Source organism: Nonomuraea fuscirosea, from assembly GCF_003001935.1.
Taxonomy (GTDB): Bacteria; Actinomycetota; Actinomycetes; order Streptosporangiales; family Streptosporangiaceae; genus Nonomuraea; species Nonomuraea fuscirosea.
The window spans coordinates 54,140-111,810 of record NZ_PVNG01000015.1 but is presented as its reverse complement, the minus strand read 5'-3'; the positions used below and the strand labels follow the sequence as shown (position 1 = coordinate 111,810).

The following is a 57,671-nucleotide window of genomic DNA, read 5'->3' as shown; positions in this document are numbered from 1 at the left end:
GCCGAGGAGTTCGAGGCCTACAGCGAGGAGATCGCCGCGGCCTGCTGGGCGCGCAGCGTCAACGTCTACCGGCACCGCACGCGGGCCCAGTTCCTGATCGTCGAGATCATCCGGCGCGACGAGGTGCCGGGGGCCCTCTCCCCCGGCCTGGAGCGCCTGTACGGCCGCCGATCGTGGATCTCCATGAGACCCGACCTCGAGGAGCCGCCCGATCTGCGTACCGAGGTGGCGCTTCCCCTGATGGGCCGATGAGACCTTCCTGAGAAGACCTGGGGAATCCGGGAAATTCCCCGGGGGGCGAAGCCCCGGAGACCGCGGGGGCTCCGGGGCTTCCCCGTCTACATCGACGCAAATCTTCGGCGAAAGAGCGCAGGGATGTTTCCGACATACCGGCTCTATACCGCCGATCCCTAGGTTGAGGCTACTTATCCGACCCAGCGATGATCGACTGGGCGCCTCGAAAGGGAGAATCTGAATTGCTGAGACGTAAGATCGGCACCCTGGCAGGGGGAGTCATCGCAGCGGCGGCGCTCATGGGTGGAGCCACCCCCGCCCTGGCATCTGCCGAGGTCTCCTCGGCAACCAGCGTCACGACCGCTTGCGGTATTTCCGTCTCGAAGTGGTATTCGGAGAAGCAGAGCCGTTACGTTGAGGTGAAGAACACCTGCACCACGTCCAAGACCTTCTGTGTGGACATCAACAACTGGCCCGATAAAGGCCCCTTCACCATCTCCGGCGCCGACCTCTACAAGTCGTTCCGATACGCCGGCACCGGAGCCCCTCGGGGCCGAGGAATCTACACGGCATCGGACTGCGGTCCTCTCTAGAGGGTGACAGGCCGCCTTCGGCGCCGCCGGCTCTGATCACCTTGCCGGTTCACCGTGAGGCCGGTTGGATCGACCGGCTTTCCTCCGCACGGGCCAGGCGGGCGCACCGAACCCTGGCCCGTGCCAGCAAGCGTGATCCGTATGAGGATGCGCACATACCGGACCGGTCCATGACGTGTCCCTCGCCGGCTTCGAGTCGCTCATCCCGGCGGCCTGAACACTCCGCAGAGCAGTGATCCGGGGCTTCCCCATGGGCGGGGGGCGCGCGAAGATGAGTTCAGCTGGCGAACTCAGGAGTCGTGATGACCTCGACCGTCCACCGGACCTGTCCCCTGTGCGAGGCCGTCTGCGGCCTGACCCTCACCCTCGACGCGGGCGGGCACGTCACCAGCGTCAGGGGCGACAAGGATGATCCGTTCAGCAAAGGGTTCATCTGCCCCAAGGGGGCCAGTCTGGGGCGGCTGGACGAGGATCCCGACCGGTTGCGCAAGCCGCTGATCAGGGAGGGCGAGCTGTGGCGCGAGGTCGGCTGGGACGAGGCGTTCGAGGCCGTCAGGGCGGGGCTCGAACGGGTCTCCGACCGCCGTTCCGTCGCCGTCTACCTGGGCAATCCGAGCGCCCACACCATGGCGGGCGCCCTGTACGGCGCGCCGCTGATCAAGGCGCTCGGCACCCGTAACGTCTTCTCCGCCAGCACCGCCGACCAGATGCCGAAGCACGTGGCCTGCGGGCTCATGTTCGGTCATCCGATGGCGATCCCGGTGCCCGACCTGGACCGGACCGACTATCTGCTGATGCTGGGCGCCAACCCGCTGGAGTCCAACGGCTCCCTGTGCACCGCGCCCGACTTCCCCGGGCGGCTCAAGGCGCTGCGCGGGCGCGGGGGGCGGCTCGTCGTGGTCGATCCGCGCCGCACCCGTACGGCCGCGCTGGCCGACGAGCACCTGTTCATCCGGCCGGGTACGGACGCCTACCTGCTGTTCGGCATCGTGCACACCCTGTTCGCCGAGGACCTGGCCAGGCCGCTGGCCGAGGTCAACGGGCTGGCCGAGGTGCGCGAGGCGGCCAAGCACTTCCCGCCGGAGAGCGTGGCCCGGCGCACCGGGGTGCCCGCCGAGGTGGTCGTACGGCTGGCCAGGGAGCTGGTGGCGGCGCGTACGGCCGCCGTGTACGCCAGGATCGGCACGTGCACGACCGAGTTCGGCACGCTGGCCCAGTGGCTGGTGGACGTCGTCAACGTGCTGACCGGCAATCTGGACCGTCCCGGTGGCTCGATGTTCCCCAAGTCCGCCACCGAGACCCGCGGGAGGCGGAGGCCGTACACGGTCGGCAGGTGGAGCAGCCGGGTCAGAGGGCTGCCCGAGGCCAACGGCGAGCTGCCGGTGGCGACGCTCGCCGACGAGATCGAGACGCCCGGTGACGGGCAGGTCAAGGTGCTGTTCACGGTCGCGGGCAACCCGGTGCTGTCCGCGCCCAACGGGGACCGGCTGGACGCGGCCTTCGGGCGGCTGGACTTCATGGTGAGCGTGGACCCGTACCTGAACGAGACCACGAAGCACGCGCACGTCATCCTGCCCCCGCCCCGCGTCCTGCAGTCGGGGCACTTCGACTTCGCCCTGCTCGGGTTCGCCGTGCGCAACTACGCGCGATACTCGCCGCCGCTGCTGCCGCTGGACGAGCGGCCGTCGGAGGCGCAGATCCTGGCCAGGCTGGCCATGATCGCCTCGGGGCTCGAAGGGGACCTCGACGCGTTCGTCATCGACGACACGCTGCGCAAGGCCACGCAGACGCCCGGCTCGGGGATCGAGGGGCGGGACGTGGCGGAGCTGCGCGAGCTGCTGGACGGCGAGTCGGGCGGCGAACGGCGGCTCGACCTCATGCTCAGGCTCGGCCCGTACGGCGAGTGGGCCGGCAAGGGGGACCTGTCGCTGCGCAAACTGCTCGACCATCCGCACGGCCTGGACCTGGGCGCGCTGGAGCCGCGGCTCGGCGAGGTGCTCAGGACGGCCTCGGGGCTGATCGAGCTGGCCCCGCCGCAGCTCATCGAGGACGTGGAGCGGCTGCGCGGCAAACTGGACGAGGAGCCGCCGGAGATGGTCCTGATCGGCCGGCGCCACCTGCGCTCCAACAACAGCTGGATGCACAACGTGGGCCCGCTGGTCGGCGGCAGCAACACGTGCACGCTGCAGATCAACCCGGCCGACGCGCGGCGGCTGGAGCTGGCCGGACAGGCCGTGGTGCGCTCGGCGAAGGGCCAGGTCACGGTGCCCGTCGAGCCCACCGACAGCATCATGCCCGGCGTGGTGAGCCTGCCCCACGGCTGGGGGCACGCGGGCAGCACGCAGAGCGTCGCGGCCGGGCACGCGGGCGTCAGCGCCAACGCGCTGACGGACGAAACCGCCCTTGACGTTCCAAGTGGTAACGCAGTGTTCAACGGAGTTCCGGTCACGATTTCACCAACCGGGGTGATCACCGCACAATAGGGTGTCGCGCGTGACTATCGCGCCAGAAGAGGACCGCCTGAACGCCCAGATCGCCTTCGCCGTCGAGATCGACAAGTTGAAGCGGGTCATCCGCCGCAACCATCTGATCGACGGCTCGCGGCGGGAGAACACCGCAGAGCACTCCTGGTACGTGGGCACGCTGGCGATGGTCTTCGGCGAGCATGCCCCACCCGGAACCGACCTGCAACGGGTGGTGGCCATGTTGTTGGTGCACGACCTGGTGGAGATCGACGCCGGTGACACCTTCATCTACGACCCGGTCGCGGTGGCCGCGCAGGCCGAGGTCGAGCGGGCCGCCGCCGACCGCATCTTCGGGCTGCTGCCGGGAGAGCAGGGGGCCTCGATGCGTGAGCTGTGGGCCGAGTTCGAGGACAGGACGACTCCGGAGGCGAGATTCGCCAAGGCGCTCGACCGTTTCGCCCCCATCTTGGCCAACCATCTCAACGAGGGCGGCACCTGGCCGCTGTTCAAGGTCACCGCCACGCAGGTGAAGGAGAAGGTGCGGATCATCCAGGAAGGTTCGCCCACACTGGGCGCGTACGCCCTGGAGCTGGTCGAACTCTCCGTGGCCAGGGGACACCTGCCCGAGTGATCCCCACATGGCCGGGGTAGGGGACTTGTCGTGAAAGAGACAGTACGAGCGAGACGTCGGCAGTTGCGGGGTTTCGCCGGGCCGGTCGCCATCGCCGATCGGCTCGAGAAGTCGAAGGCCATGGACTCGCCGATCAGAGGACTCGCCAAGGCCGTGCGCCGGCGGCTGCGTCAGGGCCGCCTGCGTGACGTGCTGCACGGCGTGCCCCTCGGGGAGCCCGTGCATCCGCCGCTGGCGACGGTCTCCCTGGGCTGCTGGCTCTCCACGGCCGTGCTGGACCTGGCCGACGCCGATCCGCGCGCCTCCCGCCTGCTGCTGGCCACCGGCCTGATCAACGCGCTGCCTACGGCGGCGGCGGGGCTCACGGACTGGTCCTCACTCCATCGCGAGCAGCAGCGGGTGGGTTTCGTCCACATGCTGGCGAACGCGGCCGCGCTCGGCCTGTTCTCCGCGTCCCTGCTGGCGCGCCTGCGCGGGCACGAGCGGCCGGGCCGGATGATGTCGTACGCGGGCCTGGCCGTCGGCGGGCTCGGCGCCTACCTCGGCGGGCACCTGGCCCATCGCCAGGCGGCCGGCGCCAACCACGCGCCGCAGGTGACGCACCTGGTGCCGCTGGGCTGGCACGACCTGTGCCCGCTCAAGGACCTGCCCGACGGGCGGCCCGTGGCCAGGCGGCTCGGCTACATCCAGCTCTTCGTGCTGCGCCAGGGCGAGGGCGTGACCGTGCTGGCCGATCGCTGCCCGCATCTGGCGGGCCCGCTGCACCAGGGCAGGCTCGTGATGGAGGACGGCGAGGCGTGCGTGGTCTGCCCGTGGCACAGCAGCACGTTCCGGCTGTCCGACGGCTCGGTCAGGCACGGGCCCGCGACCGCGCCGGCGCCGGTGTTCGAGACGCGGATCAGGAGGGACGGCACCATCCAGGTGCGGCCGGGGTTGACCTGAAGTTTGGTTGAGGTCCTACGGTCGCTGTCATGAGCAAGATTCTGGTGACCGGCGCGACCGGCAATGTCGGCAGTCATGTGGTGTCCCAGCTCGCCGGGGCTGGACTGGAGGTGCGGGCGTTCGCCAGGCACCCAGAGCGGGTGCGGGCGGCCGTGGAGGTCGTCCAGGGCGACCTGTACGACCCCGCGACGCTGGAGCCGGCGCTGAAGGACGTGGAGAGCGTGTTCCTGCTCTGGCCCGGCTTCACCACCGGTAACGCCGCCGAGGTGGTCGCGGCCGTGGCCCGGCACGCGCGCCGGGTCGTTTACCTGTCCGCGCAGGCGGGCGACGGAGGCGAGGCCCCGTCGCACTACGCGGAGATCGAGGAGCTGATCCGGCGCTCCGGCCTCGGGTGGACGTTCCTGCGGCCGGGCGGGTTCGCGGCCAACACGCTGGGCTGGGCCGGGCAGATCAGGCAGGGCGTGGTGCGCTGGCCGTACGGGGAGGCGTCCAGGGCGCTGATCCACGAGCGGGACATCGCGTCCGTGGCCGTGCACGTGCTCACCTCGGCCGGGCACAACGGGGCCGCGTACGCGCTCACCGGCCCGGAGGAGCTGACCCAGGCCGAGCAGGCGCGGGTGATCGGCGAGGTGACCGGGCGCGAGGTGCGCTGGGAGGAGCAGCCGGTCGAGGAGGCGCGCGAGCGGCTCATGGCGGCGTGGGGGGAGCCGGCGTTCGTGGAGAGCGCGCTGACGACCTGGGAGAGCTTCGTGACGCGGCCGGAGCGGGCCACGGACACGGTGCGGCGGCTGCTCGGCCGGCCCGCGCTCACCTTCCGCCGGTGGGCGGAGGACCACGCGGCCGACTTCGCCTGACCCGGGACCTCGTCGCGGCCGGCCTGCGCCCCCGCCGGACCTGTCGGCGTCCGGCCGGCGCCCCCGCCGGACCTGTCGGCGTCCGGCCGGCGCCCCCACTGGACCTGTCGGCGTCCGACCGGCGACTGGCCTGCGGCTTCCTCGCCGGCCCGCTTCAGTCGCCCGCGTCCGAGGAGTCGGCGGGGTGTTCGACGAGGGCAAGGATGCGGCTGGACATGAACCGGGCCGTACGCACCGGTGTGCCGGTGCGGGTCACCTCGCTCACCTCCACGAGCCCCCGCCGGTTGGCCACCTCGACCCGCCGCCCGGCGCGGGTGGCCGTGATCTCGTACGTGCGGGGTGACGAGCCTCCCGCGTCGATGACGATCTCCACCCGGTCACCTTTCATGACCAAGTTATACCCATCCCGACTTATCCGTACACCAGTACGATAATCGCCATAAGTCCCACGAAAACGATGATCGCCCGCAGCACCCGCGCCGGGATCCGCCGCCCCACCCTCGCCCCCAGGAACCCGCCGGCGATCGCGCCCAGCGCCACCCCGGCCACGGCCGCCCAGTCCACCTCCGCCACCACCACGAACAGCAGCGCGGCCACCCCGTTGACGATCAGCGCCAGCACGTTCTTGGCCGCGTTCACCCGCTGCAGGCCGTCGTCGAGGAAGATGCCGAGCAGCCCGATCAGCAGCACGCCCTGCGCGGCCCCGAAGTAGCCGCCGTAGATCCCCGAGGCCAGCACGCCCACCCACAGCGCCGCACCGCCGTGCGCGCGGGGCTCCTCGCGCCGCGCGGCCACCCACGCGTTCAGCCTGGGCTGCGTCATGACGAGCACGCAGGCCACCGCGATCAGCACCACCACCACGAACTCGAACACGTCGGGATCGAGGAACAGCAGCAGGATCCCGCCGATCAGCGCCCCGAGCGCGGAGGCAGCGCCCAGGCGCAGGAGGCGGTCACGCTGGCCGCTGAGCTCGGCGCGGTAGCCGTACGCGGCGGTGTAGGAGCCGGGGACCAGGCCGATCGTGTTGGAGACGTTGGCGGTGACCGGATCGACGCCGAGCGCCACCAGCGTCGGGAACGTGATCAGCGAGCCCGACCCCACCACCGCGTTGATGGCGCCGGCCACCAGACCGGCGGCGCAGATCGCGGCCAGTTCCCACCCAGTCACGCACAACCCCCGCTCGGACCGCAGCCGCGTCGAAAGGCCCGGTCAAGGCCGCGGCGGCAGTCCGTTCGGCAGGGTTCTCACCGGGTGTCCTGGTCTTTCGGGGGAGTGAAGAGGCCGCCAAGGTTCTCCAGGACCTTGCCCATCTCGGATGGGACGATCCAGATTTTATTGGCGTCGCCCTTGGCGATCTCCGGCAGGGTCTGCAGATACTGGTAGGCCAGCAGATGCTGGTCCGGATTGCCCTCGTGAATGGCCTTGAAGACCATGCCGATCGCGTCCGCCTGACCCTTGGCCCGCATCGCCTGGGCCTCCGCCTCCGCCTGCGCGCGCAGCACGGCCGCCTCCGCCTCGCCGCGCGCCCGCAGCACCGACGCCTGCTTCTCGCCCTCGGCCGCCAGGATCGCCGCCTGGCGCTGTCCCTCGGCGGTCAGCACGGCGGCGCGCTTGTCGCGGTCGGCGCGCATCTGCTTCTCCATCGAGTCCTGGATGGAGGCGGGCGGGTCGATGGCCTTGAGCTCAACCCGGTTGACCCGGATGCCCCACTTGCCGGTCGCCTCGTCCAGCACGCCGCGCAGAGCCGTGTTGATGTCCTCCCTGGAGGTCAGCGTGCGCTCCAGGTCCATGCCGCCGACCACGTTGCGCAGCGTGGTGACCGTGAGCTGCTCGACGCCGGTCAGGAAGTTCGCGATCTCGTACGTGGCCGCCTTCGGATTGGTGACCTGGAAGTAGATGACGGTGTCGATGGACACCACCAGGTTGTCGGAGGTGATCACCGGCTGCGGCGGGAACGACACCACCTGTTCCCTGAGGTCGATCAGGTCCTTGATCCGGTCGATGAACGGCACCACCAGGTTGAGCCCCGGGGTCAGCGTGCGGTGATAACGCCCGAGACGCTCGATGATGGCGGCCGTGGCCTGCGGGATGATGCGAATCGTGCGGGCCACTCCGAAGCCCACCGCCGCGACCACGACGATGGCGACGACGAGCTGTTCGACGGACATGGCGACGCTCCGGAGCCGAGAAAACAGACTCCGTAGATCCTATGGCGTTTCAGGTTTGGGCGTCTTTTATCGTCATAAATGGTGATCTAGTGAGCTCGCGCGTACCAGCGGCCCTCGGCGCTGCGCTCCAGCGAGAGCGGCACCCCGAACGTCTCGGAGAGCGTGTCAGAGGTCATGACGGTGTCGAGCGGCCCCTGGGCCACCACCGAGCCGTGCCGCAGCAGCAGACCGTGGGTGAACCCGGCCGGCACCTCCTCCACGTGATGCGTCACCAGCACCAGCGTCGGCGAGCGGTAGTCGCCGGCCAGCACCGACAGGCGGCGCACCAGGTCTTCCCTGCCGCCCAGGTCGAGCCCGGCGGCCGGCTCGTCGAGCAGGAGCATCTCGGGGTCGGGCATGAGCGCCCGCGCGATCTGCACCCGCTTGCGCTCACCCTCGGACAGGGTGCCGAAGCGCCGCCTGATCAGATGGGCCGCGCCCAGCATGTCGATCAGCTCGACGGCCCTGGTGACGTCGTTGGAGTCGTATTCCTCGGTCCAGCGGCCCATGATCCCGTACGAGGCCGTCAGCACGAGGTCGATGACCTTCTCCTCCGGCGGGATGCGCTCGGCCAGCGCGGCGCTCGCCAGCCCGATCCTGGGCCGCAGGTCGAACACGTCAGCCTGCCCCAGCCGCTCGCCCAGCACCTCGACCACGCCCTCACTCGGATAGAGCAACGTGGCCGCGACCTGCAGCAACGTGGTCTTGCCCGCACCGTTGGGACCGATGACGACCCAGCGCTCGTCCGCGTTGACCGTCCAGTCGATGCCGCGCAGCAGGGCCGCTCCGTCGCGCCTGACGGCGACGTCCTGGAGCCGCAGCACCTGACCACCCATCCCCGATACCTCCTTAGGAGTCACCCTCGGGACAAACCTATTGCAGGGCGAGCGCTTATCGTGGATCGGTGCGCCCTGAATCGACTGTCTGCCCATCCCTGGTCGCCTGGGGCAACGCGTGGTTGTCCGGTCACGTCGGCCTCGACGAGGCGGCTGACCACGTAGAAGCCGCCGGCGGACCCGTCGTCGCCGGCGACGTCCCCTTGCGTAAATACCTCGCAAACCTGCGCGGCGGCGGCCTGCGCGAGGTGCGGCTGGCCCTGCCCGCTCCCGGTGACCCGCTCGGGTTGTCGGGACCGGCGGCGTTCAACTCCGCCGCCGTCGACGCCGGCCAGGCCGCCATCGCCGTGCTCGGCGACCGCAACCTCGGGCTCGTGCCGGTGCCCGACCTGCGCGGGTCGTCGTACGTCGGCGTGCGCCTGGAGATCCACGACGCCGGGCCCGTACGCCATGACCTGCCCACGCTGTCGGAGGCCGAGCGGGAGCTGTCCGACGCGATCCGGGCCGCCACCGAGGCCCTGACCTCGGTCGACGGGCCCGCCCAGGACCGGCCTGAACGGGCGCCGCGCGGCGGTGAGCTCGCGCCCGGCTATCCCGGCCGGGCTCACCGGGTCTCCGCCCTGGCCACCCGGCTGGCCGCCGTGCTGCGCCTGGCCGACGAGCGCGGCCTCACCTCGGGACAGGTCGCCGCGCGGGCGACCGCGCTGCGCGAGCTCGACCGGGCGGTACGCCGCGCGCTGGTGGCGGCCCACCACGCGATCTTCGAACCGGTCAGAAACCATTGACGCGCTCCCCAGCCTGAAGGCCGGGGGTTGCGCCTGTGCCGCGCGTGCGGCACTTCTGACAGCTTCCTGTTTCCCTGGGTCCTGCCCTCCGCCAGGCGGCGGGTCTCACGGTCCCTCCGCAGGCGTCAGCCTCTCCGCCCGTCCGGCGGCGAGGATGTCGATCGCCGCGTCGTCATCCCCGGTCGCTCGCTCAGGCGAGGCCGTGGCGGACGGCGTAGAGGGCGGCCTGGGTGCGGTCCTGGACGCCCAGCTTCATCAGCACGTTGGAGACGTGAGTCTTGACCGTCTTCTCCGCCACGGCCAGGCTGCGCGCGATCTCCCTGTTGGACCGCCCGGCCGCGATGAGCGCCAGCACCTCGCGCTCGCGCTCGGTCAGCGGCACCGGCGCGGGGGCCGCGCCGCCGCCTCTGGACGACAACATCGCCTCGGCCGCCTCGGGGGCGAGCAGCACCTGCCCGCCGTGCACGGCCCGCACGGCCTGGACGAGCGCGGGCGGGTCGACGTCCTTGTAGAGGAACCCGGCCGCCCCGGCGCGCATCGCCGGCCCCACGTCGGACGGGTCGCTCACCGAGGTCAGCACCACGATCCTGGTCGTGGCGCCGCTCAGCCGCTCCAGCGCGCCGAGCCCGTCGAGCACCGGCATCCTCAGGTCGAGCAGCAGCACGTCGGGCGCCAGCTCCGCCACCAGCTCGACGGCCTGGGCCCCGTCGCCGGCCTCGCCGACCACGGTGATGTCGTCCTGGAGATCGAGGAACGTCCGCAGCCCCTGCCGCACCACCGGATGGTCGTCGGCGATCAGCACCCGGATCATCCGCTCACCCCCACCGGACGATCCTCGGCGATCAGCACCCGAATCATCCGTCCACCTCCACCGGGACGGTCCTCGGCGGCCGGATCCCAGATCATCCGCCCACCTCCACCCGGACGGTGGTGCCCGTGCCCGGGGCCGACTCGACCGTCATGACGCCCCCCATGGACTCCGCCCTGTCGCGCATCGACGCGAGCCCGAGCCCGCGCGACTCCCCCTGCTCGAACCCCTTGCCGTCGTCGCACACGACCAGCGTCAGCCTGCCGTCCGCGTAGGACAGGCCGACGGAGACCCGCTCGGCGCCGGAGTGGCGCAGCGCGTTGTGCAGCGCCTCCTGGGCCACCCGCAGCACCGCCACCTCCACCTCGGGGTCGAGCGGCGGCAGCTCGGCGCACTCGAACGTGACCACGGCCGGATGGAGCCGGTCGAGCATGCGCACGTGCTTGCGCAGCGTCTCAGGCAGCCCGTGCCGGTCGAGCTCGGCCGGGCGCAACTCGACGATCACCGCCCGCAGCTCCGACAGCGCCTCGCCGGCCAGCCGCTGGACGCGGTCGAGCTCGGCGGCGGCCTTGTCGGGCGCCTTGCCGATCAGGTCACCGGCGGCCTGCGCGGAGAGCCGGAGCGAGAACAGCTTCTGGGTGACCGCGTCGTGCAGCTCTCTGGCGACCCTGTTGCGCTCCTCCATCATGGCCAGCTCGCGCCCGCGCTCGTAGAGCGTGGCGTTGATCAGCGCGATCGAGGCGTGCGCGGCGAACAGCGTGAGCAGCTCCTCGTCGGCCTGCGTGAACCCGCCGCCCGAGCGCTTGTTGGCCAGGAAGATGATGCCGAGCACCCGATCGCGGTCACGGATCGGCATGCCGAGGAAGTCGCGCATCACCGGATGAGCCTTCGGCCACCACTCGAACCTCGGATCGCTGCGCAGGTCGGGCAGCCTCACGGGCGCGCCCTCGCGGAGCATCGCGCCGAGCATGCCGTGCTGCCTGGGCAGCGGGCCGATCGCCTCCCACTGCTTGTCGGTCAGGCCCTCGGCGACGAACTCGGCGAACGACCCGTCGTCGTCGGGCACGCCGAGCGCGGCGTAGCGGGCGTCGAGCAGGCGCTGCGCCGAGCGGACGATGACCTGCAGCACCTCGCGGACCGACAGGTGACGGGTGACCGCGAGCACCGCGGAGCTCACCGCCTGAAGGATCTCGTCCCGGTCTGAGGTCACGGCCCCACTCTATGGTCCGGCACCGACAGGACCACGGGTCCCTGGACCTAGGACGATGTGCCGAGGACGTCGCGGGCCCACAGCCCGATGTGCCGCGTTCCTCGCGTTCCTACCGTCGGTTCCATGCCGAACACGACGAACACCGCACTCATCACCGGAGCCTCCCGCGGGCTCGGCCTCGCGCTGGCGCGGTCCCTGGCGGCCGCGGGCTGGAACCTCGTCCTCACCGCCCGCGGAGCCGCCGAGCTGGAGCGGGTCGCCGCCGAACTGGGCGCCACCGCGCTGCCCGGAGACGTCACCGACCCGGAGCACGTGCGGCGGCTGGCCAGGGCGGCGCCCGAGCTGAACCTGCTGGTCAACAACGCCAGCGACCTGGGCGTGACGCCGCTGCCGCCGCTCGCCGGATATCCGCTGGAGGCGTTCAGGGTGCTGCTGGAGACGAACGTCACCGCGCCGCTCGCCCTCATCCAGGCCACGCTGCCCGCGCTCCGCGCGGCCGGCGGCTCGATCGTGAACGTCACCTCGGACGCCGCCACGGGCGCCTACGAGGGCTGGGGCGGCTACGGCGCCACCAAGGCCGCGCTGGAGCAGCTGTCCAACGTGCTGGCGGCCGAGGAGCCTGACGTGCGCGTCTGGTGGGTCGACCCGGGCGAGATGAACACCCGCATGCTGGCCGACGCCGTGGGCCGGGAGGAGGCGGCCGGCGCGGCCGACCCGGCCAAGGTGGCCGCCGCGCTGTCCGGCCTGGTGGGCTCCCGCCCGACGAGCGGCAGGGTGAGCCTGCAATGACCGCCTCGCTGGACTTCCTGCTGCCGCCCGGCCTGTCGGCCACCGAACCGCCCGAGGCCAGGGGCATGGCCAGGGACGCGGTGCGGCTGATGGTCTCGCGCGGCGACGCCGAGCCGGGCCACCACCACTTCAGCGACCTGCCGCGGCTGCTGGAGCCGGGCGACCTGATCGTGGTGAACAACTCGGCGACCCTGCCCGCGGCCGTCCGGCTGGACCGCCTGGCCGTGCACTTCTCCACCGCGAGGAACGACGGGACGTGGCTGGTGGAGCTGCGCCGGCGTACCTCGAAGGCGTCGGAGCCGTACGCGGGGGGCGAGCCGGGCGAGTGGCTGCCGCTGCCGGGGCGGGCCACGCTGCGGCTGATCGAGCGGGAGACGCCGCGGCTGTGGCGGGCGGAGCTCGACCGGGACGTGCAGGCGTACCTGCGGGTGCACGGCACGCCGATCCGCTACTCGTACGTGGAGCGGGACTGGCCGATCGAGGCGTACCAGACCGTGTTCGCTACCGTGCCGGGGAGCGCGGAGATGCCGAGCGCGGCCAGGCCGTTCACCGCCGAGCTGGTGACGGCGCTGGTGGCGCGCGGGGTCGGCATCGCGCCGATCACACTGCACACCGGGGTGGCCTCGCCGGAGAAGGACGAGCCGCCCTACGCGGAGCGGTACGAGGTGCCCGCGTCCACCGCCCGGCTGGTCAACCTGACCAGGGCGAACGGCGGGCGAGTGGTGGCGGCGGGGACGACCGTCGTGCGGGCGCTGGAGACGGCCGCGGGGGCCGACGGCCTGGTCTCGGCCGCCGCGGGCTGGACCAGGCACGTGGTGACGCCGGAAGGCGGTGTACGGGCTGTCACGGGGTTGATCACGGGGTTGCACGAGCCGCGCTCCAGTCATCTGCTCATGCTGACCGCCATCGCGGGGCGGCCGGCGCTGGCCCGCGCGTACGAGGCGGCGTTGCGTGAGGGATATCTGTGGCACGAGTTCGGCGACACACACCTGATACTGAAGTAACTGGCTTTACATAGATTTTGCATTCGTGATAGGAAAAGCCGACATTCACGGGGGCTTAGTCTGTCGCGTCCCCGCATTCCTCTCACAACGGAGACGTTGAATGCGTAACTCGGTAACCAAGGTCGCCTCGCTCGGTTTACTTGCGGGCGTCCTGCTCCTCCCGGCGGTTCCGGCCGCCGCGAACACGACCGCGGCCGGCACCGCCGCGGTCTCGGCGTCCGTCCTGGACGATCCGTTCAACGTCTTCAAGGTGTCGGTCAAGGCACCGAAGAAGGCGAAGGCCGGGGGTAAAGTCACGTATCAGGTCAAGGCGCTCAACACGGGGCCGTACATCGCGGACGCCTGGTTCCTCGGCGGTCAGTTCCCCAAGGGCGTCGATCTGAAGCGGGTCACCTACCGCAGCAGTGTCAAGAAGACCCAGTGCTTCTCCGAGGGCCGGGCGTTCCTGTGTTTCGCGCCGAAGGCGCTGAAGAAGGGCGAGTCCGTCTCGTTCTCCTTCTACACGAAGCTCACGAAGAAGGCGAAGGGCACCCAGACCGCGGCGCTCGGCGTCATCTCCTATGACGTCCAGACCGGCATGGAGAACCTGAGCAAGGAAGAGCTGGATCGCCTCGGCATCCCGGCTCACGGCTACCTGAAGACGGTCAAGACCAAGATCGTCCGCTAGTTCCCGCACCCTGCGCCCGCGCCCGAATGCCCAACCTGCTTCACGAGCATCGGACCGGGCGCAGTACCGTGGCTGGATGTGGACCAGCGCACCCTCCTGATCACACTGACCGGCCCTGACCGCCCGGGCGTCACTTCGCGGCTTTTCTCGGTTCTGTCGAGATTTCCGGTGGCCGTGGCGGACATCGAGCAGGTCGTCATCCGAGGCAGACTCACGTTGGGCGTGCTCGTGGCGTACACGGGCGGCCCCTCGACCGGAACCGGCACCACCCTCGGCGCGATGTGGACCGCCGTCGAGCGGGTGGCGGAAGACCTCGGCATGGAGGTGGAGCTCTCCACCGGATCGACGGCCAAGGAGGCGCGCCGCCGCGGCCGGCTGTCGGTCAGCGTGCTCGGCGCCACCCTCCAGCCGGCCGCCATCGCGGGCATCGCCGGCCGCATCGCCGCCGCCGGCGCCAACATCGACCGCATCGAGCGCCTCGCCCAGTGGCCCGTCACCTGCATCGAGCTGTCCGTCTCCGGCGCCGACCCCGACGCGCTGCGCGTGGAGCTGGCCGCCGAGGCCGCCGCGCAGGAGGTCGACGTCGCCGTGCAGCGCACCGGCCTGTCCCGCCGGGCCAAGCGCCTCATCGTCATGGACGTCGACTCGACCCTCATCCAGGGCGAGGTCATCGAGCTGCTCGCGGCGCACGCCGGCTGCCTGGAGGAGGTCGCCCGGGTCACCGAGGAGGCCATGCGCGGCGAGCTCGACTTCGCCGAGTCCCTGCGCCGCCGGGTGGCGTTGCTCGAAGGGCTGCCGGCCGAGGTGTTCGAGCACGTGCGCAAGGAGGTCGTGCTCACCCCCGGCGCGCGTACGCTCGTCCGCACGCTCAAGCGGCTCGACTACCGCTTCGCCATCGTCAGCGGCGGCTTCACCCAGATCACCGACGGGCTGGTCGACGAGCTCGGCATCGACTACTCGGCGGCGAACGTGCTGGAGGTCGTCGACGGCCGGCTGACCGGGCGCGTCGTCGGCGAGATCGTGGACCGGCCGGGCAAGGCGCGGGCGCTGGAGCGGTTCGCGCGCGAGGCGCGGCTGCCGATCTCGCAGACGGTGGCCATCGGCGACGGCGCCAACGACCTGGACATGATCGCGCGGGCCGGGCTGGGCATCGCGTTCAACGCCAAGCCCGTCGTCCGTCAGGCGGCCGACACCGCCGTCAACACGCCCTACCTCGACTCGATCCTCTACCTGCTGGGCATCTCACGGGACGAGGTCGAGGCGGCCGACGCCGAGGACGGCGCGCTGACCGGCTCCTAGCGCTCCTCGGCGTCTCAGCGCTCCTCGGGGTCCTCAGGTCAGTGGTCCTTGAGGTCTCAGTGGTCCTTGAGGTCAGTGCTCCTTGGGGTCCCAGTGGGAGATCAGGCGGCCCTCGCCCGGGTGCAGCTCCTCCCACGGCGACTCCACCCCGATCACCGCGTACGCCCCCGGCCGGAACGCGTAGTCGCCCGCCGCCAGCGCCAGGGCCAGCTCGTGCACGCCCGGGTTGTGCCCGCACAGCACCACCGTGCCCAGGCCGGGATCGGCGCGGCGGACCAGCTCCAGCAGCTCCTCCGGGTACGCCTCGTAGATGTCGCGCTCGTAGCTGATCTCCGCGCCGGGGAAGGCCAGCTCGGCGGTGCGCCTGGTCCTCAGCGCCGGCGAGCAGAGCACCACGTCGGGGTCGAGGCCGGCCGCCCTGAGCTCGTCGCCCACCCGCCTGGCGTCCCGCTCGCCGCGGTCGGTCAGCGGGCGTTCGCGGTCGGCCAGGCCGGGCACCTGGGCGGCCTTGGCGTGACGCAGCACGATCAGAGTACGCACGAGGTCATCCCGTCCTCGAGGCCCACACGGCCAGCCCTACGATCACGGCCAGGACGGCGAACATCGCCAGCAGGATGAGACCCAGGGTCTTTCCGCCGCTGGGCGGCTTGTCATCGTTCACGCGCCCAGTTTCCCACCGAAGGGGCCTGGGGCCGCGCCCGGCTCGGGCAAGCACCCCCAGGCCCGGCTCGGGCAAGCGACTCAGGACCCGGCTCGGGCAAGCGGCCCCAGGCCCGGCTCGTGCGAGCGGCCCCCTACCCGGGCCCGCCCCTACGCGAGGCACCCCGTACACGCGTGAGGCACCCGCCCCCATCGGGGAGCGGGTGCCTCGGCGTTGCTTCGTGCCGGTTACCCGACGGTCAGGACGCCACGGGCTCGTGCTCGCGGTCGTTGTTGTTGTCGCTGGCCGGCGCGCTGCTCACGGACCGCCGCTTGGAGATGATGATGGCCGCGACCACCACGCCCACCGACACCACGGTGACGCCGATGCGCAGGGCCGGGTTGCCCGCGTACAGCACCACGGCCGGCGCCACCAGCAGCGCCACCAGGTTCATCACCTTGATCAGCGGGTTGATGGCAGGACCGGCGGTGTCCTTGAACGGGTCGCCGACCGTGTCGCCGATGATCGTGGCCTCGTGCGCGGGGGAGCCCTTGCCGCCGTGGTGCCCGTCCTCGACGAGCTTCTTGGCGTTGTCCCAGGCGCCACCGGAGTTGGCCAGGAAGACGGCCATCAGGGTGCCGCAGGCGATGGCTCCGGCCAGGAACGCGCCCAGCGGCGCGTAGCCAAGCGCGAACCCGACCGCGATCGGCGTCATGACCGCGAGCAGGCCGGGCGTGGCCAGCTCGCGCAGCGAGTCGCGGGTGCAGATGTCCACGACGCGGCCGTACTCGGGCAGCTCGGTGCCGGCCATGATGCCGGGCCGGGTGCGGAACTGGTTGCGCACTTCGAAGACGACCCGCATCGCGGCCCGTCCGACGGCCGTGATCGCCAGGCCGGCGAACAGGAACACGACCGCGGCGCCGATGATGAGCCCGACGAGCACGTTGGGGTTGTCGATGCCCAGGTTGAAGTTCTGGAAGGTGCCCAGCGCGCCCTTGATCGCCGCGTCGGCCCTGGCCAGCTCCAGCTCCACGGCGGTGCGGAAGGCGCCGAACAACGCCGTGGCCGCCAGCACCGCCGTGGCGATGGCGATGCCCTTGGTGATCGCCTTGGTGGTGTTGCCCACCGCGTCGAGGCTGGTCAGGACGCGGGCGCCCTCACCCTCGACGTCGCCCGACATCTCCGCGATGCCCTGGGCGTTGTCGGAGACGGGACCGAAGGTGTCCATCGAGACGATGACGCCGACCGTGGTGAGCAGGCCGGTGCCGGCCAGGGCCACCGCGAACAGCGCGATCGTCACGTTCCCGAAGCCGAGCAGGAACGCGCCGTAGACCGCGCCGCCGATGATCAGGGCCGAGTAGACGGCCGACTCCAGGCCGACGCTGATGCCGGCCAGGATGACGGTCGCCGGGCCGGTGGCCGAGCTCTCGCCGATCTCGCGTACGGGGCGGCGGTTGGTCTCGGTGAAGTAGCCGGTGAGCAGCTGGATGGCGCTGGCCAGCACCAGGCCGATGAGCACCGCGCCGATGGCGATGATCCTCGGGTCGGCGTCGGACTGCACGCCGGCGTTGGTCAGGCCGGAGAAGCTGCTCGGCAGGTACCAGAACGCGGCCGCGGCGACCAGGACGGCCGAGATGCCGGCCGAGATGAAGAAGCTGCGGTTGATCGCGGCCATGCCGTTGCGGTCGCGGTCGCGCATCCCGGTGACGAAGATGCCGATGATCGCGGTGATGACGCCGATCATCGGGACGATCAGGGGGAAGACCAGCCCCTGCTCGCCGAAGGCGACCTTGCCCAGGATGAGGCTGGCGACCAGCATGACCGCGTACGACTCGAACAGGTCGGCCGCCATGCCGGCGCAGTCGCCGACGTTGTCGCCCACGTTGTCGGCGATCGTCGCCGCGTTGCGCGGGTCGTCCTCGGGGATGCCCTGCTCGACCTTGCCGACCAGGTCGGCGCCGACGTCGGCGGCCTTGGTGAAGATGCCGCCGCCGACTCGCATGAACATGGCCAGCAGCGCCGCGCCGAAGCCGAATCCTTCGAGCACGCCCGGCGCGTCACCCTGGTAGACGAACACGACCACCGCCGCGCCCAGCAGGCCGAGGCCCACCGTGAACATGCCGGCCACGCCGCCGGTGCGGAAGGCGATGCGCATGGCGCGCTTCTCGCCCGAGTCGTTGGCCGCGGCGGCCACGCGCACGTTTCCGCGCACGGCCAGCCACATGCCCATGAATCCGGTCAGCGCGGAGAAGACCGCACCGACCACGAAGAAGATGGAACGTCCGATGCGGACGTCGGTTTCTCCAGGTAGCAACAGCAACAGGAAGGGAATCACGACCACGAAGATCGCCAGCGTGCGGAACTGGCGCGTGAGATAGGCGGCCGCGCCTTCCTGTACGGCACGCGCGATGTTCTGCATGCGTTCGGTGCCCTGGCCGGCGGACAGCACTTCGCGCACCAGTCCGCCTGCGACGGCTAGCGCGATCAGTGCGACCGCGGCGACCACGATCACGATGGTGAGATTGTTTGCGCTCAGGGCCAGATTGGACGCTGGCTCCGCTGCCAGCATGTGCCTGCTCATCGTTCTCCTCGGCAAGACCGGTCGTCCTGCCCGGGCGGTGCTGCAGTTTTCCTCGGCGGGTGTTGCGGCACCATCCGGGTTGTGGGTGCCGCTTCCGGTTGAATCCGCGTTCCGCCGGATCACCTTGGCCGGTGCCGGGAGTCTACGCAGGCACTCCGCGGATATGAAGGCTCTCGCGCCCGCTAATTGTGGCAGTGTCTAGTAATCCCCTGACAGTGACCCGATTTGTGATCTGACAAGGAGAATTTCCGCCACTTTACGGTCGCAGCAAGCCGGGAAAACGGTCAGACCGAAATCCGGTTTTGCAGGGAGGATGACGGAGCGCCCGCCCCTGTCAACCAGGGGTACCGGAGAACGCGGGGAGGCGGGGCGTCCGGCATCCGCCGCTTCTCCCCCACGCCGATAGGGTGGCGCCCAAAACGGAGATCAACTTGTCACGATTAGCCCTGGCCACCTGGCTGGGAGCACTGTGCGCCGCGCTCTTCCCCACCTGGCGGCTCTGGCGCGACTTCTTCGGCGAGCCGGAGATCTTCTCCTGCGGCGGCATGTTCTTCCGGGGCACGAGCGTCTGGCGTGAGCAGCTCGACCTCATCGCCGCGCCCCTGCGCTCGGACGTGAACAGCGTGCTCTACTACGCCTTCGCCGTGGGGGCTCCGGCGATCGTCGTGCTCGTGTGCTTCGGGCGATGGCATTCGGCGGTCGCGGGAAGGCGGGCGGCGGCGGTCCTGGGCCTGGCGGCCCTCCTCGACCCCGTCTTCTTCCCCCACTTCGACCTTCGAGAGTGCCGGCAGGTCCCGGTGCTCAGCGGGCAGTGGTTCGGGGAGGTGATCGGCGGGTGGTCGGCCACCAGCACCTCCCTGCTGCTGGCCGCCGGGCTCGTGCTGGTCGCCACGCAGCGGCTCGGCCCGGCGGAGGAGCCCCTCGCGCGCACGGCCGTCCTCCCCTGGCCGCGGATCGCGCGGTGGACGCTGCTGCTCGCGATCGACTACCTCGCCGTCCTGACGATCTTCAGGCTCGCCTTCACGCTGTTCGAGCAGCGTCCTGACGATCTGGAGTACGGCCTGCTGTTCTGGTTCTACCTCGACCACCTGATCGCCGAGCCAGAACGGGCGCTGCTCCTGCCGGTGATCGTCCTGTACGCCGTGGCCAGGTGCCTGCTCCTGCGGCGCCGGTCAGGCCGTGGCGCCGCCGTCGATCACGTGGTCCGCGCCCACGACGAAGCTCGAATCCGCTGACGACAGCCACAGGGCCGCGGCGGCGATCTCCTCAGGGGTGCTGACGCGGCCGATCGGCAGCGCGGTCCTCATCCGCTCGTCGCGGTCCGCGCGGGTCTCCCCCGGCCGTGTCGACATGGGCGAGTCGACCGGGCCCGGGCTGATGGCGTTGATCCGGACGCCGTCGGCGATGTGGTCGCGGGCGGCAGTGCGGGTCAGGTGACTCACCGCGGCCTTCGAGGCGGCGTACGCGCTCGCCCCCGCCAGGCGCCAATGCGCCCCCAGGTTGGAGGACACGTTGACGATCACCCCGCCGCCGTGCGCCCGCATGTGGGCGATCTCGTGCTTCATCGACAGGAACACGCCCTTGAGGTTGACGGCGAGCACGTCGTCCCAGATGTCCTCGTCGTAGTCGGCCAGCGGCGCCATCTGCCCGAAGATCCCGGCCGTGTTGAGCGCCACGTCGAGGCCGCCGTAGCGGGAGACCGCGGCCTCGACCATGGCGGCGACCTCGGCGGAGCGGGTGATGTCCACGGTGAACGCGCTCGCCCGGCCGCCCTCCGACTCCGCCAGCTTCACGATCTCGGCCAGCCTGGCGGCGTCGCGGCCGGCCACGAGGACGGCGGCGCCCTCCCGCGCGTACGCCAGCGCGGCGGCCCGGCCCACCACTCCGCTCGCCCCGGTGACGAGCGCGACCTTGCCTGCGAACCGTTCAGTCATTATTTCATACCTATCGTTCTCAAATATGGATGGCCGTCATGGCCTGATCGACCGCGTCACGCAGCCGGCGCGGGTCGGGATCGGCCCGGCCGAGCACCCTGACGCCCTGCAGCAGGACGAGCAGGAATCTGGCCAGCGCGTACGGGTCCTTGCCCGCGGCCAGCTCCCCCTGGGCGCGCGCCCTGACCAGCGCGCCGGACAGCGCCGTCTCCAGCTCCGTCCAGCTCCGCGTCACCCGGCGGAACATCTCCGCGTCGCGCCCGCCGAACTCCACGGCGGTGTTGACCACCATGCAGCCCCGCCGGTCCTGGTCGGCCAGGCATTCCGCCACGTAGCCGTCGAGGAACGCGCGGATCGCCGGCAGCGCGGGCCCCGGCTGGGACAGCGGCCCCACCACGTCGCGCTGCCGGTCGTAGCGCTCCAGCGCCTTGAGGTAGAGCTCGCGCTTGCCGCCGAAGGTGGCGTAGATGCTGGCCCGCGCGATGCCGAGGCGTTCGACGAGGTCGGCCATCGAGGTCGCCTCGTAGCCGCGCTCCCAGAACAGCTCCAGCGCCCGCTGCAGCGCGACCTCGGGATCGAACTCCTTGCTTCTGCCCACACGAGCAAGCTAGCAGTATCGAGAACGTTCGGTCAAAAAAAAGAGGACCGGGCTGCCCGTGCAGGCCCGGCCGGCTCGGTGCGCCCCCGGCCGGCTCTTCGATGGCCGGCCGGGGGCGCGCTGCCGCGTCAGCGGGGTGTCAGGACCCAGCGCCAGGCGCCGTCGCCGTTGGTGTCCTGGTTGCGGGCGAGCTGCGTCATCCTGGAGCCGTCCACGCTGACCAGCACCAGACCCGCGTTGAACTCGTTCTCGCACGCGCCCGCGCAGCCCAGCGCGATGACGTTGTCGTTGTCCGCCCAGGCGTGCAGCTGCAACACCCGCTGTGAACCCACCACCGCGCCGGTCGCGGCGTCGGTGATCTTCGTCGGCAGTCCCGGCGAGCCCAGGACCAGCCTGCCGTCCGGCGAGGTGGCCGGCTGGTTCGAATTATCGACGTACCGCTGCCCCTCGGGCCAGGGCCGCTCCTCTCCGTCGAGAGTGAAGAAGACACGGTCGGGCCGGGTGGAGGTGGGCCCGTAGATCATCGTGCCGTCCAGGCTCCAGCCGAGATCCTGGCGGGCGTTGACGTTGAAGGGCCTGCCCTCCGGGTCGCCAGGCCTGCTGTCGGCCATGGGCGGCAGCTCGTGGTAGTCGGCCGTGCCCTCCCGCACGTCCACGATGTAGTAGCCGGTGCGCGGACTCTCGCCGTTCATCGCCGGCATCGCCTCCTCTCCTTTCCCCACGAGCACGTCGGGATAGCGGGAGTAGGCGGTGGCCAGGATCCTGGTGCCGTCCGGCGACCAGGCCACGGAGCCCACGGGGTGCTCCAGGTCGATCCAGGTGAGCATCCGGCGGGTGTTCAGGTCGAGCACGCCCAGCCGCCTGCTGAGCAGGTCGCCTTCGAGCACGGCCGCGACCTGGAGCCCGGGGGCGACGTCCACCCAGGCGTACGGGGTCTGCTCGTAGCCGCCGGTGCGCGGGTCGTACAGGGACCAGGTACGCCGGATGCGCGCGTTCCTCTCGTCGATCGCCTCGTGGCCGTAGACGTAGTACGCCGACACGGCCATCCGCCCCGCGGCGATCAGCTTCTTCGGCGGGCTGTCGGTCGTGTCGGTCCGCACGTCCGTCGGGGCGGGCGACGGACGGGCCGGCAGCGTGACGCCGTCGGCCGGGCGGATGACCGGCTCGGGGTCGCGGTGCCCGGTGACGAACACGGCCACGGCCGCGATCATGACCGTGACCAGGGCCGCCGCGCCGACCGGCCGCCAGGCGCGCCTCCGTAGCGCCCGGTCGGCCAGGTCGTGCGGCACCCTGGCCTCGTCGGCCCAGTCGTCGAGCGTGTCGCGCAGCAGTCGGGTCACGTGGCCACCTCCAGGTCCTGGGCCAGCTCGGGGGCGATCTCGCGCAGCCGGGCCAGCGACCGGTGCGCGGTGCTCCTGACCGTGCCGACGGAGCAGCCCATCACCTGGGCGACCTCCTGTTCCGGCAGGTCCTCGAAATAACGCAGCACGAGCACCGCCCGCTGACGGGCGGTGAGCCTGGCCAGCGCGGAGCGCAGCACCAGGCGCAGCTCGCTCTGATGGTGCGGGTCGCGTGCCGCCGTCTCGGGCGGGCTCGCGCGCACCACCTCGCCGCGCCGCGCGCTCGTCCGCCACCAGCTGACCTGCTGCCGGTACATGATCTGCCTGACGTACGCCTCCGGCGTCTCCACGCGCCGCCATCTGGTCACCAGCTTGGCCAGCGCGGTCTGCACCAGATCCTCGGCCGCGTGCTGGTCACCGCCGGTGAGCAGGAAGCCGAGCCGGATGAGGGCGGGAGATCGGGCGGCGACGAACTCGCGGAAACGCTGCTCGTCCGCGGCGTCCACGGTCACCTCCAAGGGATTGACATCACCCTCTCAGACGCCGCCGGGACCGCCCGCTATGCGTCCACCACCACAACGGGTTCCGCCGCCTCCTCACGAGCGAGTCGTACGCCACCTGACGGGCGAGCCGTCCGCGCCTGGCGAGCGGCCGCTATCCGGCGCGGGACAGCAGGTCCTCGGCCTGTTCCAGGACCAGGTCCGGGTGCACGTCGCAGACCCAGGAGTCGTCGTGCGGGCAGCGTTCGGCCAGGGGCTGCACGCCGGGGGCGCCGCAGCGGGGGCAGGCCGTGGTCCACGAGATCAGCGGCCGGTGCATCGTCCTGCTGAGCGGGCCGGCGTTGATCAGGTTGCCGCACCAGTAGACGGCGACCGTGGGGGTGCCGACGGCCGCGGCCAGATGGCGCGGTCCGGTGTCGTTGGCGATCAGCAGGTCGCACCGTTCGTACAGGGCGGCCAGTGCGCCGATGCCGAGCGTGCCGACGACGGGGATCGCCGGGCGGCGCATCGCGGTGACCACCCCCATCACCAGGTCCTTCTCCTCCGCCGTGCCGGTGACGGCGACGGGACGGCCGAGCGCGTCGGCCACCTCGGCGAAGCGCTCGACCGGCCAGCGCCGCCGTGGATCCCTGGCGCCCGGGTGCACGGCGACGAGCCCGCGCGGCGGCGAGCCGAGCGCGCGGGCCAGCTCGGCGCGGTCGTCGCGGGTGATCGCCACCCGCGCCTCCAGTTCCCCGCCCACCGCTCCCACCAGCGCGGCGACCTGGAGGAAACGCAGGGTGTCGTGGTGGTAGTCCGTGTACGGCAGCCAGCGGTCCAGGCTCTCCGCCCCCGGCGCCCGCATCCCCGCGGTCACCCGGGCGCCCAGCCGCCGGACGAACGGGTTGGAGAAGCGCCCGCCCCCGTGGATCTGGACCACCAGGTCGTACGCGTGCTCCCGCAGCCGTTCGCACAGCCCGTCCGGCACCGGGTGCCCGCTCTCCAGCGTGGACACGCCGGAGATGGGCGGCAGCGCCACCACGTCGTCCACCGGTCCAGGACGTCCGGTGAGGAAGGCGGCGTGCCACGCGGTGCCCAGCAGCGTCAGCCGCGCGCCGGGATAGGCCCGTTTGAGCGCGTCCAGGGCCGGTATCGCCATGATGTAGTCGCCGAGCGCGTTGGCCCGCAGCACCGCCAGCCGCCGTACGTCGCCGACCAGCGCCGCCGGGTGGCCCGGTGTGGTGAGCACTTCGAGCTGCTGCATGACGAGCGGGCTACCCCGGCACTTCGTCCCCATAACTTGAGCAATGTCTGGTTTGAGCAGGGCTCTCCCAGGTACTCGCTCCTCATGGGCACAGACGAGGTCATCGAAGCCGTGGTCGTCGGCGACGTCATGCTCGACTCGTGGCTGCACGGCTCGGCCAAGCGGCTGGCCCAGGAGGCGCCGGTGCCCGTGATGCGCCTGGAGGCGACCGAGGACGCCCCCGGCGGCGCCGCCAACACCGCGGCCAACCTGGTCGCGCTCGGCGCCCGCGTCCGGCTCGTCGGGATCGTCGGCGACGACGCCTGCGGGGCGGAGCTGGAACGGGTGCTGCGTCTGGCCGGCGTCGGGATCGACCTGCTCACCGTGCCGGGACGGCGGACGGCGCACAAGCGGCGGCTGGTCACCAGCGGCCAGCTGACCGCGCGCTACGACGAGGAGGACCACGGCGTCCTGCCGGGATGGGCCGAGCGGGAGCTGCTGGCGCGGCTGGCCGGGGCCGTGGCGGGCGCGGACGTGGTCGTGGCCTGCGATTACGGCGGCGGGGTGTTCACGCCCGCCGTGCGCCGGGCGCTGGCGGGCGCGCCGCTGCTCGTGGTGGACGCGCACGCGGTCGCGCCGTGGCATGAGTGCGCGCCCGCCGCCGTGCTGCCCAACTACGAGGAGGTCGTACGCCTCCTCGGCGGCACGGCCGGGCCGATCGACCGGCTGTCGTACCTGACGGCCCACTCGGAGCGGGTGCTGGAGCTGACCGGCGCCGCGATCGTGGTGACCACGCTGGACGGCGAGGGGACGCTGCTGCACCGGAGCGGCAGCCCGCCGTACCGGACCTACGCCAGGCCCGCGCCGCAGCACATGGCGACCGGCGCGGGCGACACCTACACCGCCGCGTTCGCGCTCTGGCTGGCCGGCGGCGCCGCGCCGGAGGAGGCGGCGGAGGCGGGGCAGGCCGCGGCCGGCGTCGTCGTCCGCCGTCCCGGCACCGCCGTCTGCCCCCGGCACGAGCTGCTGCGCGCCCTGCGCCGCCACGAGGGCACGGTGCACCCGGCCGAGCGCCTGGCCCTGCTGCTGGACGAGCACCGGCGCAGGGGCGAGCGGGTGGTGTTCACCAACGGCTGCTTCGACGTGCTGCACCGGGGCCACGTGACCTACCTGGAGCAGGCGGGCCGGCTCGGCGACGTGCTGGTGGTGGCGGTCAACAGCGACGCCAGCGTGACCCGGCTGAAGGGGCCCGGCCGCCCGGTGAACCCGTGCGAGGACCGGATGTCCGTGCTGGCCGCCCTGTACGACGTCGACTACGTGACCGAGTTCGACGAGGACACCCCGGAACGGCTGCTGCGGATGATCCGGCCCGAGCTGTACGTCAAAGGTGGCGACTACACCGTCGAGATGCTCGCCGAAGCCCCGCTGGTCCGCTCGCTGGGCGGCGAGGTGCACGTGCTCGGCCACCTGCCCGACCGCTCGACCACCGCCATCATCGGCCGCATGCGCTCACTGCCCTGACCGCCCGTGACCGTCACGGCCGCCCGCTTCCACGGAACGCCCGCGTTCCCTGCCAGAAAGAGACCGATCATGACCCAGACCCTGAACGCCCGTCCCGAGCTGCACGAGCACGTCATGCTGGAGCACCGGCGGCGGCCGATCACCCGCTCGGCCGCGCGCGGCGCGATCGCGGCCATGGCCATGTCGGGCCTGCGGCGGCTCACCGGCTCGCTGGGCATGTTGCCGGCCACGCCGCCGGAGTCGGTGATCGAGCGGACCGCGCCCACGGCCTTCCACCGCGTGCCCGTACGGCTGCGCCCGGCGGCGGTCGAGCTCGTGCACTGGGCCTACGGGGCGGTGGGCGGGGCCGCCTTCGGCCTCCTGCCCCGGGGGCTGCGCCGCCGGCCGTGGGCGGGCCCGGTGTACGGCGTGCTGGCCTGGACCGCGTTCGAGGCGGGCCTCGCCCCGGCGCTCGGCCTGCACCGGGGGCACGGCGGTGCGGCCAGGCTGGCACTGCTGGCCGACCACGTCCTGTACGGCGTCGTGGTGGCCGCCTCCCCCTGGCCCCACGAGGACCGCTGACCGATCATGCGGACCCCGGACCAGGGCCCTGGCTCCGCGAACACCGCTGACGGGTTACTTCCGCAGCGCGGCGGTGAGCCATGGACGCAGGACCGGCAGCACGTTCGCCGCCTGCATGGCGCTCATGTGGTCGAGCCCGTCGAGCACCACGACGTCCCAGCCGAGCGCCTCCAGCTCCGCCCGGTGCCGCTTGAGCGGCCCGGCCAGGTCGACGACCACGCCGCCCCACCGCTCCTCGTAGGTGATCGCGTCGTCGGAGCCGGCGAAGCACAGCCGGGGGCAGGAGAGCCGGACCGCCGTGTCGTCGAAGCCGCGCAGCGCCTCGTACAGCGTGACGAACTGCCTGCTCTGCTCCACGGTCGTGCTGACCTCGACCGACGACCAGTCGAAGGCGTCGTCGGAGCTCTTCTCCTGCGGGGCGGGGGCGGGCGTGGGCGAGACGGCCTGCTCGTACGCCGCCACGGTGACCTTCAGCATCTCGGCGTACGGCCCCGCGTACGGCGGATATCCGCCCATCGCCAGCGCGGAGAGCCGGTCGGTCCTGATCGCGAGCTGCAGCCCGCTGAGCGCGAGCCACGAGTAGCCGTAGTACGCGAACCGCTCGGCCTGGACGGCGTCGGCCACGGCGAGCAGGTCGGCGACCACGTTGCCTGGGGTGAGCGTGTCCGGCTTGGGCGCGCTCAGGACGTGCCCGGTGTAGTCGAAGGCGACGACCTGGAAGACGTCGCTGAGCCCGTCGATCAGGGAGCGGCCGAGCGCCGGGTCGGTGCCCCATTTGCGCATCTCGTCGGCCTGCTCGCCTTCCACAGGCTGTGGATCGACCGGCAGCAGCAGCGTCGGCCCCGAGCCGTGCACCTCCGCCTCGATCGTGCTGCCGTCGTGCATCGTGACCTGAACCATGAGCCCGCCCCTAACTCGATACGCCGTAAAGGATTGTGCGGACGACAATAGCTTATGCCGTAAAGAGTCTCAACGGATTGGGGATGGGCACCCAGCGCATGGCCCCTCCGTCGGCGTCCAGCCAGCGCAGCAGCAGGTTGGCCTTGGCCGGGATGTGCGTGGCCGCCAGCAGGTCACGCAGCTCGGCCGGATCCCCGTGGTCCTTCGCGGCGGCGGCGAACACCGCCCTGGCCCGCGCCCACAGCTCGCCGCGCAGCCGCGGATGGCGTTCGGCGACGGCGCCGGCGATCTCGCAGAGGTTGTTGGTCAGCAGGCAGTACACCAGCCGCTCCCAGGCCCGTCCCGCGCCCAGCACGGGCGCGCTGAGCCGCGGATACCGCTCGGCCACCAGCTTGACGCCCTCGGCGTCGCGGAACAGGACCTGCGCGGGCAGGCCCAGCTCGTCCACCGCGACCAGCACGTTCTGCAGATGGGACTCCAGGACCAGGCCATGACGCAGGTACGCGTGCAGCACCGGCGGCACCACGTGCTCCAGGTAGCGGTCCCACCAGACGAAGGCCGCGGCCTCGTCCAGCGCGTCGAGCGGGTTGCCGGGGAAGCCCTCGCTGACGCCCGCCGCCAGCAGCGCGGTCAGGCCGGGGCGCAGGTGCCCGCCGAGCCCGTCGCGGACGATCACGGCCAGCGCCTCACCGCCGTCCCCGCCCAGCCGTGCGCCGCGCCAGCCGCGGTCGCGCAGCACGGCGGGGCGCGGGAGGTGGCCGGGCAGGTCGTCGAAGACCTCGTCCAGCAGGGCCGTCACCAGCGTGAGCCGGCGCAGGTCGTGCAGCCAGAGGCGGCGCACGTCGTTGGTGATCCGCACGTCCAGGCTGAACTTGCAGAACAGGTCGGGCTCCGGCAGGTACACCGTGCGGATCGACGCGGTCGCCACCGCCGTCGCCCCGGTGAACCCGAGCTGCCGCAACCGCCCCCCGCGCAGGCCGCCTACCAGGTCGCCGGGCCGGTCGCCGAGCGGGTGGCCGGGCCGATCACCGGGCCGGCCGTCAGGCGAGACGCCAGGCGGGCCGCCGAGCAGGGTGATCTGCCACGGGTGGGCGGGGAGCAGGGCGAGGCCGTGGCCGGCCGAATCGCCGAGCAGGTCGAGGGCGCCGGCGTCGCCCTCCTCGACCAGGTCCTCGACCGGCACCCCGAGCAGCGGCAGCGCGAAGCTCGCGCCCACCTCCGGCGCGTACGGCAGCCACGACTCCGGACTCCCGCCACCCCTGGCCTTGGGCGCGGGATGGTAGCGGTGTCCGGCCACCAGGGCCTGCTCCGAGCGCAGATAGAGGTCGGGGGGCGGCACGGCGGCCCGCCTGGCCAGCAGCAGCGCGGCCGTCACGTCGCGGCTGTGCAGGATCTCGGCGAGCAGTTCGTCGTTGCGGGCCCCGGTGCCCGCCCGCAGCTCGGCGGCCGTCAGCGCGACCAGTTCCGGCAGCTCCAGCGGGCACCAGCCGTCCGGGGTGCGCAGGGAGGGAGCGGCGGGATACCGGTCGCCGCCGACGCGCAGCACGTGGCCGGTCGCGGGCAGGATGTAGTCGCCGGGCCGGCCAGGGTGTCCGCCTGCGCCGTCAGGCCGCCGGCTCGCCGGGTCGGGCCGGGCCACTTCCCGGATCAGGCAGTTGAGCAGCGCCGTCACCGCGAGCGCCGAGGCCCGGGTCGCTGCCTCCCGCTCCGGCTCAGGGGACGGAAGGAGGCCGTCGGTGGATGCCATGGCGACCGTACTCCTACCCTTTGCCTCCTCCGTGCCCACAGGGTAGCTACCAGGCAGATTCATGGGATAGATGGGATATATGAGCCTTTTGGCCGCGGAGTTCGCGGCGCAGCTCCACCTCGTACGTCCCGACCTGTCCGCCGCGTACGCCGAGGCGCTCCCCGGCGCCCGCGCCGCCGTCCTGGGCCGGCTGTGGCGGGGGCTGCTGTACGAGCCGCTTCCCGGCCTGACCGCCCACGGGCCGGCTCTCGTGCTGCTGGCCGACGGGCGCCGGCTCACGGGGCGGGAGCGCAGGCCGTACGACGTCGGGGGCGAGCCGGTGCTGCACCTGGACGGCGAGCCGCACACGCATCCCGCTACCTTGCTGGCCGCCCTCGGCCTGCCCGGCGCCGGCCGGTTGATCGCCGACCTGGACAACAGCGTCGCCTCGCTGGCCCTGTCGCGGGCCGGCGCCCCTCCGCACAGCGCCAAGGGGCTGGAGGAGCACGAGCAGAGCGTGGTGGACGGCCATCCCTACCACCCCGGCTGCCGCAACCGGCCGGGTGTGTCGGTGGCCGAGCAACTGGCGTACATGCCCGAGCACCGGCCCACGGTGCTGCTCGACCTGCTGGCGCTGCCCGCCGCCCGCTGTCTCGTCTCGGGCCCGTGGCCGTCCGCCCTCATGGACGGCGACCGGCTGCTGCTGCCCGTGCATCCGTGGCAGACCCGGCACGTCCTGCCCGGTCTGGGCCTGCGCCCGTACGCGACGGGGGCCATCCCGGCGCGCCCGCTCATGTCCGTACGCACCCTCGTGCCCCTCGACGGCGGCCCGCATCTGAAGACGGCGTTCAGCACCCGCATGACCTCGGACGTCAGGGACATCTCCCCCGGCTCCGTACGTGACTGCGTGCCCCTGTCCGACCTGCTCACCCGCCTGTCCGCCCGCTGCGGCGGCACGCTCGGCATCGCCCGCTACCTGACCGGCGCGGCCGGCCCGCACGACGCGGCCGGATCGGCCGGCACGCACAGCGCCGACCTGTCGGTGATGTTGCGTGAGCCCGTGACCGCCCAGGGCACGGTGCTGCCTGTGGCGGCGCTCACCCGGAGCATGGTCGGCGATCCCGCCGCCTGGCTGGACGCGTTCGCCCGCCTGGCCGTGACGGACGCGTTCGGCCTGCTCGCGCTCGGCGTGGCGCTGGAGGCGCACGGCCAGAACCTGCTGGTCGCGCTCGACGGCGACGGGCTGCCGTACCGGCTGATCTACCGCGACCTGGCCGACGTCAGGATCAGCCCCGCCAGGCTGGCCCGCAACGGCGTCGAGCCGCCGCCGGTGAGCGCCAGGCTGCTCAGCGACGACCCCGCGGTCCTGCACGCCAAGCTGCTCGGCTCGCTGGTCGGGACGACGTTCGGCAGCCTCGTCGCCCTGTTCGGCCAGGGTGATCGCACCCTGGAGGACCGGCTCTGGCGCGTGCTGGCCGCCGCCGCGCGTGCGGCCTCGGACCGGCTGCCCGGCACCCGCGACGTACGCGCCGACCGCGCCGCCCTGTTCGGCGAACGGATCGCGGCCAAGGCCCACCTGGCCGCCGGACTGGAGCACGCCCCGCCCGGCGGCAGCTGGACGACCCTGCCCAACCCGCTGACCGCGCACAACGCGTAAGCGCCTGGCTCTTTCCCGTGTCCGGGAGGACAATGGCGGCCGGGCCGGTGAGTCGCGCGGGCGTCCATCGCGCGGATGGCCGGAGGGAGGAACGCGATGATGCAGCTCTCGGTACGGCTCGTCCCGATCGATGACGCCACCCTGGTGATCGCCCTGACAGGAGAGCTGGACACGACGACGAGGCCGGTGCTGGCCGCGTTCCTCGATCCGCTGCCCAGGTCCCCCGTCATGCACGTGCTCGTGGCCGCGGGAGACCTCTGGTTCTGCGACCTCAACGGCCTCGAACAACTGGCGGCCACCCACGACGCGCTGCTGGCCAAGGGCGGCCACCTCGCCGTGGCCGAGCCCAGGCCGCCGCTGCGCCGCCTCATCTCGCTGATGAGCGAGCAGGACCAGACGTTCTTCCCCGTCTTCGCCAGCATGGCGGAGGCGCTCGCGTCCGCCGGGGTGGCGGAATACCGGACGGAGGCTCCGCCCGGCGGCGCGTACCGCCACCTCCCTTACATGCGTCCTCTGCCGCGCCTGCAGTCCGGCGCCCGCCGCCTCAGGACGCGGCGCGAGCCGTCACTCGCCTTCCAGACCGGTGGAGCGACGACACGCGAGGCGCCGGCCGCGAGCCCGGTGGCTCCCATCCCGTCCGGCGGTTCGCTGGCGCCGCTGGTCGAGCGCTCGCGCATGCTGCGCCGGCAGGCGTTCGACCAGAAGCAGACGCTGGCCAGGCGGCGCGCGACCGCGGTCGAGGCCCGCTCGCTGCTGCACACCACCCTGGAGCGGTGCGACGACAACCTGGCGGCCATACGGAGCAACCTCGTCCAGGCCCGCGCGGTGGTGAGCCTCGGTCATCTGAGAGTCGGCTCGCTCAAGCTCCCCACGTCGTTCCGACTGAACGGAGGATGAGGCTCTCACCAGGCTGAGCGCACCGGATCGGCGTAGGCTTCGCTCGTGACGACAGAGGAAGAGCGGAGGTTCGACGAGCTCCTCCTTCTTCTCAGGGAGACTCGCGGCTTCGACTTCTCGGGCTACAAGCGCTCCACCTTGATCCGGCGCGTCGCTCGCCGGCTCGAAGCGCTGGGTCTGCGCGACTACGACGCGTACCGCGATCTGCTGGAACTCGAACCGGGCGAGTTCACCAAGCTCTTCGACAGCCTGCTGATCAACGTCACCGGCTTCTTCAGGGACGTGACCGCCTGGCAGCGGCTGCGTGAGCTGGTCGTCCCGGCGCTGCTGGACCTGAAGCCGGCCGGCCGGCCCATCCGGGTGTGGAGCGCCGGCTGCGCGAGCGGCGAGGAGGCGTACACACTGGCCATGATCCTGGCGGAGGAGCTCGGCGCGGACGAGTTCCGCCGGCGGGTCAAGATCTACGGCACGGACCTCGACGAGCAGGCCGTGCACGCGGCCAGGGCCGGCGTCTACAGCGGCCGGACGCTCGCCGACGTGCCGGCGGGCCTGCGGGAGCGCTACTTCGAGCCGATGGACGGCGGCTTCGCCTTCCGGCACGACCTGCGCGGCCGGCTCGTCTTCGGCCGCAACGACCTCACCCGCGACGCCCCCATCTCCCGCGTCGACCTGCTCGTGTCCCGCAACACGCTGATGTACTTCAACACGCGGACGCAGCTCGACGTGGTCAGCCGCTTCCACTTCGCCCTGTCCGACCCCGGCTTCCTCTTCCTCGGCAAGGCCGAGACACTGCTCGGCCAGAGCCACGCGTTCGAGCCGGTGGACCTGGCCCTGCGGCTGTTCAGAAAGCGCGGCCCCGTTACCAGCGGCACCACCGACCGGGGTTCCCGGCCGCCCGTGCTCGCGGCCGTGGCGCTCGACTGCGGCCCCGTCGCCCAGATCGTCGTGGACGTCCCGGGCAACCTGGCGCTGGCCAACTCCAGGGCCGCGGCCCTGTTCGGGCTCGGCCCGCGTGACGTCGGCCGTCCCTTCCAGGATCTCGAGGTCTCCTACTGGCCCGTCGAGCTGCAGACCGTCATCGAGCAGGCGTGCGAGGGACGGGGTCCGGTGGAGTTGCGGGAGGTGAACTGGTACCGCGCCGGCACCCCCGCTCCCGAGGTGTTCGACGTCTCCGTCGTCCCGCTGCTGGTCTCCGGCGATCTGGCCGGGGTGAGCATCCACTTCTACGACGTCACCCGCTACCGCCGGCTCAGGGACGAGCTGAAGCAGGCCAACCGCCGGCTCGAACAGGCCTCCACGGAGCTGCGCTCGCTCAACGAGGCGCTGGAGGCGACCAACGAAGAGCTCCAGGCCACCAACGAGGAGCTGGAGGCGACCAACGGGGAACTCCAATCCACCAACGAGGAGCTGGAGACGATGAACGAGGAGCTGCAGTCCACCAACGACGAGCTGCGGCACCTCAACGACGTCCTGACGGCCCGCACGATCGAGCTGGACGAGGTCAACCGGTTCGTCTCCTCGGTGGTGCGCAGCCTCGGCGACGCGGTGGTGGTCCTGGACGAGCAGTTGCACGTGGTCGTCTGGGGCCCGGGGGCCGAGGCGCTGTGGGGGGTACGCGCCGAAGAGGCGGCCGGTCTGCCGCTCGCCGAGCTCGACGTCGGCCTGCCCCTCGACGTGCTCTGCCCCCGGCTGCGCGCCGCCCTGGCCGACCGGTCCCGGCCGCCGGAACAGGGCGAGGGCCTGCTGCTCGACGCGGTCAACCGGCGCGGGCGTCCGACACGGCTCGACGTACGCCTGTCACACCTGCGCACGGAGGACGACGCCCTACACGGCCTGATCATGGTGATGAAGGAGCTCCGCCCTCAGCAGCCCTGACCGCTGCCAGCTCGGCGACGGGGATCCGGCGGAAGGCGATGCTCTCGTACGGGCCGAAGTTCCCGGTCTCGAACAGCAGCCCGACCGTGTCGCCGTCCACCCGGACCAGGTCGGAGTAGGCGGCGGGCAGCCCCGACACCGTGTGCGCCACCCGCCAGGTGCGGCCGTGGTCGTCGCTGGCGCGCACCGTCATCAAAGCCCGCGCGTCGGGAGCCGCCGGTCCCGAGAACAGCAGCGTCTCCGGCCCGTCGCACCACAGCACGCTGCCCTCCACCACCGGCCCGGTCAGGTCGGCCTGCGGGCGGAAGGGCAGCTCCAGCGTCTGGCCGCCGTCGGCCGAGTAGGCGTCGGCCCTGGTGCCGGGGGCGGTGGAGTCGGTGCGGGTGTTGAGGTAGAGGCGTCCGCCGGGCAACTCGGCGGCGGTGGTCTCGTTGACGTTGACGTACCCGTCGGGGTTGTCGTCGACGTAGCCGATCCGCCAGGTCGTGCCGCCGTCGTCGCTCAGCAGCGCGTGGCCGCCGTCGTACCTGCCCTCGGTCCCGTCGTCCTCGCCCGCGGGCGGCAGCGAGTGGTTCGCGGGGACCACCAGGCGGCCGGCGTGCGGGCCGTGGCGCAGCACGAGCGCGTGTCCGGGAGTGGTCGCGTACCAGCGCCAGCCGGGCCGCTTCACCTCGCCGGTGATCTCGCGGGGCGCCGACCAGGTGACGCCGTCGTCCGCGCTGACCTGGACGAACACCCGCCGCCCCGCGTCCGCCGCCACCTGGCCGCGCCTGATCTTCTCCTCGGTCGCCGTCGGGCCCTGCCGCACGTGCACCAGCACGATCCGCCCGTCGCCGAGCACCGCCGGCGCGGGGTTGCCCGCCGTGCCCCGGCTCGGCTCGGTGGCCACGACCTGCAACGTGCCCCACGTACGCCCGCCGTCCTCCGACCGTTTGAGCACGAGGTCGATGTGGCCGGAGTCGGACGCCGAGCCGCGCCGCCCCTCCGCGAACGCCAGGACCGTGCCCGCCCCCGTGACCACGGCCGCCGGGATCCGGTACGTGTGATAGCCGTCCGTCGCCTGCCGGTACGGCACCGAGGTCGGGTAGCGATCAGCCATGCGGGCACGCTAGAACTTCCGGGTGAACGGACTCCGACGGGAGTCGTACGCGCGGGCGAAAGCCCCGGACGGCGACACTGGGGCCGGCACCACGGTAGCGGCGCCTCGGCGTGAAACGATGCGAGAAGAGGACGAATACCGTGCCTGGGGAGGCAGCAGTGGCTGACGAGTTCGACGTCATCGTGATCGGCGCAGGTCCGGCCGGCGAGAACGTGGTCGACCGGGCCGTGCGCGGCGGCCTGACGGCGGCCATCGTCGAGGAGCGGCTGGCCGGCGGCGAGTGCGCCTACTGGGCCTGCGTGCCGAGCAAGGCGCTGCTGCGGCCGGTCGACCTGGCCGGCGAGGTGAGCAGGGTGCCAGGGCTCTCCCTGGGGCCGATCGACGTGCCCGCGGTGCTGGCCAGGCGCGACGAGACCGTGTCGAACTTCGACGACAGCGGCCAGGTGCGCTGGATCGAGAGCGTCCCGGCCGAGTTCTTCCGCGGCAGGGGCCGCATCGACGGGCCCAGGCGCGTCCGCGTCACCGCCGAGGACGGCGGCGAGCGGGTGATCACCGCCCGCCAGGCCGTCGTCCTGGCCACCGGCAGCGTCCCTGCGATCCCGCGTACGCCCGGTCTGGCCGAGGCGCGGCCGTGGACCAGCCACGAGGTGACCGCGGCCACGTCGATCCCCGAGCGCCTGGTCGTGATCGGCGGCGGCGTGGTGGCCTGTGAGATGGCGCAGGCCATGCACGGGCTGGGCGCACGCTCGACGACCGTGCTCGTCCGGGGCGACCGCCTGCTCAGCCGGATGGAGCCGTTCGCGGGAGAGCTGCTCGCCGAGTCGTTCGCCGACGCCGGGATCGAGCTGCGCACGCACACCGACGCCGTCCGCGTCGAACGCCCCGAGCCGGGCGGGAAGGTGACCGTGCACCTGCCGGAGGGCCCGCCGCTGGAGGCGGACGAGCTGCTGGTGGCCACCGGCCGCCGGCCCGCGACCGGCGACCTGGGGCTCAGCACGGTGGGCCTGGCCGACGGCACGATCGTCGAGGTCGACGACAGCATGCGGGCCACCGGGGTCGCCGACGGCTGGCTGTACGCGGTGGGCGACGTCAACGGGCGCGCGCTCCTCACCCACATGGGCAAGTACCAGGCCAGGATCTGCGGCGACGTGATCGCCGCGCGGGCGCGCGGCGACGAACTGCCCGCGATGCGCGACCTCGTCGGCGGCGCCCGCTCACCGCAGGTCGTCTTCACCGACCCGCAGGTCTGCGCGGTCGGCCTCACCGAGGAGGCGGCCCGCGCGGCGGGCATCAGGGTCCGCACGGTCGAGTACGACCTGGGCTCGGTCACCGGGGCCTATCTGATGGGCGACGGCTATCGCGGCAAGGCCAAGGCCGTGGTGGACGAGGACAGGAGAATCCTGGTCGGGGTCACGTTCGTCGGACCCGCGACGGCCGACCTGCTCCACTCCGCCACGATCGCGGTGACCGCCGAGGTGCCGCTGGACCTGCTCTGGCACGCGGTCCCGACCTTCCCGACGGTGAGCGAGATCTGGCTGCGGCTCCTGGAGGCCTACGGCCTGTAGAACTCCGATGCGGCGGCGGCGCGCGTCGGTTCAGCCGCGGCGCGTCAGGGGCTGACCTCCGACTGGAGCATCAGCTCCGCCACCGTCTCCTCGACGCTGCCGCGCAGCTCCACCCGCGACAGCAGGTCCGTCAGCCGCAGCACGGACAGCAGGTGGTCCGAGGGCCGTACCAGGATGATCCGGCCCTCGCCCTGCTCCTCCATCCGCTGCATCGCCATGGCGAGCACGCCGATGACCGAGGAGTCGAAGAAGTCGAGGTCGGCCAGGTCGAACACGAGGACGGGGCCCACCGACCAGTTCCACACCTGGTTGATGCGGTCGCTGAACCGCTCCCGGCCGGCGTGGTCGAGGACGCCGCCGGCGCGCAGGACCGTGCAATGGAGGTGCCTTGTCGTCTCGATCCGCAAACCGCCATCGCCCACAACAACACACTGCCCGCTGAGCGGTGATAACACGGGGTATTTGCCATTTTTCCCGGCTAGTTACGTCATCCCGTCGTCTCGCTCGCCGAGCGGGCCGTCGGCCGGCTTGCGGAGGAGCCCGGCCAGCGTCTCCCTCTCGTCGCGGCCGAGCGGGGCGGCGCTCGGCCAGCCCGGCCGCCTCCAGCCGGTCGAGCCGGTTGGTCATCCCGGCCATGGCTCCGCATCCTCTTCGAGGCGGACCCCCTCGCCTTTACCGGTGCTCGGTGCCCGACTCCAGGGTCGGGATGGCGTCCGGGCACGGGCCGAGGATCACCAGCAGGGGCGAGGTCGCCGGGCCGGACAGCTCCAGCTCCGTGATGTTCCCCCGGACCCGTTGCGCGGGCTCCCCCAGGTCGCCGTCCCGCACGCTGATCACCCGCTCGACGGACGGGGCCGCCGACTGCAGCAGCCGCCTGGTGGTGTGGCGCAGCCAGCGCAGTTCGCTGTTGACCCGGCGCCACGTGGCCGGGATCATGCTCACCGCCTCGGCCTTGGTGCCGAGCCGCAGCGTGATGCGGCCGCTCGACCCGAACCGGTCCTTGAGCACGGGGTTGACCACGAACATGCCGGAGCGCAGCACGCGTGCCCCCTGCCGGTTGGCGTTGGCCAGCCCGCCCGCGCTGATCAGCGAGTACAGCTCGCAGCGGGCCCCGTCGAGCGTGTCGGGGTCGTAGTCCACCGCGGGCGGCTCCTCGAACACGACCTTGTCCAGCCGCACCCCGGCCACCCCGTCCTCGGCGACGCGGCCGGCCACGGCCGTGCGCACCTCGTCGCGGACGCCGTCGCCCTCGGTGATGTCCAGCGCCTCGACGCAGATCAGCCCGTCGTCGGGGATCTCGTCGGGCGACAGGTCGAAGGCCACCCTGGCGTGCGCCTTCCGGCCACGCAGCAGCACGCACTGGCGCAGCCGCCCCTGGGAGAGCACCTGGATGAGGCGGGGCCGCGGGCTCATCTCCGTACGGCCCTCGTGCCAGCCGCTCACCGACCGCTCGTCCGTGGACAGCGACACCTGCACCCGCAGCGCCCGTCCCTGGGCGGAGACCTTGAAGCCGGCCAGCCCGGACGTCTCGAACCGGCCCAGGATCTGGCTGCCGCGCCGCAGCCGGTCGGTCACCTGCAGCGCCGACAGCCGGCCGCTGGACAGGTGGACGGGCGGGATGGCGGGAAGGACGACCTGGTCGAGGTCGGTGGCGGGTCCTGAGCTGGTCATCGGATGCTCCTCGAGGGGACGCGGGTGGCGGTCGTCGAAGGGATGAGTGCGGCGGCGGTGGCGGCCGGGTCGTGGAAGTCGAATCGGGTGAGTACGGGATCGCGCCATCGCCACATGCGGCCGACCGCGCTGTAGAGGGCGTCGCCGTCCCGCTCCGCGTGCCGCAGGTTGACCGTCATGGCCCTGGCGTAGTCGTCACCGTGCTCCCAGTGCGGCAGGAGCTGGCTCGGCACGTCGGCGCCGCAGCGGCGCAACCAGAGCCACAGCCGGGCCCGCTCGCGCTGCTCGGGCCCGAGGAAGCCGGCGCCCTTGGCGCTCCTGGCGATCGCCTCGGCGAGCAACAGGTGGTGCTCGGACGGCGAGCCCGCCATGTGCGTGGCCCCGCAGGCGCCGCCCTCGGACCAGCCGGCCTGGATGACGGGGATGCCGAACGCCGGCAGGTCGCTGTCGCCGAACGCGACGCCCACGTCCGTCGTGCTCCACAGCAGGTTGGCCGACATCGTCCCGGGCACGTGCCTGATCCGGGGCGTGCTCCCGAGCTCACGCCTGGGGCCGTTGCGACAGCCGGTCCCCGAGGCGTCATCGGCGGGCGCGTCGAGGAAGAGCCAGTTCGCGCTCTGGTCGGACGCGGCGAACTCCGTCGTCGCCGCGAACAGCTCCGCGTCCCCGCCGGGCTCGTGGCCGAAGACCGCGACGGTGGGCCGGTCGGCGTCGATGCCCAGGCGGGAGCAGGCGTAGTGGCGCAGCTGGCGGCGTTCGGTCTCCGTTCGGACCTGGTAGGCGCGTCCCGCCCGCCGGGCCACCCGCTCGGCGCCGGGCCTGATCACCTCCCTGTGCGGCCAGACGTGCCGCTCGAAGAAGGCGCCGACCCTGGCGGGCAGCTCGTCCTGGATCGTGCACGTCCCCTGGTCGGGGAAGAGCGCGTACGCCCGCAGTGTCCCGGTGCCGTGGACGTGGACGACCGGCACCTCCCTGGGCACCGCGCGTTCGGCCCGGCTGGTGACCAGCGCGCGGGGCGGCACGTCCGGCCGCCCGCCCACGGTGCCGCCGAACGCCTCGGCCAGCCGCGTCCACCCGGGATCCGTCAGCACGACCAGCCGCGCGGTCAGCAGCCCGCAGATCGCCTTGGCCACGAGCAGCGTGCGCACCACGACCCGCAGGTCCTCGTCGTACGCCTCCGCGACGACGCACCCGTCGTCACCGGCGCTGTCCGCCCACCAGGTCCTGGCGGCGGCGAGCAGCCGATCGACGTGCTCACGGTCCCCGACGCGACGCATACAGCCCCCTCCACCAAGGCCCGGGAAGAAATGCCCTGCCAGACGTTGCCAGACCGGCCCGCGACGACCCGGCGGACAACACGCTTCTTTGCCTTGGCCTGGTGGAAACTCGGCCGCCACAGAAGACGGCGCGGAAGAAGGCGGCGGAGAGGGCGGCCGCTACGGGCTCACGTCACACGCGGCACAGCAGTCCCGTACGTCCCGACCAGGTCGAACGCCACTTTGCCTATGAATCCGGAGAAAACCCCGCACAGGAGCAACATTTCCGGGTCAACGAGCGTCCAAGTTTTTACCCGGAGCACGTCATGCCCGGGTTTAGGATGCACCCAAATGCCACGAGGGGGAGGGTATACCGTCATGGGTTCCCGTTTGTCGAGTGTCGCGCGCCTGACGGCGGCCGCGGCGGCGGCCGGCGTGGTGGCCGCCGCCATCGCGCTGCCCGCGGTCGGGGGTACCGGGGCGATCTTCGTCTCGGCGTCGGAGGACCTCGGCATCAAACCCGAGGAGCTCAAGGAGCCCCCGCTGGCCGAACGGACGACGCTGCTCGACGCCAAGGGCAACGAGATCGCCTACTTCTGGGAGGAGTACCGCGAGAGCGTCACGCTCGACCAGGTGGCCGACATCATGAAGACGGCCATCATCTCCATCGAGGACTTCCGCTTCTACGAGCACGGCGCGATCGACATCGAGGGCACGATCCGGGCCCTGGCCAAGAACGCCACCTCGGGCGGCATCGCCCAGGGCGGTTCGTCGATCACCCAGCAGTACGTCAAGCAGGTGCTGCTCAACTCCGCCGCAAGCGACGAGGCGAAGGCCGCGGCCCTGGAGGCCAGCTACGCGCGCAAGCTCAAGGAGCTGCGGTACGCGATGGCGGTCGAGGAGAAGTACACCAAGGACCAGATCCTGGAGAAGTACCTCAACATCGCCTACTTCGGCGCGGGCGCCAACGGCGTGGAGGCCGCGGCCAAGCGCTTCTTCGGGGTGAGCGCGTCGGACCTGACGCTGGCCCAGGCGGCGACGCTGGCCGGAGCGGTGCAGGACCCCAACGCGACCGACCCCAACATCGGCAAGGCCCAGCAGAAGCGGCTGCTCTCGCGGCGCAACGTGGTGCTCGACCGGATGGCCGAGCTGAAGAAGATCACGCCGGAGGAGGCCGCCGCGGCCAAGGCCCAGAAGCTCGGCTTCAAGAACACCCCGATCCCGGGCGGATGCGGTGAGAGCAAATATCCGTACTTCTGTATGTACGTCCGCAACGAGGTGCTCAGCAACCCGGCCTTCGGCAAGAAGGCCAAGACCAGGAGCGCGTTCCTCAACCGGGGCGGCCTGACCATCCAGACCACGCTCGACCCGAAGATGCAGCGGGCCGCCGAGCGGGCCATCAGGAAGCACGTGTTCGCCTCGGACGACCCGGTCGCCTCCGAGGCCCTGGTCCAGCCCGGCACCGGCGCGATCAAGGCGATGGCCGCCAGCCGCAAGTACGGCAACAACAAGCGCAAGAAGGAGATGTCGTACAACGTGGTGGCCGACGCCGTGCACGGTGGCGGCACCGGGTTCCAGGCGGGCTCGACGTTCAAGACGTTCACCCTGGTCACCGCGCTGAAGAAGGGCATGAAGCTCAACCAGGGGTTCTCCGTCGGCGGCGGCTACCGGTCCCCGTACTACTCCTCGTTCAAGAACTGCAAGGGCGAGAACATCGGCGACCCCTCGCACACCGTCACCAACGACGAGGGCGGCGGCGGCTTCATGACGCTGCAGACCGGCACCTGGAAGTCGGTGAACACCTTCTTCGTGCAGCTGGAGCAGAAGGTGGGCCTGTGCGACACCATCAAGACGGCCAAGGACCTGGGCATCAAGCGCTCCGACGGCCTGCCGCTGACCGAGTACGAGACGTTCACGCTGGGCACGAACGAGATGGACCCGGTGACCGTCGCCAACGCCTACGCCACCCTCGGCGCGCGCGGCAAGCGCTGCACGCCCATGGTGATCACTAAGATCACCGATCGTGACGGCAAGGTGAAGAACTACAAGCCCGACTGCGAGCAGAAGCTCGACCCCGAGGTCGCGGACGCCGCGGCGAGCATCCTGTCCGGCGTGTTCACCAAGGGCACGATGAGCGGCGTCGGCGGCATCGGCCGTCCGGCGGCCGGCAAGACGGGCACCACGGACAACCAGGCCAGTGCCTGGTTCGCCGGCTTCACCCCGGACCTGGCGGGCGCGGTCAGCATCGGCGACCCGCGCGGCGCCCAGAACCACAAGCTCAACGGCGTCACCATCGGCGGCCGGTACTACGCCAACGTCTTCGGCGCCTCGATCCCCGGGCCGATCTGGAAGGACACCATGCTGGCCGCCCTCAAGGGCACGCCGGCCACCGCCTTCACCCCGGTCAACACCGAGCGGTTCGGCGGCTGCGGCTCGGGCTGCGCGCCGCGGCGCGAGACGCCCGACGAGGACAGGGACGACGTCACCGGCGGCGACGAGGACTACACGGGAGTGGACACGGGCCTGGGCGGAGAGTGACCGAGACGGCTGCCGAAGTGCCGGATGGGACAAACGGGCATTTATCAGAATGTCCTGCGCCCCATCCGGCACAGAAACCTCTGACGGTTACCAGCGCCCCGAGCTGAGCAGATTCGGAGTGCGTCCGTACAACGGGACGCACTCCTTGCAAAGGCCCTATTAACAACGGCGAAACATTGGTAACGTGGGAGCGCTCCCAGGATCTTTCCGCGAGGTGCTCCATGACCGAGCAGCCCACACTGGCACAGGTGGCGGCCGCTGCCGGGGTTTCCCCCGCGACCGCATCTCGAGTCCTCACGGGCTCGGTGCGGGTCAGTACCTCGACCCGCCGCCAAGTCTACGACGCCGTGTCCCGCATGGGATACGTCAGGCAACGCGCACCCCGGGGAACGGCCGCCAAGACCATGGCCGACGGCGTCACGGCGGTGATCTGTGACCATCTCCCCCGGCTCTTCTCCGAGCCCTACTACGCCAGGCTCCTGTCCGCCGCCGGCGCGGTGATCGCCGAACACGGCACCCACCTCATGGTGACCACCATCTCCCCCACCTCCTCCACGCTGCCCGCCCTCTCGGGCGCGGTGCTCATCGTGGGCGCCAGGGAACGCCATCCCCTGGCGATCAAACTGTCCACCTCGGGCGTCCCGGTGCGCAACATCGGCCGGCCGCCCCACGACCTCAAGCTCCCGTACGCCGACGTCGACAACCTCGACGGCGGCCGTCAGGCGGCCGAGCACTTCCTGCTGTCCGGCCGCAGAAACGTGGCGGCCATCGGCGGGCCGCCGTCCTTACCCGGCGCCCGAGACCGGCTGGAGGGCCTCGTCCGCACCCTCCAGGCCGCAGGCGCACCCGACGTCCCCGTCGCGTACGGCGACTTCACCGCGGCCTCAGGCACCCACGCCATGCAGTGGCTGTTACGCCACGCCCCAGGTCTGGACGCCGTGTTCGTAGCCTCCGACCTGATGGCGGCCGGCGCCATCCAGGCCCTGCGCAGGGCGGGCCGCAAGGTGCCGACCGACGTCGCGGTGATCGGATTCGACGACGCCCCCGTCGCCAGGCACACCGTGCCCGCCCTGACCACCGTCCGCCAGCCCGTCGAGGAGCTCGCCACCGTCGCCACCCGGCTGCTCCTGACGGGGGCCGCGGGCATCGACCCCGTCCTCCCCACGGAACTGGTCGTCCGTGAGTCGGCTTGAGCCCGGGGACGTACTGGCCCGCAGGTATCTGTTGCTGGACCCGCTGGCCAGAGGAGGCATGTCGGTCATCTGGCGGGCTTTCGACCAGTCGCTGCACCGGATGATCGCGGTCAAGGTGCTCACCGCCTCCCTGCACACCGACTCGGGAGAACGGGTCAGCGTGCGCAGCGAGGCCCGCGCCGCGGCCAGGTTCATCCACCCCGACTCGATCGAGATCTACGACTACGGCGAGACCGTCACCACGAGCGGCGGCGTCGCGGCGTACGTGGTGATGCCGCTGCTCGACGGCACTCCGCTGGCCGAGCGGATCGAACGGGGCCCGCTGCCGTGGCAGGAGGCCGCCTCCATCGCGCTGCGGCTGGCGCGGGTACTGATGGCCGGGCACGCTCGCGGCCTGGTGCACAGGGACGTGACGGCGGAGAACGTGCTGCTCACCGCGGCCGGCCCCAAACTGCTCGACTTCGGCATCGCGGCCTGGGCCGGCGACCCCGAGGACGACCGCGGCACCCCTCCCTACGTCGCCCCCGAGCGGCTGCTCGGCGCGCCCACCGATCCCGCGGTCGACGTCTACGCCCTCGGCGTGCTGCTGCACACGATGCTCACCGGGCGCACGCCGTACCCGGAGACCACGTGGGAGGAGATCGAGGCGGCCCGCAGGACCGAGCCCCCGCCCAGGGTGGCCGGCGTGCCGAACGCGGTGGCCTCGCTCTGCCAGCGCTGCCTGGCGCGCCTGCCGGAGGAGCGGCCGACGGCGGCGCAGATCGTCTCGGCGCTGACCTCCGCGCTCGGCACCGCGACCCTGGGCCGGCACGTGCGGCGCGGGCTCACGGTGGCGGGCTCGGCGGCCATCGCACTGTCGATCCTGCTCTGGTTCCAGCAGGCCAGGCCGCCTGAACAGCCGCCCGAGCAGCGGGCGGCCGTGCCGCCGCCGACGCCCACGGCCGTCCTGGCCGAGCGCTCGACGGCCACGGCGATCACCGTCGAGCAGGCCGCGGCCGACTTCAGGACGGCGCTGGAGGCCAGGACGCCGTGCGGCGCCACCGACGACGACGTGGTGCTGGACCTGCGGCAGGTCCTGGACGACACGGTGACGCCGCGGCACGGCCCGTCGGAGGTCAGGACGGCGAGCCTGCGCGCCAAGCTCTCCACCCGGCTGCGGGAGGGCCGGCTCACGCCGGCCTGCCTGAGCGAGTTGCAGGCCAGGCTCGACGACATCGACGCCGCCGTACAGCGGGACTGAGACCGCGGGACGCGAGGCCGGGACGGCGAGGGCGAGCGCGGCGGTTCTCGATTGATGAGGGGTACGGCCGCACCAGCCGTACCCCTCCGTCGCGCGAGCCAGACCCCTCACAATGCGTGGCCCCGCGCGAGCCTCACGGGTGCCTGACGATGATCGCCAGGAGGCGCCCAAGCCTCATGACCTATCGCTTCCCCGGGCCCCGCCACGGGAAGTGTAGTGGGAGCGCTCCCAAAAAGGCAGTCCCAATTATTCGCCATGACTAAGATCGCGTGAAAGTTTCACTGAAGATTGTCGAATCACTAAATGTCGTGATTCAATGCGCTGGCCGGGCGGGCAGGTCGTGGGCAGTTCTCCTCTGTCGTCAGCGCAAGGGAATCCCATGAAGTTATTCAAGTCGGCGGCACTCACCGCCGTCCTCGTCCTCATCACCAGTGTCCTGATGGCTCCAACGCAGGCACAGGCGCACGGGGTGTCGATGTTCCCCGGCGCCCGTACGTTCCTGTGCTGGCAGGACGGCCTGCGGGACAACGGGCAGATCCTCCCCTACAACCCCGCGTGCGCCGCCGCCGTCAACCAGAGCGGCACGACTCCCCTGTACAACTGGTTCGCGGTGCTGCGTTCCGACGGCGCCGGCCGGACCTCCGGGTTCATCCCCGACGGGCAGCTCTGCAGCGGCGGCACCGGCGGGCCCTATGACTTCTCGGCCTACAACGCGGTCCGCTCCGACTGGCCGCTGACCCACTTGACCTCCGGGGCCTCCATCACGATGCGGCACAGCAACTGGGCCGAGCACCCCGGGGCGTTCAACTACTACATCACCAAGAACGGCTGGAACCCGAACGGGCCGCTGAAGTGGTCCGACCTGGAGCCGTTCGGCAGCGTCACCAATCCGCCCAAGTCCGGCGGCGCCGGCGGGCTCAACTACTACTACTGGAACGCCCAGCTGCCCTCCGGCAAGAGCGGACGGCACATCATCTACACGCACTGGATCCGTTCGGACAGCAGCGAGAACTTCTACAGCTGCTCCGACGTCGTCTTCGACGGCGGCAACGGCGAGGTCACCGGCGTCGGCCCCGGCGGCAGCACGCCCGACCCCGACCCCGACCCTGACCCCGACCCGACCGACCCCCCGCCCACCGGCGGCTGCACCGCCACGTGGAAGGCCACCGACACCGGCTGGGCCGGCCACTTCCAGGGTGAGGTGACCGTGAAGAACACGGGGACCAGCGCGCTGAACGGCTGGACGGTCAAGTGGACCTACAGCGGCGGCCAGGGCTTCGAGGGCCAGCCGTGGAACGGCGTGCTGTCCGCGCAGGCGCCCAACGTGGCGGTCAAGAACGCCACGCACAACGCGCAGCTCGCACCGAACGCCTCCACCACGTTCGGGTTCAACGCCACCGGCTCGGTCCCGAGCCCCGCACCCAGCCTGACCTGCACCAGCCCGTGATCTCAACCCGTCGCGGGCTCGTCGCGGCAGTCGTCACCCTGGCCGGCCTGACCCTGGCCGGGGTGACGTTCTTCGTGTCCAGGCAGCCGTCCACGCAGCTCAACGAGGAGCTCGCCGCCCAGGTGACCCTGATACTCGAACAGGCCTCGCCAGGCGAGCACCACTCCCACGGGCACAGCTTCGACGCGGCCGTCGTGTGCGCCGTGGAGCCCTTCGGCACCGAACCTTCCGATGTCACCTCGCTGGTCGAGGTGCGCTGGGTCTACGCCCGGCACATGTGCGCCATCACCGGGCAGAGCAACGACTGGGCGTCCTCCGTCCGGGCCTCGGGCCCGATCGCCGTGAAGATCGACATCCCGCCCCAGGTCAGGGTGCCCGAAGCGGGCGCCGGTTACCCCGAGCGGGTCAGGCGGCTCATCCCCGCGCGCTACCACGAGCAGGCGTTCGCCGAGTTCAGCGACGACGCGGCGATCGACGCGGCGCGGGAGAGGTTCGCGCTGGCGACAGCCGCGAAATGACACCACAGCACACACAAAACGGACGCGGTCGAGTGGAGGTTCGACCGCGTCCGTCCCATCCGGGCGGGATGGTGTGTCGGGCAGGGATTGTTGGTTGGCCCTCACCTCCTCATACGCAGCCGTCGGCCGGCCGGTTCAGTCGGGTCGTTGGATCCGCCCCCGCCGCTGCTGCGGCGGGGGCGGGGTCGCGGATCAGCCGGGAGTGCAGCTGATCGGGTCGGGGGTCGTGGCGGAGCCGCCCGCGATGAAGCCGAACGTGGTGCTCGCGCCGGGCGCGAGAGCGCCGTTCCACGCCTCGTTCCGCACCGTGACCGTGCTGCCGGACACGGTGTGCCGGCCGCCCCAGAGCTGGGTGATCGTGCCTGAGGCGGTCCAGGCGACCGTCCAGGCGCTGGTGGGCGACGTGCCGGCGTTCTTGACCGTCACCTCGGCCTGGTACGCGCCGCCCCACGAGTTGACCACCTGGTACGTGGCCGTGCACCCGCCGACGGGCCCGGGGGCGTCGGTGGTGGTGAAGGAGACGCTGTCCGAGGCCGCCGAGGTGTTGCCCGCCGCGTCCCTGGCCACCACGTGGGCGGTGTAGGCCGTGGCAGGGGTGAGCCCGCTCAGGTCGTAGGACGTGCTCGTGGCGGTCGCTACCTTGGTGGACCCCAGGTAGACGTCATAACCGGTCACGCCCACGTCGTCGGTGGAGGCGGCCCAGCTCAGCCTGGCCGAGGTGCCCGTGATCGCGGAGACCGCGGGTTCGCCCGGCTTGCCGGGAGCGCTGGTATCCTCCTCCACCGGACCCGGGGGCTCACCCCAGATCGTGGTGCCGCCGCTGTGGAGGGTGATGTTCGAGGTGCGCACCGGCGTCGCTCCGGGCGTGGTGGGGATGTTCCGGTACGACCAGTCGTTGGCCGGATCCCACGTGCCCGCGCTGGTGATCCTGAACTGCACCTCCCTGCGGTGCTGCGACTGCCCGGCGGGCGCGATGGCCTGTCCTGAGCAGTCGACGTTCACGTAGTACGTGCTGCCGCTCGCCTGGCGCACGGTCGGCGCCGCGCACTGCGTGTAGGCCGACGAGACGCTGATCTGCGCCGGGGTCGTCGAGCCGTCGAGGGTGAAGTAGTAGCGGAACGAGCCGTCGGACAGGACCCGGGCGGGCCAGGCCGACTGGTTGCGGACGATGGCCTTGATCTCGGTGAAGCCGTTCCCCGAGGCGTTGACGCCCGCCTCGACGAAGATCTCGGGGCCGTCCGGGGTCTCGGCCACGGGGAAGTTCGCCGCCGGCGCGCCGCCGTACTCCTGGTAGAGCCGGGCCACCGCGCTGGTGAAGCCGGCGTTGTAGTCGGTGGCGACCTCGTTCATGACATAGTCGTCGCGTTTGTCGGTGTAGGCGTCGTTCGGGTCTGGCGGTCCGCCGACGAGCGCGCCGTACAGGGTGTGACGGGTCTGCTCGGGGTTGGTGATCTGGTCGGTCCACGAGCCGTGCGCCGTACGGTGGTGCGGGTTTCTCGGCGGGTTGGCGCCGAACCCGATCAGGTACGACGAGTTGCGCGGGTTGTCCCCGAGCGCGTAGCCGATCTGCCGGACCGCGAAGTCGTGGTAACGGGCCTTGCGGGTGGCGTCGGTGATCGTGTCACTGTGCACGAGCGCGGCGAACGAGGTGTTGGCCGCGTACCGCAGCGAGCCCCACCGGTCGAGCACGGCCTGGCCGCCCGGCGAGTAGGCCACCTTCGACCCGTTCACGCCGACCGTCCACCAGTCGAGCCAGCGGTTGGCGTCGTCGAGGTACTGCTGCTTGCCGGTCAGCTTGTGCAGCAGCACGTACGCGCCGTACGACTTGTCGTCCCAGGCGAGAGTCCACTTGTACGACTTCGTGTTGCTCTGCGGTTCCGTGCCCAGGTTGGCGTAGCCGCTCTCGGCCTTGGCCAGGTAGGAGGCGTCGTTCGTGGCCCGGTAGAGCCAGATCGCGCCCCACACCAGCTCGTCGTTGTAGCCGCTCCACGAGTTGTAGAAACTGGAGGCGTCGGTGATGCACTCGCTGTACTTCTTCCTGACGGTGTCGGCGAAGGAGTACAGCTGCTTGGCGTGCGTCACCAACGTGTCGGCATAAGACGGATTTGTCGGGCGGAAGACGATCGAGGAGGCCGCCATCGCCGCCGCCGTCTCCCCCGCCAGGTCCGACCCGCCGCACGACGCGTCGATCTTGTACGCCGGCCGCGCCATCGCCATCGCCTCGGCCGGGCCCCACCAGGCGTGGTCCGTGCCGCCGCTGCCGACCTGCCCGTAGAGCACGTTCGGCGACGGGTGCGCCTTGACGAAGTAGTCGTTGACGAACTTGAGGTTGTTCAGCAGGTGGGAGAGCTGGCCGGAGGAGGCGTAGGCGTCGCGGTACTCGACCGCGCCCCAGGCCAGCATCGTGGCGGAGAAGGCCATCGGGAAGCCGAACTTGACGTGGTCGCCCGCGTCGTACCAGCCGCCCGTGAGATCGACTCCGGCGTCCTCGCCGTCGTCCAGGCCCGAGTCCCCGCGCCAGGAGACCCGGTTCCAGCCGGGCAGCTCGCCCGACTGCTGGGCCTCGTAGAAGAACAGCGACTTCTGCAGCGCCTCGCCGTAGGCGAAGGCGGGCGCCGCCGCGTCGGCCGGGGCCGCCGGCCCTGCCCCCATCAGGGACAGGACCAGCGACGCCGCGGCTGTGATGGCTGCCTTTCTCACGGGAAGAGCCGCCCGTACTCGGCCAGGGCGACGGCGACGTCCACCTGCGCCCAGAACCGGTGGTAGTTGAAGACCGGCGCGGAGCCGGTGCCGTTCAGGAACGCCTGCACCCGCGGCCAGTCCGGGTCGTCCTCGTAGAACGACCTGATCGACATGAACGTGGAGTTCGAGTTGATCGGGTCGCCGTTGGGCATCTCGCCGCTCCAGCCGGCCGGGACGTACACGGGGTCGTTCAGGCGCTGGTAGTCGGTCTTGGTCTCCGGCACCGACACGCCCTCGGCGTCGCGGTTGTCCCAGACGCCGTCGAGCAGCGCCTTGGCCGTGTCACGGGCCTCGGCGTGGTCGGCCCTGGCCGCGTAGTACATCAGGACCTTGGCGTACGAACCCGCGACGCCCACGTCCTGCGTGTGGTCCACGACGGTCACGTGCAGGCCGGGGTTGGCCGGCGGCATGCCGGAGGCGGAGCTGAAGTTGCCCGCGGGCTGGCCGGTCCAGCGCAGCGTGGACGGGATCTCGTAGCTGCCGTCGGCGTTGATCGTGGTGTTGTCCAGCGCCCACGACACCCACTTGTCCAGCAGCGCCTTGGCGTCGGCGTTGCCGGTGGCGTAGTAGAGCTGCGCCACCCGGTCCATCGTCCACGCCTGGAAGCCGAACCACTGGTTCGACGGCGGGTCGTGGTAGACCGGCTGCCAGTCGTAGGTCATGCCGTGGAACTTCGGCAGCCCGGACGGCGGCGTGGCGTAGTGACCCTGCCAGCTGTTGGTCGCGCCGCCGGCGATGGCGCCCTCGGCCGACTGCAGCCACGTGTAGAACTGCAGCTGCCTGGTCAGGCTGGTGCTCCAGTCGGTCGCGCCGGTCGAGCTCTTCGGCCGCAGCTCGGTCACGTTGGACAGCGCCCACGCCGCGAACGGGTTCTGGTAGCCGGCGTGGTTGTGGCTGGAGCCGATCCGCCAGGCCCAGCCGGCGTTGGAGTCGGTCGCGCCGCCCCAGGCGTAGTACCAGGACAGCAGGTAGTTGGAGGCGTTCTTGCCGGTGCCCGCCGGGCACGAGGGGCTCGTGCACCCGGGCTGCTTGAAGTACTTGTCGTACATCGCGTAACGCAGGTAGTCGCCCATCTTGGCCGCCTTGGCCACGGTGGCGGAGATGTCACCGGCCTTGTTCTGCTCCTTGGCCCAGGTCAGCGCCCAGTAGGCGGCCTGGACCGCGCGGGCGTCGGCGTCGGGGGCGTTGGTGTACTTCCACTGCTTGGCGTACGAGGAGTCCTTGATGAACAGGTCCAGGAAGCCGTTCGTGCCGCCGTGGGCGAAGGTGTCGCAGGACGGCTGCGGGATCGTCTCGAAGACCGACTCCTCGGGGCCGCGCTGGTAGGTGTTGATGTAGGCGGGCCTGGTCGTGCCGTCGCCGCAGCGGCCGAAGCCGTAGGTGTTGTCGACGTCGAGCAACCAGTGCATGCCGTAGACGTCGCGGCTGCCGTACGCGCTCTGCAGCTCGCCGGCGATCGGGTCGGTGCCGACGCTGACGCTGGAGTCGATCTGCGTCGGGTAGCTGTTGATCGTGTCGTACTCGGCCGCGTACGTCGCCGGCTTCGAGGGGTCGTAGAAGGAGTTCGTCGGCTGGTCGGCGGTGGCCGGGATGATGTACTTCTCCATCGAGGCCCACGCGGCGTTGAACTTCGACCAGTCGCCGGTCACCTGCCCGTACGTCGCCTCCAGCCACAGGTAGTAGCTGTAGGCCTCGGACGTGGTCTCGTGCCCGTGGTCCGGCGCCTCGACCATGAACGTCTCGATCGAGTGGTACGGCACGCCCTCGGGCGAGAAGTAGCCGTTGGCCGGGTCGTGCAGCTCGTTGTAGAGCTCGACGAAGCGGGCCACGTACTCGTTGTCGCCGCCGACGTCGTCGTCCGCCTCGTTGGCCGTCACGTCGACCGGGGTGTAGCCGCTGGCGCTGACCCGGAAGACGGCCGAGCCCGCCGTGGTGTCGTCGTCGTCGGCCGCGGCCAGCGTGACGTCCTGCACGGTGTTCCAGTTCGACGGTGTGAACGTCCTGGTGGCGGAGCCGGAGACGGTGAGGTCGGCGTCACCGCTGACGCGGGCGACGGAGACGCTCACGTTCGCCGACGGGGCCTGCGACAGCCGCACGCCGAAGGACGCGGTGCCGGTCTCCGGCACGGAGATCGTCGTCGGGCTGACCACGAGTGCCGGGCCCGAGTTCGGCGAGACCGTGATCCCGACCGGGGCGGAGGTGGTGACCAGGCCGCTGTTGTCGGTGGCCCTGGCGGTGATCGAGTAGCTGCCGGCGGCCACGTTCGACCAGGTGTAGGCGTACGGGGAGGAGGTGTCGGTGCCCAGCAGCGTGGAGCCCTGGTAGAAGTCGACCTTGGCGACGGTGCCGTCGGAGTCGGCCGCGGTGGCGGTGATCGGCACGGTGGCGGGGGCGGTGAACGTCTGGCCCGCGGTGGGCGAGGTCAGCGAGACGGTGGGCGCGTTGCCGGTGGCGCCGCAGGTGACCCCGTTGACGCTGAACGTGGCCGGGCTCGGGTTGCTGCCCGTCCAGGTGCCGTTGAAGCCGATGTTCGTGGAGGCGCCGGTGGCCAGGCTGCCGTTCCACGGCATGTTGGTGCCGGTCACGCGGGTGCCCGACTGGCTCCAGTTGGCGCCCCAGCCGGTCGGGGTGTACCGCTGGCCCGTGGTCGGGAAGTCGAAGGCCAAGGACCACGACGTGATGGGGTCACCGGTGTTCTTCAGCGTGATGTTCGCGGTGAAACCGCCCTGGTTCTGGCCGCTCGTCCACTGGTTGGCCGCGTACGTCACGTCGCAGGCCACCGCGGCCTGGGCGGGAGTGGCCGTGACGGCCGCGGTCGCGCCCGCCACGAGGACGAGGGTCGTCGCCACGGCGAGCCGCCTCGCTAAGCGGGTCAAGAGAATCGGAGGTCTGTACTTCACGGGGTCTCCATGGGAGTAGGGGTGTGGGAGCGCTCCCAAACGGGATTGTGGGTGCCGTACGGCGTATGTCAACGGAATGGCGTGTCGGTGACCCCCGTGTTTCCTCTCACCAGGCTGCCCGGGATGAAAGTTTCATCTGCGTTAGAGGGCATTCGGCGAGCATGCGGGGCGGCGGAGGCGTCGCGATCAAGCGGGCTCTGTACACGAATCCGACCGCGACAGACCATGGGAGCGCTCCCAGCCACCTAAGCACTGGAGATGATCGCAAGTGAGACTCCACCGCGGCCTCCGCAAATGGGCCGTGACCATGACCGCCGCGAGTGTCGCGGCCTTAGGGCTCGTCGCCGGCCAGAGCACGGCCGCGAACGCCGCCGTCGCCTGCGACGTGACCTACACAGCCAACTCGTGGACGAGCAGCCCTGGTCAGGGCGGTTTCACCGCGAACATCACGTTGAAGAACACCGGCGACCCGATCTCGTCGTGGTCGCTGGCCTTCGACTACCCGACGACCACGCAGAAGTACACCCCCTCGGGCTGGGGCGCCAACTGGAGCCAGTCGGGCACCCGGGTGACCGGCACCAACATGCCGTACAACGGCAGCCTGGCCACGGGCGCCTCGGTCTCGGTGGGCTTCAACGGCACCTGGTCCGGCACCAACCCGGACCCGACCGCGTTCAGCGTCAACGGCACGAGCTGCGGCGGCACCAACCCCACCACCCCGTCGGTGGTCACCTCCGCCAGCGCGGTCGCGGTCAACGAGGGCGGCACGGCCACGTTCACCGCCAGGCTCTCCTCCGCGCCGAGCTCGAACGTGACCGTCACCACCGTGCGCACCAGCGGTGACACGGACCTGACGGTCAGCTCGGGCGGCTCGCTCACCTTCACGCCGTCGAACTGGAACACCGCGCAGACGGTCACCCTGGCCGCCGCGCAGGACTCCGACACCACGGCGGGCACCGCCTCCTTCAGCGTCAGCGGCACCGGCGTCACCGGCGCCACGGTGAGCGCCACCGAGGTCGACGACGACGCCACCGTGGAGCAGTCGCTCGTCGTCACCCCGACCTCCGTCACCGTGCCCGAGGGCTCGACCGGCACCTTCACCGTGCGCCTGGCCGCCCAGCCCTCCTCCGGCGTGACCGTCACGACCACGGCGGGCAGCGGCGACAGCAACCTCACCGTCTCCTCCGGGGCCAGCCTGAGCTTCACCACCTCGAACTGGAACACCCCGCAGACGGTCACCCTGGCCGCCGCGCAGGACTCCGACAGCGCCGCGGGCAGCCGCACCTTCACCGTCGCCTCCAGCGGCCTGACCTCACGCACGGTCACCGCCACCGAGGCCGACGACGACGGCGGGCCTGCCCCAGCCCACGTCGAGAACCCGTACTCGGGAGCCACCGGCTACGTCAACCCGAACTGGAGCTCCAGGGCCGCGGCCGAGCCCGGCGGCTCGGCGGTCGCCAACGTCTCCACGGCCGTGTGGATGGACCGCACCGCGGCCATCGCCGGCGCCTCCGGCGCCATGGGCCTGCGCGAGCACCTGGACGAGGCCGTCAGGCAGGACGCCGCCAACGGCTCCACGCCGCTGACCATCCAGGTCGTCATCTACAACCTGCCCAACCGCGACTGCTCGGCGCTGGCCTCCAACGGCGAGCTGCGCATCTCCGAGAACGGCTTCAACCGCTACAAGACCGAGTACATCGACCCGATCGCGGCCATCCTCCGCGAGTCCACCTACGCGAACCTGCGCATCGTCACCATCATCGAGCCCGACTCGCTGCCGAACCTCGTCACCAACCTGGACAGGTTCGCCGACTGCCGCGAGGCCAACGGCACCGGCGGCTACCGTGACGGCGTCCGGTACGCGCTCAACCAGCTGCACGCCATCACCAACGTCTACACCTACATCGACGCCGCCCACCACGCGTGGCTCGGCTGGGACTCGAACTTCCAGCCCTCCGTCAACCTCTTCTACGAGACGGTGGCCGGCACCACCGCCGGCGTGGACAGCGTGGACGGCTTCATCGTCAACACCGCCAACTACTCGGCGTCGACCGAGCCGTACTTCACCATCAACAGCACGGTGAACGGCACCTCGGTGCGCCAGTCCGAGTGGGTCGACTGGAACTACTACGTGGACGAGCAGTCCTTCGCCCTCGCCCTGCGCACCGCCCTGATCGCCAAGGGCTTCCGCTCCGGGCTCGGCATGCTGATCGACACCTCGCGCAACGGCTGGGGCGGCAGCGCCCGCCCGAGCGGCCCGAGCACCTCGACCAACGTGGACCAGTTCGTCGACCAGTCACGGACCGACCGCCGCATCCACGCCGGCAACTGGTGCAACCAGAGCGGCGCGGGCCTAGGCGCGCGGCCGACCGCGGCTCCGGCCAGTGGCCTCGACGCCTACGTCTGGATCAAGCCGCCCGGCGAGTCCGACGGCGCCAGCACGGACATCGAGAACGACGAGGGCAAGAGGTTCGACCGGATGTGCGACCCGACCTACCCCGGCAACGAACTCAACGGCAACAACCCGTCGGGCGCGCTGGCCGACGCGCCGCTGTCGGGGCAGTGGTTCTCCGCCCAGTTCAGGCAGCTGCTGCAGAACGCCTACCCGCCGATCAACTGAGAGACCCGGCCGGCCGGCGACCCGCCTGACCCGGGACGCCGGCCGGTCAGAGGGACCCGCCTGACCCGGGTCCCTCGGCAACCGGGAAGGGGCCGGGGCCATCGCGCCCCGGCCCCTTCCTCAGGTCCATCGCCCGCGGCCCCAGGCCCGTCGCCCCGCGGCGCCCAGGTCCATCGCCCGCGGCGCCAGGTCCGTCGCGCCAGGTCCGTCGCGCCCGGCCCCTACGCCGGTGCGGCGGCTCTACCGGTGGGCCCGTCGCCACTCCGCGACGATCTCGTCCTCGTCGAAGGGCATCAGGTTGAGCGGCGGCCCCTGCAGCCCCGTCCTGATCGCCGCGCGGATCCGTTCGTTGATCTCCGTCACGATCCGCCTGGCCTCGGTCTCCGACCGGGCCCCGCGCGCCTCGGCCAGCGCCCGCTCGGCGTCCTTGCGCAACGCCAGCGTGGGCGGCAGCGGCATCGACAGCCCTTCGCTCTCGACCTTCTGCTTGATCCACCACATGTCGTCGAGGTGCCGGTCGAGGTTGGGCAGCGGCTTGCCCTTGCCGGGCAGGTCGTCGAACTCGCCGCGCTCCTCGGCCTCCCGGATCTGCCGGTCGATCCAGCTCTCGAAGGGAAGTCCGACGGGCTTGCGCTCGCTCACGGGTGTGCTCTCCTCACGCCAGGTTGTGACTGGGGGCCACGGGGCCGCGCCAGCCGAGCACGGCCTCGGTCATGCGCACGGACGCGACGGTCGCCGCGACGTCGTGCACGCGCAGGATGCGGGCGCCCTTGAGGATGGAGACCACGTTGGCGGCGATCGTGCCCTCCTTCCGCTCCCCCTGGGGGCGGTCGAGCGTCTCGCCGATGAAGTCCTTGTTGGACAGCGCGACCAGCGTGGGGTAGCCGATCGAGGTGATCTCCTCCAGCCGGCGCGTCAGCTCCAGGGAGTGGAAGGTGTTCTTGTTGAGGTCGTGGCCGGGGTCGATGATGATCCTCTCCGGCAGGATGCCGGCCTTGAGCGCGGCCGAGACCCGTTCGCGCAGGAAGTCGGCCACCTCCGACACGACGTCGGCGTAACTCGGCCGGAAGACCCGGCGGCCGGGGCCGCCCAGGCTGTGGGTGACGATGACGCCGGCGCCGGTCTCGGCGGCGACCTCGGCCAGGCCGGGCTCGCGCAGGCCGTTGGTGTCGTTGATGACGTCGGCGCCCGCCTCGACGGCGGCCCTGGCCACCTCGGGGCGGTGGGTGTCGACCGAGATCACCGCGTCGGTGGCGGCCCTGACCCTGGCGATGACCGGGGCCACCCGGTCGATCTCCTCCGCGACGTCGATGTGGACCTGGGCCGCGGAGAAGGCGAAGCCGCCGATGTCGACCCAGTCGGCCCCCTCGGAAACGGCCCGCGTCGCCGCCTCGACCGCGCGGTCGAGCTCGAACGTGCGGCCCTGGTCGTGGAAGGAGTTGGGCGTCCTGTTGACGATGGCCATGATGGCGACCTGGCGCTCGAAATCGAACTCGCGCCGCCCGATGCGCCGGACGGGAGCGATGATCCCGGGGGAAAGCTCTTCGCCGCTCACGTAGTGATCCCTTTCCGTCGTCTTGAGCCTACCTGGCGCTCGGCCAGGTCAGACGGCCCGGGACCCGGCGCCGGGGAGCACGTGGCGCGGGTGCGGAAGTCACGTGGTGCGGCGCCGGAACCCGGAGCGGGATCAGGCGGTGAAGCGGCCGGGCGGGCTCCCGCCCGGTGCGGTGACCCGGATGCGCCGCATGCTGCCCGACGCCGTCAGGCCGCTCTCCCGTGGTAACCGCATGGTCAGCAGGACCGTGGTGCCGCCCGGCCCGGTGCGGAAGTCGGCCGCGTCGCACAGCCGCCTGATCAGGTAGATCCCCCGCCCGGTGTGGGACTCGTCGGACGGCCGCTTGCCGCCGTTCACGTATGCCTCCGGGATGCCCGCGCCCCGGTCGCTGGTCTCGGAGCGGATCACCCCGTTGACCGTCCACAGCTTGAACCACCCGTGCCCGCCCGCGTGCTCGATGGCGTTGACCACGCTCTCGTGCACCGCCAGCACGAAGTCGTCGAGCCTCGGGCCGTGCAGCCCGCAGCTTCTGGCCTGCTCGGACACGGCGTGACGCAGTTTCGTGACGTCCTGGAGACTGAAATCCTGGGTGATCAGGGTACGCATGCGCTCCTCCGTGTCGTTCCGACACACAGGCCACGCTTCAGGACCCCGCGTGATCTTAGATCTTCCCCTGCGGCCGAGTCTTACACACCGTCATGTCGTTACGGGCGTCCGCCGATGCCGGTGGCCAGTTCGCGTACGCGGGCCATCGGTCCCCCGTCGGGCGCCAGTGGCGCGGTGTCCATCCCCGCACCGTCGTGCATGCCTTCGAACAACTCCCGCATGGCCTCGAAGGAGGAGTGGCGCGGGGTCCAGCCGAGCACCTCCCGCGCCCGGTCCGTCCGCATGACCGGGATGCGCAGGAACAGTTCGAGCAGCCCGGGCGCGGCGGGCACGAGCCGCAGGTGCCAGCCCGCGGCCACCGCCGCCCTGGCCAGGCCGCTCGGCACCGGGACCGTGCGGGCGCCGAGCAGCTCGGCGAGGTCGTGCGGGTCGAGCACGGGCTCGGCGGCGATGTTGAACGCGCCCCGCACCTCCCGGGTGACGGCCAGCCGGTAGGCCTCGGCCGCGTCGGCGGCGTGCAGCACCTGCATGCGCAGGCCGGGGATGTCCGGCACGAACGGGATCCGCCCGGCCCGGACCAGCCGCCTGGGCACGAACGGCCCGCCGAACAGCCTGCGCTGCTCGGTCGCCGCGGCGCGCTGGAAGATGAAGCCGGGCCGCATGCGCACGACCCGGACATGGGGATGGTCGTGCTCGAACACGTCGAGCACCCGTTCCACGTAGGCCTTCTCCCGCCCGTACGCCGCTCCCGGCCAGCCGTGCGTGGGCCAGCTCTCGTCGACCGGCCGGTCCTTGGGCCCGGGCGAGTACGCCCCCACGGACGAGGCGTGGACCAGCGCGGGCACGCCCGCCTCCGCCGCGGCGCGGAAGACCCGCATGCTGCCCAGCACGTTGGCCCGCCAGGTGACCGCTGGGTGCCGGGTCGGCTGGAACAGCCAGGCCAGGTGCACCACGGCGTCCGCGCCGTCGAAGATCGGGGTCAGGTCGTCGGTGGCAACGTCGGCCTGCCGCCACTCGGTGCGGTCGATCCGCCAGCCGGGAAGCCGGCGGGCGACCCCGACGATCGAAGTCACGTCCTCGTCCGCGGCCAGCGCGCGTACGACGCTGGTGCCGACGTTCCCGGTAGCTCCCACCACAACCACTCTCATGGCTGCACCGCTGCCCGCGTCCCCGGTCACGAAACCCCGATCACTCGCCGGTGACCTGCGACATCAGGGCTGCAGCAGTATCTTCACCGCGCCGTCGGACTTCTTCTGGAACATCTCGTACGCCTGCGGGGCCCGCTCCAGCGGCATCCGGTGAGTGGTCAGATCCATCACGCCCAGCGGGTCGGCGTCATCGGTCACCAGAGGCATCAGCGCGCTGATCCACCTCCTGACGTGCGCCTGGCCCATGCGCAGCGTGATGCCCTTGTCGAACATGCGCAGCATGGGCATCGGGTCGGT

50 protein-coding genes (2 of these 50 running past the window's edge) are annotated in these 57,671 nt (G+C 71.5%); 24 read left to right on the top strand and 26 right to left on the bottom strand.

Going from position 1 to position 57,671, the window contains the following annotated elements:
• The 6 genes from B0I32_RS31865 to B0I32_RS31845 form a co-directional block, all read left to right on the top strand.
• Nucleotides 1–252, top strand: the end of a protein-coding gene (locus B0I32_RS31865) for a hypothetical protein (protein ID WP_106246088.1). 399 nt of this gene lie to the left of the window's left edge; only the last 252 of its 651 coding nucleotides appear in the window; its start codon lies off the left edge, out of view; the stop codon is at nt 250–252.
• Between the two features lie 188 nt (nt 253–440).
• A complete protein-coding gene (locus B0I32_RS56685; RefSeq protein ID WP_146178376.1) occupies nt 441–827 on the top strand; it encodes a hypothetical protein in 387 nt (128 codons plus the stop codon).
• 302 nt (nt 828–1,129) lie between these two features.
• Nucleotides 1,130–3,310 carry a molybdopterin-dependent oxidoreductase gene (locus tag B0I32_RS31860; protein ID WP_106246086.1) on the top strand — a complete coding sequence of 727 codons (2,181 nt, stop codon included), beginning with the start codon at nt 1,130–1,132 and terminating at the stop codon, nt 3,308–3,310.
• 1 nt (nt 3,311) lies between these two features.
• The gene (locus tag B0I32_RS31855) at nt 3,312–3,923 is read left to right on the top strand and encodes an HD domain-containing protein (RefSeq protein WP_106246084.1); all 612 of its coding nucleotides are present in this window, start codon (nt 3,312–3,314) and stop codon (nt 3,921–3,923) included.
• A gap of 30 nt (nt 3,924–3,953) precedes the next feature.
• Complete coding sequence (locus B0I32_RS31850) at nt 3,954–4,865, top strand: Rieske (2Fe-2S) protein (RefSeq protein ID WP_245956153.1); 912 nt, start codon at nt 3,954–3,956, stop codon at nt 4,863–4,865.
• A gap of 29 nt (nt 4,866–4,894) precedes the next feature.
• The gene (locus B0I32_RS31845) at nt 4,895–5,719 is read left to right on the top strand and encodes an NAD(P)H-binding protein (RefSeq protein ID WP_106246081.1); all 825 of its coding nucleotides are present in this window, start codon (nt 4,895–4,897) and stop codon (nt 5,717–5,719) included.
• 154 nt (nt 5,720–5,873) lie between these two features.
• On the opposite strand, the gene B0I32_RS31840 is transcribed toward B0I32_RS31845, so the two are convergent.
• From B0I32_RS31840 to B0I32_RS31825, 4 genes are all read right to left on the bottom strand, one after another.
• Nucleotides 5,874–6,107 carry a hypothetical protein gene (locus B0I32_RS31840; RefSeq protein WP_106246079.1) on the bottom strand — a complete coding sequence of 78 codons (234 nt, stop codon included), beginning with the start codon at nt 6,105–6,107 and terminating at the stop codon, nt 5,874–5,876.
• A 23-nt stretch (nt 6,108–6,130) separates the two neighbouring features.
• Nucleotides 6,131–6,886, bottom strand: a complete 756-nt coding sequence (locus B0I32_RS31835) for a sulfite exporter TauE/SafE family protein (RefSeq protein WP_106246078.1) — start codon at nt 6,884–6,886, stop codon at nt 6,131–6,133.
• A gap of 77 nt (nt 6,887–6,963) precedes the next feature.
• On the bottom strand, nt 6,964–7,887 hold the full coding sequence (locus B0I32_RS31830) for an SPFH domain-containing protein (protein WP_106246076.1): 924 nt from the start codon (nt 7,885–7,887) through the stop codon (nt 6,964–6,966).
• Nucleotides 7,888–7,973: 86 nt separating this feature from the next.
• Entirely contained in the window at nt 7,974–8,762 is a 789-nt protein-coding gene (locus B0I32_RS31825; protein WP_106246074.1) for an ABC transporter ATP-binding protein, read from the bottom strand.
• A 68-nt stretch (nt 8,763–8,830) separates the two neighbouring features.
• Here B0I32_RS31825 and B0I32_RS31820 point away from each other — a divergent pair, with 68 nt between their 5' ends.
• Entirely contained in the window at nt 8,831–9,547 is a 717-nt protein-coding gene (locus B0I32_RS31820) for a hypothetical protein (protein WP_181307986.1), read from the top strand.
• A 190-nt stretch (nt 9,548–9,737) separates the two neighbouring features.
• On the opposite strand, the gene B0I32_RS31815 is transcribed toward B0I32_RS31820, so the two are convergent.
• Complete coding sequence (locus B0I32_RS31815; protein WP_106246073.1) at nt 9,738–10,358, bottom strand: response regulator; 621 nt, start codon at nt 10,356–10,358, stop codon at nt 9,738–9,740.
• A gap of 91 nt (nt 10,359–10,449) precedes the next feature.
• A complete protein-coding gene (locus tag B0I32_RS31810) occupies nt 10,450–11,565 on the bottom strand; it encodes a GAF domain-containing sensor histidine kinase (protein ID WP_106246071.1) in 1,116 nt (371 codons plus the stop codon).
• A 123-nt stretch (nt 11,566–11,688) separates the two neighbouring features.
• Between B0I32_RS31810 and B0I32_RS31805 the strand changes: the two genes are divergently transcribed.
• The 4 genes from B0I32_RS31805 (at nt 11,689) to serB (ending at nt 15,324) form a co-directional block, all read left to right on the top strand.
• Nucleotides 11,689–12,354, top strand: coding sequence for an SDR family oxidoreductase (locus tag B0I32_RS31805; protein WP_106246070.1), 666 nt, complete (start codon nt 11,689–11,691; stop codon nt 12,352–12,354).
• On the top strand, nt 12,351–13,358 hold the full coding sequence (locus B0I32_RS31800) for an S-adenosylmethionine:tRNA ribosyltransferase-isomerase (protein ID WP_106246068.1): 1,008 nt from the start codon (nt 12,351–12,353) through the stop codon (nt 13,356–13,358). Before B0I32_RS31805 ends, B0I32_RS31800 begins: the two co-directional genes overlap by 4 nt.
• A gap of 100 nt (nt 13,359–13,458) precedes the next feature.
• Entirely contained in the window at nt 13,459–14,025 is a 567-nt protein-coding gene (locus tag B0I32_RS31795; protein WP_106246066.1) for a DUF11 domain-containing protein, read from the top strand.
• A gap of 78 nt (nt 14,026–14,103) precedes the next feature.
• Nucleotides 14,104–15,324 (top strand): phosphoserine phosphatase SerB, encoded by a 1,221-nt coding sequence (gene serB / locus B0I32_RS31790; RefSeq protein ID WP_181307985.1) that lies wholly within the window; start codon nt 14,104–14,106, stop codon nt 15,322–15,324.
• A 72-nt stretch (nt 15,325–15,396) separates the two neighbouring features.
• Here the strand turns inward: serB and B0I32_RS31785 are convergent, their stop codons facing one another.
• Together B0I32_RS31785 and B0I32_RS31780 are read right to left on the bottom strand one after the other, a co-directional pair.
• Nucleotides 15,397–15,864: a SixA phosphatase family protein gene (locus B0I32_RS31785; protein WP_245956152.1), complete on the bottom strand. Its 468-nt coding sequence runs from the start codon at nt 15,862–15,864 to the stop codon at nt 15,397–15,399.
• 359 nt (nt 15,865–16,223) lie between these two features.
• A complete protein-coding gene (locus tag B0I32_RS31780; RefSeq protein WP_106246064.1) occupies nt 16,224–18,545 on the bottom strand; it encodes a sodium-translocating pyrophosphatase in 2,322 nt (773 codons plus the stop codon).
• Between the two features lie 431 nt (nt 18,546–18,976).
• On the opposite strand from B0I32_RS31780, the gene B0I32_RS31775 reads away from it, so the two are divergent.
• The gene (locus tag B0I32_RS31775) at nt 18,977–19,780 is read left to right on the top strand and encodes a hypothetical protein (RefSeq protein WP_146178375.1); all 804 of its coding nucleotides are present in this window, start codon (nt 18,977–18,979) and stop codon (nt 19,778–19,780) included.
• On the opposite strand, the gene B0I32_RS31770 is transcribed toward B0I32_RS31775, so the two are convergent.
• The 5 genes from B0I32_RS31770 to B0I32_RS31750 all read right to left on the bottom strand — a co-directional run bounded on the left by B0I32_RS31770 (nt 19,718) and on the right by B0I32_RS31750 (nt 24,160).
• On the bottom strand, nt 19,718–20,479 hold the full coding sequence (locus B0I32_RS31770) for an SDR family NAD(P)-dependent oxidoreductase (RefSeq protein ID WP_106246060.1): 762 nt from the start codon (nt 20,477–20,479) through the stop codon (nt 19,718–19,720). The genes B0I32_RS31775 and B0I32_RS31770 overlap by 63 nt on opposite strands.
• Before the next feature lie 19 nt (nt 20,480–20,498).
• Nucleotides 20,499–21,077 carry a TetR/AcrR family transcriptional regulator gene (locus tag B0I32_RS31765; protein ID WP_106246058.1) on the bottom strand — a complete coding sequence of 193 codons (579 nt, stop codon included), beginning with the start codon at nt 21,075–21,077 and terminating at the stop codon, nt 20,499–20,501.
• A 128-nt stretch (nt 21,078–21,205) separates the two neighbouring features.
• Nucleotides 21,206–22,417 carry a hypothetical protein gene (locus tag B0I32_RS31760; protein WP_106246057.1) on the bottom strand — a complete coding sequence of 404 codons (1,212 nt, stop codon included), beginning with the start codon at nt 22,415–22,417 and terminating at the stop codon, nt 21,206–21,208.
• Entirely contained in the window at nt 22,414–22,923 is a 510-nt protein-coding gene (locus tag B0I32_RS31755) for a SigE family RNA polymerase sigma factor (protein ID WP_106246425.1), read from the bottom strand. The genes B0I32_RS31760 and B0I32_RS31755 overlap by 4 nt, the downstream gene beginning before the upstream one ends.
• 148 nt (nt 22,924–23,071) lie before the next feature.
• Entirely contained in the window at nt 23,072–24,160 is a 1,089-nt protein-coding gene (locus B0I32_RS31750) for a glycosyltransferase family 9 protein (RefSeq protein ID WP_106246055.1), read from the bottom strand.
• An 84-nt stretch (nt 24,161–24,244) separates the two neighbouring features.
• Between B0I32_RS31750 and rfaE2 the strand changes: the two genes are divergently transcribed.
• Both rfaE2 and B0I32_RS31740 read left to right on the top strand, forming a co-directional pair.
• On the top strand, nt 24,245–25,660 hold the full coding sequence (gene rfaE2, locus B0I32_RS31745) for a D-glycero-beta-D-manno-heptose 1-phosphate adenylyltransferase (protein WP_106246054.1): 1,416 nt from the start codon (nt 24,245–24,247) through the stop codon (nt 25,658–25,660).
• A gap of 69 nt (nt 25,661–25,729) precedes the next feature.
• On the top strand, nt 25,730–26,221 hold the full coding sequence (locus B0I32_RS31740; protein ID WP_245956151.1) for a DUF1440 domain-containing protein: 492 nt from the start codon (nt 25,730–25,732) through the stop codon (nt 26,219–26,221).
• A 54-nt stretch (nt 26,222–26,275) separates the two neighbouring features.
• Here the strand turns inward: B0I32_RS31740 and B0I32_RS31735 are convergent, their stop codons facing one another.
• Together B0I32_RS31735 and B0I32_RS31730 are read right to left on the bottom strand one after the other, a co-directional pair.
• Nucleotides 26,276–27,121 carry an alpha/beta fold hydrolase gene (locus B0I32_RS31735; protein WP_106246052.1) on the bottom strand — a complete coding sequence of 282 codons (846 nt, stop codon included), beginning with the start codon at nt 27,119–27,121 and terminating at the stop codon, nt 26,276–26,278.
• Between the two features lie 52 nt (nt 27,122–27,173).
• Complete coding sequence (locus B0I32_RS31730) at nt 27,174–28,868, bottom strand: IucA/IucC family C-terminal-domain containing protein (protein ID WP_181307984.1); 1,695 nt, start codon at nt 28,866–28,868, stop codon at nt 27,174–27,176.
• 79 nt (nt 28,869–28,947) lie between these two features.
• Here B0I32_RS31730 and B0I32_RS31725 point away from each other — a divergent pair, with 79 nt between their 5' ends.
• The 3 genes from B0I32_RS31725 (at nt 28,948) to B0I32_RS31715 (ending at nt 33,276) form a co-directional block, all read left to right on the top strand.
• Complete coding sequence (locus B0I32_RS31725) at nt 28,948–30,504, top strand: IucA/IucC family protein (RefSeq protein WP_106246050.1); 1,557 nt, start codon at nt 28,948–28,950, stop codon at nt 30,502–30,504.
• 96 nt (nt 30,505–30,600) lie between these two features.
• Nucleotides 30,601–31,401: an STAS domain-containing protein gene (locus tag B0I32_RS31720; RefSeq protein WP_181307983.1), complete on the top strand. Its 801-nt coding sequence runs from the start codon at nt 30,601–30,603 to the stop codon at nt 31,399–31,401.
• Between the two features lie 45 nt (nt 31,402–31,446).
• Nucleotides 31,447–33,276, top strand: a complete 1,830-nt coding sequence (locus B0I32_RS31715; RefSeq protein WP_106246046.1) for a CheR family methyltransferase — start codon at nt 31,447–31,449, stop codon at nt 33,274–33,276.
• Here B0I32_RS31715 and B0I32_RS31710 read toward each other — a convergent pair.
• Nucleotides 33,239–34,375 carry a sialidase family protein gene (locus tag B0I32_RS31710; RefSeq protein ID WP_106246044.1) on the bottom strand — a complete coding sequence of 379 codons (1,137 nt, stop codon included), beginning with the start codon at nt 34,373–34,375 and terminating at the stop codon, nt 33,239–33,241. The genes B0I32_RS31715 and B0I32_RS31710 overlap by 38 nt on opposite strands.
• A gap of 158 nt (nt 34,376–34,533) precedes the next feature.
• On the opposite strand from B0I32_RS31710, the gene B0I32_RS31705 reads away from it, so the two are divergent.
• On the top strand, nt 34,534–35,940 hold the full coding sequence (locus B0I32_RS31705; RefSeq protein WP_106246043.1) for a dihydrolipoyl dehydrogenase family protein: 1,407 nt from the start codon (nt 34,534–34,536) through the stop codon (nt 35,938–35,940).
• 44 nt (nt 35,941–35,984) lie between these two features.
• Here B0I32_RS31705 and B0I32_RS31700 read toward each other — a convergent pair whose 3' ends face one another.
• From B0I32_RS31700 to B0I32_RS31690, 3 genes are all read right to left on the bottom strand, one after another.
• Nucleotides 35,985–36,362 carry an STAS domain-containing protein gene (locus B0I32_RS31700; RefSeq protein WP_181307981.1) on the bottom strand — a complete coding sequence of 126 codons (378 nt, stop codon included), beginning with the start codon at nt 36,360–36,362 and terminating at the stop codon, nt 35,985–35,987.
• Nucleotides 36,363–36,612: 250 nt separating this feature from the next.
• Complete coding sequence (locus tag B0I32_RS31695) at nt 36,613–37,611, bottom strand: hypothetical protein (protein WP_106246039.1); 999 nt, start codon at nt 37,609–37,611, stop codon at nt 36,613–36,615.
• On the bottom strand, nt 37,608–38,888 hold the full coding sequence (locus B0I32_RS31690) for a hypothetical protein (RefSeq protein ID WP_106246037.1): 1,281 nt from the start codon (nt 38,886–38,888) through the stop codon (nt 37,608–37,610). The genes B0I32_RS31695 and B0I32_RS31690 overlap by 4 nt, the downstream gene beginning before the upstream one ends.
• 357 nt (nt 38,889–39,245) lie before the next feature.
• Between B0I32_RS31690 and B0I32_RS31685 the strand changes: the two genes are divergently transcribed.
• The 5 genes from B0I32_RS31685 (at nt 39,246) to B0I32_RS31665 (ending at nt 45,803) form a co-directional block, all read left to right on the top strand.
• On the top strand, nt 39,246–41,405 hold the full coding sequence (locus B0I32_RS31685; protein ID WP_106246036.1) for a transglycosylase domain-containing protein: 2,160 nt from the start codon (nt 39,246–39,248) through the stop codon (nt 41,403–41,405).
• A 221-nt stretch (nt 41,406–41,626) separates the two neighbouring features.
• A complete protein-coding gene (locus B0I32_RS31680; protein WP_106246034.1) occupies nt 41,627–42,598 on the top strand; it encodes a LacI family DNA-binding transcriptional regulator in 972 nt (323 codons plus the stop codon).
• A complete protein-coding gene (locus B0I32_RS31675; protein WP_146178374.1) occupies nt 42,585–43,838 on the top strand; it encodes a serine/threonine-protein kinase in 1,254 nt (417 codons plus the stop codon). The genes B0I32_RS31680 and B0I32_RS31675 overlap by 14 nt, the downstream gene beginning before the upstream one ends.
• A gap of 379 nt (nt 43,839–44,217) precedes the next feature.
• Nucleotides 44,218–45,285, top strand: coding sequence for a lytic polysaccharide monooxygenase auxiliary activity family 9 protein (locus B0I32_RS31670; RefSeq protein WP_106246031.1), 1,068 nt, complete (start codon nt 44,218–44,220; stop codon nt 45,283–45,285).
• Nucleotides 45,282–45,803, top strand: coding sequence for a hypothetical protein (locus B0I32_RS31665; protein WP_106246030.1), 522 nt, complete (start codon nt 45,282–45,284; stop codon nt 45,801–45,803). Before B0I32_RS31670 ends, B0I32_RS31665 begins: the two co-directional genes overlap by 4 nt.
• 192 nt (nt 45,804–45,995) lie before the next feature.
• Here the strand turns inward: B0I32_RS31665 and B0I32_RS31660 are convergent, their stop codons facing one another.
• Nucleotides 45,996–48,455 (bottom strand): glycoside hydrolase family 9 protein, encoded by a 2,460-nt coding sequence (locus B0I32_RS31660; protein WP_106246419.1) that lies wholly within the window; start codon nt 48,453–48,455, stop codon nt 45,996–45,998.
• Between the two features lie 44 nt (nt 48,456–48,499).
• A complete protein-coding gene (locus B0I32_RS31655) occupies nt 48,500–51,394 on the bottom strand; it encodes a glycoside hydrolase family 48 protein (RefSeq protein ID WP_245956150.1) in 2,895 nt (964 codons plus the stop codon).
• Nucleotides 51,395–51,752: 358 nt separating this feature from the next.
• On the opposite strand from B0I32_RS31655, the gene B0I32_RS61475 reads away from it, so the two are divergent.
• Nucleotides 51,753–54,065, top strand: a complete 2,313-nt coding sequence (locus B0I32_RS61475; protein WP_106246417.1) for a glycoside hydrolase family 6 protein — start codon at nt 51,753–51,755, stop codon at nt 54,063–54,065.
• 240 nt (nt 54,066–54,305) lie between these two features.
• On the opposite strand, the gene B0I32_RS31645 is transcribed toward B0I32_RS61475, so the two are convergent.
• The 5 genes from B0I32_RS31645 to B0I32_RS31625 all read right to left on the bottom strand — a co-directional run.
• Entirely contained in the window at nt 54,306–54,707 is a 402-nt protein-coding gene (locus B0I32_RS31645; protein WP_106246028.1) for a DnaJ family domain-containing protein, read from the bottom strand.
• Nucleotides 54,708–54,720: 13 nt separating this feature from the next.
• On the bottom strand, nt 54,721–55,620 hold the full coding sequence (gene folP / locus B0I32_RS31640; protein WP_219912104.1) for a dihydropteroate synthase: 900 nt from the start codon (nt 55,618–55,620) through the stop codon (nt 54,721–54,723).
• A gap of 132 nt (nt 55,621–55,752) precedes the next feature.
• The gene (locus tag B0I32_RS31635; protein ID WP_106246026.1) at nt 55,753–56,226 is read right to left on the bottom strand and encodes an ATP-binding protein; all 474 of its coding nucleotides are present in this window, start codon (nt 56,224–56,226) and stop codon (nt 55,753–55,755) included.
• Nucleotides 56,227–56,324: 98 nt separating this feature from the next.
• Complete coding sequence (locus B0I32_RS31630) at nt 56,325–57,374, bottom strand: NAD-dependent epimerase/dehydratase family protein (RefSeq protein ID WP_106246025.1); 1,050 nt, start codon at nt 57,372–57,374, stop codon at nt 56,325–56,327.
• Nucleotides 57,375–57,437: 63 nt separating this feature from the next.
• Nucleotides 57,438–57,671: the 3' portion of a zinc-dependent alcohol dehydrogenase gene (locus B0I32_RS31625; RefSeq protein WP_106246023.1), read on the bottom strand. The gene runs 948 nt beyond the window's last position; only the last 234 of its 1,182 coding nucleotides appear in the window; its start codon lies off the right edge, out of view; it ends in the stop codon at nt 57,438–57,440.

Excerpts from the sequence above, each read along its gene's own strand:
- B0I32_RS56685 (WP_146178376.1), top strand. The coding sequence starts at position 441 with ATGATCGACTGGGCGCCTCGAAAGGGAGAATCTGAATTGCTGAGACGT.
- B0I32_RS31860 (WP_106246086.1), top strand. The coding sequence starts at position 1,130 with ATGACCTCGACCGTCCACCGGACCTGTCCCCTGTGCGAGGCCGTCTGC.
- B0I32_RS31845 (WP_106246081.1), top strand. The coding sequence starts at position 4,895 with ATGAGCAAGATTCTGGTGACCGGCGCGACCGGCAATGTCGGCAGTCAT.
- B0I32_RS31840 (WP_106246079.1), bottom strand. The coding sequence starts at position 6,107 with ATGAAAGGTGACCGGGTGGAGATCGTCATCGACGCGGGAGGCTCGTCA.
- B0I32_RS31830 (WP_106246076.1), bottom strand. The coding sequence starts at position 7,887 with ATGTCCGTCGAACAGCTCGTCGTCGCCATCGTCGTGGTCGCGGCGGTG.
- B0I32_RS31825 (WP_106246074.1), bottom strand. The coding sequence starts at position 8,762 with ATGGGTGGTCAGGTGCTGCGGCTCCAGGACGTCGCCGTCAGGCGCGAC.
- B0I32_RS31815 (WP_106246073.1), bottom strand. The coding sequence starts at position 10,358 with ATGATCCGGGTGCTGATCGCCGACGACCATCCGGTGGTGCGGCAGGGG.
- B0I32_RS31805 (WP_106246070.1), top strand. The coding sequence starts at position 11,689 with ATGCCGAACACGACGAACACCGCACTCATCACCGGAGCCTCCCGCGGG.
- B0I32_RS31800 (WP_106246068.1), top strand. The coding sequence starts at position 12,351 with ATGACCGCCTCGCTGGACTTCCTGCTGCCGCCCGGCCTGTCGGCCACC.
- B0I32_RS31795 (WP_106246066.1), top strand. The coding sequence starts at position 13,459 with ATGCGTAACTCGGTAACCAAGGTCGCCTCGCTCGGTTTACTTGCGGGC.
- B0I32_RS31780 (WP_106246064.1), bottom strand. The coding sequence starts at position 18,545 with ATGAGCAGGCACATGCTGGCAGCGGAGCCAGCGTCCAATCTGGCCCTG.
- B0I32_RS31770 (WP_106246060.1), bottom strand. The coding sequence starts at position 20,479 with ATGACTGAACGGTTCGCAGGCAAGGTCGCGCTCGTCACCGGGGCGAGC.
- B0I32_RS31750 (WP_106246055.1), bottom strand. The coding sequence starts at position 24,160 with ATGCAGCAGCTCGAAGTGCTCACCACACCGGGCCACCCGGCGGCGCTG.
- rfaE2 (WP_106246054.1), top strand. The coding sequence starts at position 24,245 with ATGGGCACAGACGAGGTCATCGAAGCCGTGGTCGTCGGCGACGTCATG.
- B0I32_RS31740 (WP_245956151.1), top strand. The coding sequence starts at position 25,730 with ATGACCCAGACCCTGAACGCCCGTCCCGAGCTGCACGAGCACGTCATG.
- B0I32_RS31735 (WP_106246052.1), bottom strand. The coding sequence starts at position 27,121 with ATGGTTCAGGTCACGATGCACGACGGCAGCACGATCGAGGCGGAGGTG.
- B0I32_RS31730 (WP_181307984.1), bottom strand. The coding sequence starts at position 28,868 with ATGGCATCCACCGACGGCCTCCTTCCGTCCCCTGAGCCGGAGCGGGAG.
- B0I32_RS31725 (WP_106246050.1), top strand. The coding sequence starts at position 28,948 with ATGAGCCTTTTGGCCGCGGAGTTCGCGGCGCAGCTCCACCTCGTACGT.
- B0I32_RS31720 (WP_181307983.1), top strand. The coding sequence starts at position 30,601 with ATGATGCAGCTCTCGGTACGGCTCGTCCCGATCGATGACGCCACCCTG.
- B0I32_RS31710 (WP_106246044.1), bottom strand. The coding sequence starts at position 34,375 with ATGGCTGATCGCTACCCGACCTCGGTGCCGTACCGGCAGGCGACGGAC.
- B0I32_RS31695 (WP_106246039.1), bottom strand. The coding sequence starts at position 37,611 with ATGACCAGCTCAGGACCCGCCACCGACCTCGACCAGGTCGTCCTTCCC.
- B0I32_RS31690 (WP_106246037.1), bottom strand. The coding sequence starts at position 38,888 with ATGCGTCGCGTCGGGGACCGTGAGCACGTCGATCGGCTGCTCGCCGCC.
- B0I32_RS31685 (WP_106246036.1), top strand. The coding sequence starts at position 39,246 with ATGGGTTCCCGTTTGTCGAGTGTCGCGCGCCTGACGGCGGCCGCGGCG.
- B0I32_RS31680 (WP_106246034.1), top strand. The coding sequence starts at position 41,627 with ATGACCGAGCAGCCCACACTGGCACAGGTGGCGGCCGCTGCCGGGGTT.
- B0I32_RS31670 (WP_106246031.1), top strand. The coding sequence starts at position 44,218 with ATGAAGTTATTCAAGTCGGCGGCACTCACCGCCGTCCTCGTCCTCATC.
- B0I32_RS31660 (WP_106246419.1), bottom strand. The coding sequence starts at position 48,455 with ATGGGGGCAGGGCCGGCGGCCCCGGCCGACGCGGCGGCGCCCGCCTTC.
- B0I32_RS61475 (WP_106246417.1), top strand. The coding sequence starts at position 51,753 with ATGACCGCCGCGAGTGTCGCGGCCTTAGGGCTCGTCGCCGGCCAGAGC.
- B0I32_RS31635 (WP_106246026.1), bottom strand. The coding sequence starts at position 56,226 with ATGCGTACCCTGATCACCCAGGATTTCAGTCTCCAGGACGTCACGAAA.
- B0I32_RS31630 (WP_106246025.1), bottom strand. The coding sequence starts at position 57,374 with ATGAGAGTGGTTGTGGTGGGAGCTACCGGGAACGTCGGCACCAGCGTC.